Annotated in this window: 60 protein-coding genes and 2 tRNA genes (2 of these 62 running past the window's edge); 39 read left to right on the top strand and 23 right to left on the bottom strand. The window is 57.7% G+C overall.

Translation table 11 applies throughout. The features are described 5' to 3' along the window. The 5 genes from CU102_RS10355 to CU102_RS10335 form a co-directional block, all read left to right on the top strand. Window positions 1-656, top strand: the 3' portion of a protein-coding gene (locus CU102_RS10355) for a 3-hydroxybutyryl-CoA dehydrogenase (protein WP_106711004.1). Its footprint begins 226 nt before the window's first position; 656 of the gene's 882 nt are visible here — the last part of the coding sequence; its start codon lies beyond the left edge, outside the window; it ends in the stop codon at window positions 654-656. Window positions 657-841: 185 nt separating this feature from the next. Then, the gene (locus CU102_RS10350) at window positions 842-1,873 is read left to right on the top strand and encodes a TerC family protein (protein ID WP_106711003.1); all 1,032 of its coding nucleotides are present in this window, start codon (window positions 842-844) and stop codon (window positions 1,871-1,873) included. Between the two features lie 21 nt (window positions 1,874-1,894). Then, window positions 1,895-2,533, top strand: coding sequence for an exopolysaccharide biosynthesis protein (locus CU102_RS10345; protein WP_106711002.1), 639 nt, complete (start codon window positions 1,895-1,897; stop codon window positions 2,531-2,533). A 5-nt stretch (window positions 2,534-2,538) separates the two neighbouring features. Then, window positions 2,539-3,015, top strand: a complete 477-nt coding sequence (locus tag CU102_RS10340; protein WP_106711001.1) for a YaiI/YqxD family protein — start codon at window positions 2,539-2,541, stop codon at window positions 3,013-3,015. A 186-nt stretch (window positions 3,016-3,201) separates the two neighbouring features. Next, window positions 3,202-5,136, top strand: coding sequence for a DEAD/DEAH box helicase (locus tag CU102_RS10335; RefSeq protein WP_106711000.1), 1,935 nt, complete (start codon window positions 3,202-3,204; stop codon window positions 5,134-5,136). A 58-nt stretch (window positions 5,137-5,194) separates the two neighbouring features. On the opposite strand, the gene tlpA is transcribed toward CU102_RS10335, so the two are convergent. Further along, on the bottom strand, window positions 5,195-5,875 hold the full coding sequence (tlpA, locus tag CU102_RS10330; protein ID WP_106710999.1) for a thiol:disulfide interchange protein TlpA: 681 nt from the start codon (window positions 5,873-5,875) through the stop codon (window positions 5,195-5,197). Between the two features lie 36 nt (window positions 5,876-5,911). Between tlpA and argH the strand changes: the two genes are divergently transcribed. From argH to CU102_RS10310, 4 genes are all read left to right on the top strand, one after another. Beyond that, window positions 5,912-7,312 (top strand): argininosuccinate lyase, encoded by a 1,401-nt coding sequence (gene argH / locus CU102_RS10325; protein WP_106710998.1) that lies wholly within the window; start codon window positions 5,912-5,914, stop codon window positions 7,310-7,312. A gap of 90 nt (window positions 7,313-7,402) precedes the next feature. Then, window positions 7,403-7,588, top strand: a complete 186-nt coding sequence (gene lptM / locus CU102_RS10320) for an LPS translocon maturation chaperone LptM (RefSeq protein ID WP_106710997.1) — start codon at window positions 7,403-7,405, stop codon at window positions 7,586-7,588. Window positions 7,589-7,599: 11 nt separating this feature from the next. After that, complete coding sequence (gene lysA / locus CU102_RS10315; RefSeq protein WP_106710996.1) at window positions 7,600-8,865, top strand: diaminopimelate decarboxylase; 1,266 nt, start codon at window positions 7,600-7,602, stop codon at window positions 8,863-8,865. A 278-nt stretch (window positions 8,866-9,143) separates the two neighbouring features. After that, complete coding sequence (locus CU102_RS10310; RefSeq protein ID WP_106710995.1) at window positions 9,144-11,729, top strand: TIGR02302 family protein; 2,586 nt, start codon at window positions 9,144-9,146, stop codon at window positions 11,727-11,729. Window positions 11,730-11,765: 36 nt separating this feature from the next. Here the strand turns inward: CU102_RS10310 and CU102_RS10305 are convergent, their stop codons facing one another. The 3 genes from CU102_RS10305 to CU102_RS10295 form a co-directional block, all read right to left on the bottom strand. Next, window positions 11,766-12,416, bottom strand: a complete 651-nt coding sequence (locus tag CU102_RS10305) for a glutathione S-transferase family protein (protein WP_106710994.1) — start codon at window positions 12,414-12,416, stop codon at window positions 11,766-11,768. Between the two features lie 225 nt (window positions 12,417-12,641). Next, window positions 12,642-13,178: a hypoxanthine phosphoribosyltransferase gene (hpt, locus tag CU102_RS10300; RefSeq protein ID WP_106710993.1), complete on the bottom strand. Its 537-nt coding sequence runs from the start codon at window positions 13,176-13,178 to the stop codon at window positions 12,642-12,644. Window positions 13,179-13,268: 90 nt separating this feature from the next. Next, the gene (locus CU102_RS10295; protein WP_106710992.1) at window positions 13,269-13,586 is read right to left on the bottom strand and encodes a hypothetical protein; all 318 of its coding nucleotides are present in this window, start codon (window positions 13,584-13,586) and stop codon (window positions 13,269-13,271) included. 206 nt (window positions 13,587-13,792) lie between these two features. Here CU102_RS10295 and ftsE point away from each other — a divergent pair, with 206 nt between their 5' ends. The 4 genes from ftsE (at window position 13,793) to CU102_RS10275 (ending at window position 17,129) form a co-directional block, all read left to right on the top strand. Continuing rightward, window positions 13,793-14,416: a cell division ATP-binding protein FtsE gene (ftsE, locus tag CU102_RS10290; protein WP_027231343.1), complete on the top strand. Its 624-nt coding sequence runs from the start codon at window positions 13,793-13,795 to the stop codon at window positions 14,414-14,416. Beyond that, complete coding sequence (locus CU102_RS10285) at window positions 14,409-15,407, top strand: cell division protein FtsX (RefSeq protein WP_106710991.1); 999 nt, start codon at window positions 14,409-14,411, stop codon at window positions 15,405-15,407. Before ftsE ends, CU102_RS10285 begins: the two co-directional genes overlap by 8 nt. A gap of 109 nt (window positions 15,408-15,516) precedes the next feature. Continuing rightward, window positions 15,517-16,218 (top strand): YdcF family protein, encoded by a 702-nt coding sequence (locus CU102_RS10280; RefSeq protein WP_245425281.1) that lies wholly within the window; start codon window positions 15,517-15,519, stop codon window positions 16,216-16,218. Between the two features lie 125 nt (window positions 16,219-16,343). Continuing rightward, the gene (locus CU102_RS10275) at window positions 16,344-17,129 is read left to right on the top strand and encodes a lysophospholipid acyltransferase family protein (RefSeq protein WP_106710990.1); all 786 of its coding nucleotides are present in this window, start codon (window positions 16,344-16,346) and stop codon (window positions 17,127-17,129) included. Between the two features lie 27 nt (window positions 17,130-17,156). Here the strand turns inward: CU102_RS10275 and CU102_RS10270 are convergent, their stop codons facing one another. Beyond that, window positions 17,157-17,681 carry a gamma-glutamylcyclotransferase gene (locus tag CU102_RS10270; protein ID WP_106710989.1) on the bottom strand — a complete coding sequence of 175 codons (525 nt, stop codon included), beginning with the start codon at window positions 17,679-17,681 and terminating at the stop codon, window positions 17,157-17,159. 213 nt (window positions 17,682-17,894) lie between these two features. Between CU102_RS10270 and CU102_RS10265 the strand changes: the two genes are divergently transcribed. After that, window positions 17,895-18,914, top strand: coding sequence for a DUF2125 domain-containing protein (locus tag CU102_RS10265; RefSeq protein ID WP_106710988.1), 1,020 nt, complete (start codon window positions 17,895-17,897; stop codon window positions 18,912-18,914). On the opposite strand, the gene CU102_RS10260 is transcribed toward CU102_RS10265, so the two are convergent. Both CU102_RS10260 and hisC read right to left on the bottom strand, forming a co-directional pair. Next, the gene (locus tag CU102_RS10260; RefSeq protein WP_106710987.1) at window positions 18,906-19,838 is read right to left on the bottom strand and encodes a prephenate/arogenate dehydrogenase family protein; all 933 of its coding nucleotides are present in this window, start codon (window positions 19,836-19,838) and stop codon (window positions 18,906-18,908) included. The genes CU102_RS10265 and CU102_RS10260 overlap by 9 nt on opposite strands. A gap of 145 nt (window positions 19,839-19,983) precedes the next feature. Continuing rightward, window positions 19,984-21,090, bottom strand: a complete 1,107-nt coding sequence (hisC, locus tag CU102_RS10255) for a histidinol-phosphate transaminase (RefSeq protein WP_106710986.1) — start codon at window positions 21,088-21,090, stop codon at window positions 19,984-19,986. Window positions 21,091-21,295: 205 nt separating this feature from the next. Here hisC and metX point away from each other — a divergent pair, with 205 nt between their 5' ends. After that, the gene (gene metX, locus CU102_RS10245; protein ID WP_106710984.1) at window positions 21,296-22,483 is read left to right on the top strand and encodes a homoserine O-acetyltransferase MetX; all 1,188 of its coding nucleotides are present in this window, start codon (window positions 21,296-21,298) and stop codon (window positions 22,481-22,483) included. Further along, window positions 22,480-23,094 (top strand): methionine biosynthesis protein MetW, encoded by a 615-nt coding sequence (gene metW / locus CU102_RS10240; protein ID WP_106710983.1) that lies wholly within the window; start codon window positions 22,480-22,482, stop codon window positions 23,092-23,094. The genes metX and metW overlap by 4 nt, the downstream gene beginning before the upstream one ends. Before the next feature lie 182 nt (window positions 23,095-23,276). Here the strand turns inward: metW and CU102_RS10235 are convergent, their stop codons facing one another. Then, the gene (locus tag CU102_RS10235) at window positions 23,277-24,017 is read right to left on the bottom strand and encodes a class I SAM-dependent methyltransferase (RefSeq protein ID WP_106711072.1); all 741 of its coding nucleotides are present in this window, start codon (window positions 24,015-24,017) and stop codon (window positions 23,277-23,279) included. A gap of 107 nt (window positions 24,018-24,124) precedes the next feature. Here CU102_RS10235 and gloB point away from each other — a divergent pair, with 107 nt between their 5' ends. Both gloB and CU102_RS10225 read left to right on the top strand, forming a co-directional pair. Further along, window positions 24,125-24,895, top strand: a complete 771-nt coding sequence (gene gloB, locus CU102_RS10230) for a hydroxyacylglutathione hydrolase (RefSeq protein ID WP_106711071.1) — start codon at window positions 24,125-24,127, stop codon at window positions 24,893-24,895. Continuing rightward, window positions 24,895-25,329 (top strand): cupin domain-containing protein, encoded by a 435-nt coding sequence (locus tag CU102_RS10225; protein ID WP_106710982.1) that lies wholly within the window; start codon window positions 24,895-24,897, stop codon window positions 25,327-25,329. Before gloB ends, CU102_RS10225 begins: the two co-directional genes overlap by 1 nt. On the opposite strand, the gene yddG is transcribed toward CU102_RS10225, so the two are convergent. After that, window positions 25,326-26,186: an aromatic amino acid exporter YddG gene (gene yddG / locus CU102_RS10220; protein ID WP_106710981.1), complete on the bottom strand. Its 861-nt coding sequence runs from the start codon at window positions 26,184-26,186 to the stop codon at window positions 25,326-25,328. The two genes, CU102_RS10225 and yddG, sit on opposite strands and share 4 nt — an antisense overlap. Window positions 26,187-26,237: 51 nt before the next feature. Then, a complete protein-coding gene (locus tag CU102_RS10215; RefSeq protein WP_245425280.1) occupies window positions 26,238-27,032 on the bottom strand; it encodes a DUF3108 domain-containing protein in 795 nt (264 codons plus the stop codon). A gap of 270 nt (window positions 27,033-27,302) precedes the next feature. Between CU102_RS10215 and rpmB the strand changes: the two genes are divergently transcribed. Then, window positions 27,303-27,602, top strand: coding sequence for a 50S ribosomal protein L28 (gene rpmB, locus CU102_RS10210; protein WP_099997886.1), 300 nt, complete (start codon window positions 27,303-27,305; stop codon window positions 27,600-27,602). A gap of 97 nt (window positions 27,603-27,699) precedes the next feature. Then, entirely contained in the window at window positions 27,700-28,350 is a 651-nt protein-coding gene (locus CU102_RS10205; protein WP_106710979.1) for a VUT family protein, read from the top strand. On the opposite strand, the gene CU102_RS10200 is transcribed toward CU102_RS10205, so the two are convergent. From CU102_RS10200 to CU102_RS10185, 4 genes are all read right to left on the bottom strand, one after another. After that, window positions 28,323-29,339: an esterase-like activity of phytase family protein gene (locus CU102_RS10200; RefSeq protein ID WP_106710978.1), complete on the bottom strand. Its 1,017-nt coding sequence runs from the start codon at window positions 29,337-29,339 to the stop codon at window positions 28,323-28,325. The two genes, CU102_RS10205 and CU102_RS10200, sit on opposite strands and share 28 nt — an antisense overlap. A gap of 1 nt (window position 29,340) precedes the next feature. Next, a complete protein-coding gene (gene cobT / locus CU102_RS10195) occupies window positions 29,341-31,230 on the bottom strand; it encodes a cobaltochelatase subunit CobT (protein ID WP_106710977.1) in 1,890 nt (629 codons plus the stop codon). Between the two features lie 13 nt (window positions 31,231-31,243). Next, on the bottom strand, window positions 31,244-32,230 hold the full coding sequence (gene cobS, locus CU102_RS10190; protein ID WP_106711070.1) for a cobaltochelatase subunit CobS: 987 nt from the start codon (window positions 32,228-32,230) through the stop codon (window positions 31,244-31,246). A gap of 88 nt (window positions 32,231-32,318) precedes the next feature. Further along, complete coding sequence (locus tag CU102_RS10185) at window positions 32,319-32,966, bottom strand: J domain-containing protein (RefSeq protein WP_106710976.1); 648 nt, start codon at window positions 32,964-32,966, stop codon at window positions 32,319-32,321. A gap of 133 nt (window positions 32,967-33,099) precedes the next feature. On the opposite strand from CU102_RS10185, the gene CU102_RS10180 reads away from it, so the two are divergent. Then, the gene (locus tag CU102_RS10180) at window positions 33,100-33,402 is read left to right on the top strand and encodes a BolA family protein (protein WP_106710975.1); all 303 of its coding nucleotides are present in this window, start codon (window positions 33,100-33,102) and stop codon (window positions 33,400-33,402) included. Between the two features lie 18 nt (window positions 33,403-33,420). Here CU102_RS10180 and CU102_RS10175 read toward each other — a convergent pair whose 3' ends face one another. Genes CU102_RS10175 through CU102_RS10165 form a run of 3 tightly spaced genes read right to left on the bottom strand, consistent with a single transcriptional unit; the run spans window position 33,421 to window position 36,457 of the window. Beyond that, window positions 33,421-34,710 (bottom strand): HlyC/CorC family transporter, encoded by a 1,290-nt coding sequence (locus CU102_RS10175; protein WP_106710974.1) that lies wholly within the window; start codon window positions 34,708-34,710, stop codon window positions 33,421-33,423. Continuing rightward, a complete protein-coding gene (gene aroB / locus CU102_RS10170; RefSeq protein WP_425351538.1) occupies window positions 34,707-35,840 on the bottom strand; it encodes a 3-dehydroquinate synthase in 1,134 nt (377 codons plus the stop codon). The genes CU102_RS10175 and aroB overlap by 4 nt, the downstream gene beginning before the upstream one ends. Further along, complete coding sequence (locus CU102_RS10165) at window positions 35,837-36,457, bottom strand: shikimate kinase (protein ID WP_106710973.1); 621 nt, start codon at window positions 36,455-36,457, stop codon at window positions 35,837-35,839. Before CU102_RS10165 ends, aroB begins: the two co-directional genes overlap by 4 nt. 145 nt (window positions 36,458-36,602) lie before the next feature. Here CU102_RS10165 and CU102_RS10160 point away from each other — a divergent pair, with 145 nt between their 5' ends. From CU102_RS10160 to CU102_RS10125, 8 genes are all read left to right on the top strand, one after another. Next, on the top strand, window positions 36,603-36,764 hold the full coding sequence (locus tag CU102_RS10160; protein WP_106710972.1) for a histidine kinase: 162 nt from the start codon (window positions 36,603-36,605) through the stop codon (window positions 36,762-36,764). A 3-nt stretch (window positions 36,765-36,767) separates the two neighbouring features. Beyond that, on the top strand, window positions 36,768-37,694 hold the full coding sequence (xerD, locus tag CU102_RS10155; protein ID WP_106710971.1) for a site-specific tyrosine recombinase XerD: 927 nt from the start codon (window positions 36,768-36,770) through the stop codon (window positions 37,692-37,694). Between the two features lie 62 nt (window positions 37,695-37,756). Continuing rightward, window positions 37,757-38,254 (top strand): hypothetical protein, encoded by a 498-nt coding sequence (locus CU102_RS10150; protein WP_208113860.1) that lies wholly within the window; start codon window positions 37,757-37,759, stop codon window positions 38,252-38,254. A gap of 137 nt (window positions 38,255-38,391) precedes the next feature. Further along, window positions 38,392-39,345, top strand: coding sequence for an acetyl-CoA carboxylase carboxyltransferase subunit alpha (locus CU102_RS10145; protein ID WP_106710970.1), 954 nt, complete (start codon window positions 38,392-38,394; stop codon window positions 39,343-39,345). A 220-nt stretch (window positions 39,346-39,565) separates the two neighbouring features. Then, a tRNA-Arg gene (locus tag CU102_RS10140) sits at window positions 39,566-39,642 on the top strand. Window positions 39,643-39,882: 240 nt separating this feature from the next. Further along, window positions 39,883-39,993, top strand: coding sequence for a DUF3644 domain-containing protein (locus CU102_RS30985; protein WP_342588754.1), 111 nt, complete (start codon window positions 39,883-39,885; stop codon window positions 39,991-39,993). A 401-nt stretch (window positions 39,994-40,394) separates the two neighbouring features. Continuing rightward, window positions 40,395-41,582: a M14 family metallopeptidase gene (locus tag CU102_RS10130; protein ID WP_106710969.1), complete on the top strand. Its 1,188-nt coding sequence runs from the start codon at window positions 40,395-40,397 to the stop codon at window positions 41,580-41,582. Window positions 41,583-41,717: 135 nt separating this feature from the next. After that, a complete protein-coding gene (locus CU102_RS10125; RefSeq protein ID WP_106710968.1) occupies window positions 41,718-42,356 on the top strand; it encodes a class I SAM-dependent methyltransferase in 639 nt (212 codons plus the stop codon). Window positions 42,357-42,538: 182 nt separating this feature from the next. Here CU102_RS10125 and CU102_RS10120 read toward each other — a convergent pair whose 3' ends face one another. Together CU102_RS10120 and CU102_RS10115 are read right to left on the bottom strand one after the other, a co-directional pair. Next, window positions 42,539-42,847 (bottom strand): hypothetical protein, encoded by a 309-nt coding sequence (locus CU102_RS10120; RefSeq protein ID WP_106710967.1) that lies wholly within the window; start codon window positions 42,845-42,847, stop codon window positions 42,539-42,541. Between the two features lie 78 nt (window positions 42,848-42,925). Then, the gene (locus CU102_RS10115; RefSeq protein WP_106711068.1) at window positions 42,926-43,495 is read right to left on the bottom strand and encodes a TetR/AcrR family transcriptional regulator; all 570 of its coding nucleotides are present in this window, start codon (window positions 43,493-43,495) and stop codon (window positions 42,926-42,928) included. A gap of 94 nt (window positions 43,496-43,589) precedes the next feature. Between CU102_RS10115 and CU102_RS10110 the strand changes: the two genes are divergently transcribed. The 4 genes from CU102_RS10110 to CU102_RS10095 all read left to right on the top strand — a co-directional run bounded on the left by CU102_RS10110 (window position 43,590) and on the right by CU102_RS10095 (window position 47,125). Next, window positions 43,590-44,498: an SDR family oxidoreductase gene (locus tag CU102_RS10110; protein ID WP_106710966.1), complete on the top strand. Its 909-nt coding sequence runs from the start codon at window positions 43,590-43,592 to the stop codon at window positions 44,496-44,498. A gap of 98 nt (window positions 44,499-44,596) precedes the next feature. Further along, the gene (locus CU102_RS10105; protein ID WP_106710965.1) at window positions 44,597-45,034 is read left to right on the top strand and encodes a low affinity iron permease family protein; all 438 of its coding nucleotides are present in this window, start codon (window positions 44,597-44,599) and stop codon (window positions 45,032-45,034) included. A gap of 163 nt (window positions 45,035-45,197) precedes the next feature. Beyond that, complete coding sequence (locus CU102_RS10100) at window positions 45,198-45,347, top strand: DUF1127 domain-containing protein (protein WP_106710964.1); 150 nt, start codon at window positions 45,198-45,200, stop codon at window positions 45,345-45,347. 230 nt (window positions 45,348-45,577) lie between these two features. Next, the gene (locus tag CU102_RS10095) at window positions 45,578-47,125 is read left to right on the top strand and encodes a VOC family protein (protein WP_106710963.1); all 1,548 of its coding nucleotides are present in this window, start codon (window positions 45,578-45,580) and stop codon (window positions 47,123-47,125) included. A 41-nt stretch (window positions 47,126-47,166) separates the two neighbouring features. Here CU102_RS10095 and CU102_RS10090 read toward each other — a convergent pair whose 3' ends face one another. Beyond that, window positions 47,167-48,120, bottom strand: a complete 954-nt coding sequence (locus tag CU102_RS10090; RefSeq protein ID WP_106711067.1) for a ring-cleaving dioxygenase — start codon at window positions 48,118-48,120, stop codon at window positions 47,167-47,169. 162 nt (window positions 48,121-48,282) lie between these two features. On the opposite strand from CU102_RS10090, the gene CU102_RS10085 reads away from it, so the two are divergent. The 4 genes from CU102_RS10085 to CU102_RS10070 all read left to right on the top strand — a co-directional run bounded on the left by CU102_RS10085 (window position 48,283) and on the right by CU102_RS10070 (window position 51,553). Further along, window positions 48,283-49,224, top strand: coding sequence for a LysR family transcriptional regulator (locus CU102_RS10085; protein WP_106710962.1), 942 nt, complete (start codon window positions 48,283-48,285; stop codon window positions 49,222-49,224). 205 nt (window positions 49,225-49,429) lie between these two features. Further along, window positions 49,430-49,705, top strand: coding sequence for an HU family DNA-binding protein (locus CU102_RS10080; RefSeq protein ID WP_099997835.1), 276 nt, complete (start codon window positions 49,430-49,432; stop codon window positions 49,703-49,705). 349 nt (window positions 49,706-50,054) lie between these two features. After that, the gene (locus CU102_RS10075; protein WP_106710961.1) at window positions 50,055-51,311 is read left to right on the top strand and encodes a L,D-transpeptidase family protein; all 1,257 of its coding nucleotides are present in this window, start codon (window positions 50,055-50,057) and stop codon (window positions 51,309-51,311) included. Window positions 51,312-51,328: 17 nt separating this feature from the next. Continuing rightward, entirely contained in the window at window positions 51,329-51,553 is a 225-nt protein-coding gene (locus tag CU102_RS10070) for a sulfurtransferase TusA family protein (RefSeq protein ID WP_106710960.1), read from the top strand. Here CU102_RS10070 and CU102_RS10065 read toward each other — a convergent pair. Together CU102_RS10065 and CU102_RS10060 are read right to left on the bottom strand one after the other, a co-directional pair. Next, entirely contained in the window at window positions 51,550-52,704 is a 1,155-nt protein-coding gene (locus CU102_RS10065; RefSeq protein ID WP_106710959.1) for a CobW family GTP-binding protein, read from the bottom strand. The two genes, CU102_RS10070 and CU102_RS10065, sit on opposite strands and share 4 nt — an antisense overlap. Next, window positions 52,704-53,819, bottom strand: a complete 1,116-nt coding sequence (locus CU102_RS10060) for a D-alanyl-D-alanine carboxypeptidase family protein (protein ID WP_106710958.1) — start codon at window positions 53,817-53,819, stop codon at window positions 52,704-52,706. Before CU102_RS10060 ends, CU102_RS10065 begins: the two co-directional genes overlap by 1 nt. A 148-nt stretch (window positions 53,820-53,967) precedes the next feature. Here CU102_RS10060 and CU102_RS10055 point away from each other — a divergent pair, with 148 nt between their 5' ends. Both CU102_RS10055 and CU102_RS10050 read left to right on the top strand, forming a co-directional pair. Further along, complete coding sequence (locus CU102_RS10055) at window positions 53,968-55,137, top strand: M20 aminoacylase family protein (protein ID WP_106710957.1); 1,170 nt, start codon at window positions 53,968-53,970, stop codon at window positions 55,135-55,137. A 77-nt stretch (window positions 55,138-55,214) separates the two neighbouring features. Continuing rightward, window positions 55,215-55,291, top strand: a tRNA-Arg gene (locus tag CU102_RS10050). Between the two features lie 17 nt (window positions 55,292-55,308). On the opposite strand, the gene CU102_RS10045 is transcribed toward CU102_RS10050, so the two are convergent. Next, window positions 55,309-55,627 carry the end of a mechanosensitive ion channel family protein gene (locus CU102_RS10045; protein ID WP_106710956.1) on the bottom strand. The gene runs 479 nt beyond the window's last position, so only the last 319 of its 798 coding nucleotides appear in the window; its start codon lies off the right edge, out of view — the gene reads right to left on this strand; it ends in the stop codon at window positions 55,309-55,311.

Here is a 55,627-nt window from a genome sequence, read left to right as displayed (position 1 = left end):
CCCTCAGGATCGAAGACCTCGCTGGCGTTGACCTTGCGATCGAGGCAGCTACCGAAGACGAGACGATCAAGCGCAAGATCTTTTCCCAGCTCTGCCCCAACCTCAATCCGGAAGCGATCCTCGCCACAAACACATCGTCGATCTCGATCACGCGGCTGGCCGCGACCACGGACCGGCCGGAGCGTTTCATCGGCATTCACTTCATGAACCCTGTGCCGGTGATGAAGCTGGTCGAGCTCATTCGCGGTATTGCCACCGAGAACGTGACGTTCGAAACGGCCCGCGAATTCGTCTCTAGCCTCGACAAGACCATCACCGTCGCCGAAGATTTCCCGGCCTTCATTGTCAACCGCATCCTTCTGCCGATGATCAACGAAGCGATTTATGTGCTCTATGAAGGTGTCGGCTCGGTTGAGGCCATCGACACGGCGATGAAGCTTGGGGCCAATCATCCGATGGGACCGCTGCAACTTGCCGATTTCATTGGTCTCGACACTTGCCTGTCGATCATGCAGGTTCTCTATGACGGTCTGGCGGATTCGAAATACCGCCCCTGCCCGCTCTTGGTCAAATATGTCGAAGCCGGCTGGCTCGGACGCAAGGCGGGCCGCGGATTCTACGATTATCGCGGCGAGCATCCCGTTCCGACTCGCTGACGCATTGGCGCTGTTGCCGGCTTATCGTTTCAAATTTTTATTTCCAATCAAGCCCTTGCATTGCTCTCTGCCTCTCCCCAACTGAGGCAGAATTGCAGCACCGGGCCCCTCTGGCGGGAGTTACCGGCTCTCTCGTGATGTCGGAGCTGTAATCTTGAACCGATGCCGGCGGATCTTTTTTCAACATGGAGCTTCTGTTTATTGATGCCATGGGCAAGCCCCTGTGGATGTGGCTTGGCTTTCTAGCCCTCGTTCTCGTTCTTCTCGTCCTCGATCTGGGCGTTCTCAACCGTAAAAATCACGACATAGGCATGCGCCAGAGCCTTCTGCTCTCGGCCTTCTACATCAGTCTCGGCGTCGCCTTTGGCGGCTTCATCTGGTGGGAACTCGGCCAGGAGGCTGGGATGCAGTACCTCACCGGCTTCGTTGTCGAGAAGAGTCTCGCGATGGACAATATCTTCGTCATCGCCATGATCTTCGGCTATTTCGCCATTCCCAAGCAATTCCAGCACCGCGTTCTCGTCTACGGCATTCTTGGCGTCGTTATCCTTCGCGGCATCATGATCGCGGCAGGTGCTGCTATCGTCGAAGAGTATGAATGGGTCCTCTACCTCTTCGCTGCGTTCCTCATCATCACCGGCATTCGCATGTTGATGGCTGGGGACGAGGAATATGATGTCTCCGCCAATCCCGTCTTCAAATTCATGAGCAAGCGGTTCCGGGTCACGAAGGAACTTCATGGCTCGAGATTCATTGTCCGGAAAACCGATCCGCTGACGATGAAGCGGCAGACCTGGGTAACGCCCCTGTTGCTCGCTCTCGTGATGGTGGAGCTCGCTGATGTGATCTTTGCCGTCGATTCGATCCCGGCGATCTTCGCAATCACCACCGATCCCTATCTTGTCTTCACCTCCAACATCTTCGCCATTCTCGGCCTGCGCGCGCTCTATTTCGCCCTGGCCAGCCTGATCCATCGCTTCGTCTATCTGAAATATGCGCTGTCGCTGGTTCTGGTCTTCATCGGCGGAAAGATATTCGTCGCTGACGCTTTGGGACTGGCAAAGATTCCGCCAGTGTGGTCACTGTCGATCACGCTTGGTATCCTGGCTGCCGGTATTTTCAGTTCACTCTGGAAAACACGACATGAGCAGGAAGCGCCTGTATCATTGATCGATGCCCAACCGGCCTCTGGCGCCGAAACCACTGGAAAGGCATGATTCATCAAACCGGAGGACAAAATGAACGCTGATGGGACATCGCCCGACTGGGATCCCTCCGAATCCGGGGACACGCGGCGACTATCCAGCGTTCTTGTCCAACTCGGCGAAACGACGGCGGAGAGGATATCGCTCGACGATATTCTCTCCGCCCTCTCCGAGCGTAGTTTCGGAGCGCTGATGATCCTCTTTGCGGCGCTCAATCTGGTCCCTCTCTTGCCCGGGACCTCGACTATTTTTGGTATTCCGCTGGTGCTCGTATCGATCCAGATGCTGATCGGTCGCGAGGAACCGTGGTTTCCGGAATTCATGCGGCGGAAATCCATATCGGTCGAGAACTATCGCACCTTCCTTGAGAAATTCAAACCACTCCTCATGCGGTTCGAGAAGCTGGCGCGCCCGCGCTACTGGATCGTCCCTCAGGTCCTTATCGAGCGTGTCGTCAGCATCGTCGTCCTGCTGATGTCACTCATCGTGATCTTGCCCGTACCGCTGATCAATCAAATGCCGGCTCTCGCCATCGTCCTCCTTGCCATCGGTCTCGGCGAGCGGGATGGCGTCTGGCTCGGAACAGGCCTTCTTGCGGCTGCGCTTGCCGCAGGTATCGCTATCGGCCTTGCCGCGTCAGTTGGTCTCGCTGCCCTGCACATTTTTGGTTGAGAGACATGACTGAGCAGAAGAAAATCACCATCTATGTCGACGCCGACGCGTGCCCGGTCAAGGCCGAAACATACCGCGTTGCCGAGCGGTACGGCGTCAAGGTCTACGTTGTCTCGAATTCCTTCATGGCGATCCCGCGTGACCCGATGATCGAGCGCGTCATCGTCAGCGATGGCTTCGACGCCGCCGATGACTGGATCGCCGACCGCGTCTCGCGCGGCGACGTTGTGGTCACGGCCGACATCCCGCTTGCCAGCCGCTGTGTCAAAGCCGGAGCAGATGCCATTTCGCCAACGGGCCGTGCCTTCACCGAAAGCTCGATCGGCAACACGCTCGCCACCCGTAACCTCATGGACGAGCTGCGCTCTGCCGGACAGATCACCGGCGGTCCACGACCGTTTTCACCCAAGGATCGCTCGAGCTTTCTTTCCGCGCTCGACCTTGCGATCGTGCGGCTAAAACGTGCAGGTTTTGCTACCTGAGTTTGCCTGAGCGGGAATCACGCACAACGAATTTGCAAGGCTCCCCTGCACTGCCCCACGCCTCGCCGCCATTGACGAAATGAGCTATAACCTCTACGAGAGCGCAACAAAGCTATATGCGTGCCGCTCGTGCTCACTGAAGCCGAGCCCAAAACACCAGCCAAAGACTTAACTGAAAGTTAATTAATGACTATTTTCGATTCAATCGCTCCGGCGCTGTCCGGTGCACTGGCAGCCCGTGGGTATGAAACCTTGACGCCGGTGCAGACCGCCGTGCTGGCGCCTGAAGCGCGGGATGCGGACCTCCTGGTCTCGGCGCAGACCGGGTCCGGCAAGACGGTTGCATTCGGCATTGCCATTGCCCCGACCCTGCTTGATGGCGAGGACCGCTTCAATTCCATTGGCGCTCCCTACGCGCTGGTGATTGCCCCGACGCGCGAACTTGCACTGCAGGTACGGCGCGAGCTGGAGTGGCTTTACGAGCAGACCGGCGCACGCATCGCCTCCTGCGTTGGCGGCATGGACATGACCAAGGAACGCCGTGCGCTAAGCCAGGGCGCACACATCGTCGTCGGCACACCCGGCCGTCTGCGTGACCACATCACCCGCGGCTCACTCGACATGGCGGACCTGCGTGCAGTCGTTCTCGACGAAGCCGACGAGATGCTCGACCTCGGCTTCCGCGAAGACCTCGAATTCATTCTCGGCGAAGCGCCCGAAGACCGCCGTACATTGATGTTCTCGGCAACAGTGCCGAAACCCATCGCCCAGCTCGCCAAGCAGTTCCAGAACGATGCACTGCGCATTTCCGCGACAAACGACCGGGAACAGCACAGCGACATTGAATATCACATCATGCCGGTGGCGCCGCGCGAGCGCGAAAATGCCATTATCAATTCACTGCTCTTCTACGATGCGCAGAACACGATCATCTTCGGCTCGACCCGCGAGGCGGTAAAACACCTGACCAGCCGCCTCTCCAACCGCGGCTTCAACGTCGTATCATTGTCAGGCGAACTCAGCCAGGCCGAGCGCACCAATGCGCTGCAGGCCATGCGCGATGGCCGTGCCCGGGTCTGCGTTGCGACCGACGTTGCGGCACGCGGCATCGACCTGCCCAATCTCGACCTCGTCATTCACGCCGACCTGCCGAACAATTCCGAGACGCTGCTGCACCGCAGCGGCCGTACCGGTCGCGCGGGCCGCAAGGGCATCTGCGTATTGATCGTGCCGCCATCACGCCGCCGCACCGCCGAGCGCCTGCTGCAGGGCGCAAAGCTTGCAACGACCATGGTGCCACCGCCGGACGCTGCCGCAATCAACAAGCGCAACCACGACCGCATTCTCAACGATCCTTCGCTGACGGAAGTCGTCGGCGAAGATGAAGCAGCCCATGTAAAGGAACTGCTCGCCCTGCATTCAGCCGAACAGATCGCCGCCGCATATCTGCGCCAGCAGATGGCAGCGCGCCCTGCCCCGGAGGAACTGTCGTCGACGCCGTCGCACGTGCTTGAGCCAATGCGCGATACCGGCCGCAAGGGCCGCTTTGAAGACCGTCCGGAGCGCGGTGAACGCACACCGCGCGGCCGCATAGAAGATTTCGAGAGCGGCGCCTGGTTCTCCATCAGCGTCGGGCGCAAGCAGCGCGCCGAGCCGCGCTGGCTCCTGCCGCTGATCTGCAAGGCCGGTGACCTCACCAAGACCGATGTCGGCTCGATCAAAATCCTTGAGACTGAAACCCGTTTTGAGATCAGCGCCAGCAAGGCCGACGATTTCCTGGCACGGATCAAGCAGTTCGGTAGCGGCGAAAAGGGTGTGAACATTACCCGCAGCGATGGCCCCGGATTCTCCTCGCCCCGCCGCGAAGGCGGCGACTACAAGGGCAAGAAGAGCTTTGGCGAGAAGCGTGACTGGGATTCCGCCAAGCCCCGTTCCCGTGACGACAAGCCGAAATCCGACTGGTCAGCCAAGCCAGCCAAGGCAAAACCGGAAGGCTGGGCCACAGAAAAGCCTGAAAAACCGAAGAAAACACCAAAAGAACGCAAACCAGGTGAACTGCATGGCTTTGACAAGTACAAAGCCAAGAAGGCTCGGAAAGCCGCCGCGGGAGGAGCTGAGTAATTCAGCGCGTTCGCATAATCTAAAAAGGCTCCATCTCGCGATGGAGCTTTTTTTATGCCTAGTTCAAAGCCCTCGCCGCATCAATAAAGCGCGCGGCGTCGTCACTTCCCCAGTCCGCGGGGCCGTTCATCGCGGCGATCTGGCAGCCTTCCTTGTCGACCAGTATCGTCACAGGCAGGCCGAATGCCAGATTCTTGCGCTTCAGATCATTGAATACACCCATCGATGCATCCCGATAGAGCTCGAGCGATTTGACGCCGATCTCATCAAGGAACACCTTTGGCTTCGCATCGTCGCCCGTGTCGATATTGACGGCCACGACCTTGAAGTCGTCGCCGCCCTTCTTCGTCTGCAGAGCATCGAGCGCCGGCATTTCTTCGCGGCACGGCACGCACCAGGTTGCCCAGAGGTTGACGAGCAGCGTTTTGCCCTTGAAATCCTCGAGACGGACCGGCTTGCCGTCCGGCCCGTTGAAGGTCAGCGATGACAAGGACTGCGGCGCATCTGCGCCACGCATGGCAGCGACGGCCCCCATTGCGGCAGCATCGATCGCCTTGGCCGCATCGGCTTTGATTGCGCACTGGTCGGCCGGGTTTGTTCCCGCGACAATATTGCCAGAGGGCCGCTCCATCACGTATACCGCAAACGCACCGGCAACGATGCCCGCGAGACCGGCAAGGAGAATGATCTTCCTGCTTCCGTTGCGTGGCGATTTTTGTGTTTGGTTGCCGTCAGTCATTTCTACTCTCATCCTTCGCACCCAAGGCGCTATTCCATGTCCGACAAGAAGAACAGCAATGAAATGTGGGGAGGCCGCTTTGCCTCCGGTCCTGCCGCGATCATGGAAGAAATCAATGCTTCCATCGGCTTTGACCAGAAACTCTACGCCCAGGACATTCAGGGTTCGCTTGCCCATGCTGCCATGCTTGCGAAAACCGGCATAATCTCAGGCGACGACCACGACAAGATCGCAAGCGGCCTGAACACGATATTGTCAGAGATCGAAAGCGGAAAGTTCATTTTCTCACGCAAACTTGAAGACATTCACATGAATGTCGAATCGCGTCTGGCGGAACTCATCGGCGCATCCGCCGGCCGCCTGCATACCGCCCGGTCGCGCAACGACCAGGTGGCCGTGGATTTCCGCCTCTGGGTGAAGGCTGAATTCGAAAAGACCGCCAATGCGCTCAAGAACCTCATTGAAGCTTTTCTCAAGCGTGCGGAAGAGCATGCGGCAACGCTGATGCCGGGTTTCACGCATCTCCAGACGGCGCAGCCGGTCACTTTCGGCCACCACTGCATGGCCTATGTGGAAATGTTCGGCCGCGACCTTTCCCGCGTCAGGGATGCAATCAGGCGCATGGACGAATCGCCGCTCGGCGCGGCAGCACTGGCCGGAACCGGCTTCCCCATCGACCGGCACATGACAGCCAAGGCGCTCGGTTTCCGCGAACCGACCCGTAATTCGCTCGACAGCGTCTCTGATCGCGACTATGCGCTCGAGTTCCTTTCGACCGCCGCCATCACGGCGACGCATCTGTCGCGCCTCGCCGAGGAAATCGTCATCTGGTCCACGCCGCAATTCGGCTTCGTGCGCCTGTCGGATTCGTTCTCGACCGGCTCCTCGATCATGCCGCAGAAGAAGAATCCCGATGCGGCAGAGCTCGTGCGCGCCAAGACCGGCCGTATCACCGGGTCTCTCGTCGGCCTTTTGACGGTCATGAAGGGACTGCCGCTCACCTATTCCAAGGACATGCAGGAAGACAAGGAAGCGGTCTTCGACGCGGCCGAGACCCTCGAACTCGCCATCGCCGCCATGACCGGCATGGTCGGCGACATGACCATCAATACCGCGGCCATGAAAAAGGCTGCCGGTTCCGGTTATTCCACCGCGACCGATCTTGCCGACTGGCTCGTCCGCGAGCTCGGCCTGCCCTTCCGCGAGGCGCACCATGTGACCGGCCGCGCCGTCGCGCTCGCCGAGCAGAAAAAATGCGAACTCGGCAAACTGTCGCTAGAGGAGCTGCAGCAGATCTACCCAGGGATCACCGACGCGGTTTTCGGCTACCTCACCGTCGACAAATCGGTCCGCAGCCGCAGATCCTATGGCGGTACGGCACCGGGCGAGGTTCGCCGCCAGATCAGGTTCTGGCAAAAGCGCATCACAAAACTGTAAAGCTCAGGCTGGCTTGACGATGGGGGATGCAAACCGCTCCTCCTTACGCTAGACAGAAGATAAATATTTCGGACGACAGGATCAAACTCAATGACAAGCCGTTCTTTTCTGACGACAATTCTGATGGCGGTCGCGATTGCCGGCGCCGTTTCGGCCTGTGGCCGGAAAGGTCCGCTTGAACCGCCGCCGGCGTCTGTCACATCGACGCCTGGCGAGCCGAACCAGGCAACTCCGCCGGCTCCGGACAAGCGTTTCATTCTCGACCCGTTGATCTAGGCTGAATTTAAGTGAACCATTTCGACTACAGGGACGGCGTCCTTCACGCCGAGGGCGTCAGTATTCCCGACATCGCCAAGGTGGTCGGGACACCTTTCTATTGCTATTCCACCGCAACCATCGAGCGCCATTTCAAGGTCTTTTCAGCCGCCTTTGCAGAGATGGACGCACTGGTCTGCTACGCCCTCAAGGCAAACTCCAACCAGGCCGTGCTGAAAACACTGGCCCGCCTCGGTTCGGGCGCGGATGTTGTCTCCGAGGGAGAGTTGCGCAGGGCGCTTGCCGCAGGCATTCCCGCCAGCAAGATTGTCTTCTCCGGCGTCGGCAAGAAGCCGTCCGAAATGGATTATGCACTGGCCGCCGGCATTCACTGCTTCAACGTCGAATCCGAACCGGAGCTGGAACTCCTGTCCAGCCGGGCCGTGGCCGCGGGTAAGATCGCGCCTGTATCGCTGCGCATCAATCCCGATGTCGACGCAAAGACACACAAGAAGATTTCAACGGGGAAATCCGAGAACAAGTTCGGTATTCCACTGGCAAAGGCCAGCACGGTCTATGCCCGCGCCGCCGGGCTTCCCGGCCTCAAGATCGTCGGCGTCGACATGCACATCGGCAGCCAGATCACCGATCTCGAGCCGTTCGACAATGCCTTCAGGCTGCTCGCCGAATTGGTGGCCCAGCTCACGGCCGACGGCCACGACATCAAGCATGTCGATCTAGGCGGCGGGCTCGGCATTCCCTACCATTTCGACAACAATCCGCCGCCATTGCCTGATGCCTATGCGCAGATTGTCGCCAAGCACATCAAGCCGCTCGGCCTCAAGACCATCTTCGAGCCCGGCCGTCTCATCATCGGCAATGCCGGCATTCTCGTCACCGAGGTCATCTATCTCAAGGAAGGCGACGCCAGGAACTTCATCATCGTCGACGCGGCGATGAACGATCTCATCCGGCCGACGCTTTATGACGCCTTCCACACGATCCGCTCGGTCAAGGAGCCATCCGCCACCCACCCGCGCATTCGCGGTGATGTCGTCGGCCCGGTCTGCGAAACGGGTGACTATCTCGGTCTCGACCGCGATCTGCCCCGTCCTGCCCCGGGTGATCTCATCGCTATCGGAACGGCTGGTGCTTATGGTGCCGTCCAGGCCGGAACATACAACACGCGCCTCCTCGTCCCTGAGGTGCTGGTCAATGGCGACCGCTTTCACGTCGTGCGGGCAAGAACGAGCTATGAAGAACTGATCGGGCTCGATTCGGTGCCGGACTGGTTGTAGTGCCGTGGGTATCTCCCCCCTTACGTGATTCAGCACCTTAGCGTCAGCTAAGTGCTAGAAATCACAAGAGAGGGGATTTGGAACGCACGATCGCTGCCAGAGGTACGTGAGCACCGGAAGCACAGAAAATCGCGTCAAATGACCGCCGCATTAGAGTTTCAAGATGGTCTATTACACAAACCATTGATCGCAATTTTACCCCAAGGCCTCGCCTTTGCCACGATGAATGCTATTCTCGTATGAGGTCAACCCGTCGATGTTGGCGAGATGGAGTGCGTATGACCAGTCAACACCCCGACGAACGGGACGCTGAAAGGGTCAGGTTCGATATTTTCAGGAGTATCGATCGCCTCCGTTTGTCTGCCTGGTTGACGATTGCTCTTGAGCGCCTGTGGCCACTTTTGCTGCCTCTGCTGCTGGTCCTGGCGGCGTTTCTTTCCTTGTCCTGGTTCGGCGTCTTCCGGATAACTCCGGATTGGCTGCGGCTCATAGTGCTTGGACTATTCGCTCTTTCGGTCCCGGCATGCCTTTATCTTCTGCTGAGGTTCCACCTGCCGACGCACGCCGAGGTCAGCCAGCGGCTTGAAAACGTCAATATCCTCGATCACCAGCCGATCACCGTCCAATCGGAAGAGCTCGCCGCAAACACGGACGACCCGTTTGCGCAAGCGCTCTGGGACGAACATCGCAAGCGCATGGCCGAGCGTATCCGGAATTTGAAGAGCGGACTGCCGCAAACCCGTGTTGCGGAGCGCGATCCCTGGGCTTTGCGAGCCGTTATCGGCCTGCTTCTCTTCATTGCATTTGCCTTTGCTGAAGGACCACTGGGCGGCCGCGTCAGCGATGCCTTCCGCAGTCACGGCTCGTCCGATGCGATCCCGCCACGTATCGATGCCTGGGTAACGCCTCCGCGTTATACAGGGCGCGCGCCCGTCTTTTTGACATCGGCAGCCAACACTGAAGACAAGCAGTTCACCATTCCGCAGGACAGCACGCTTGTCATCCGCATTATAGGTGGCAGCGGAAATGAGACAGCCGCACTGGCTCCCAGCAATGGCGAAGCGACCGATTTTGCCCCCGTAAAGGAAGGGGGCGCGACAGAAGACCCGGCAGCGGCCAAACGCAAGCCTCGAAACTTTGAAGCCCGTCTCAGCGCCGACAGCACCGTTACGCTTTATGATAATGGCTCCACGCTTTCCGAATGGTCCTTTGCGGTCATTCCCGACCAGCCGCCCTCGATCCGCTTCACCAAGGATCCCTCCAGCGCCATCAATGGCACCATGGAAGTGTTCTACGAACTGAAGGATGACTATGGCGCGGCCGGCGCCCTTGCCAAGATAGAGCAGGCCATGGCGCCCGCCGACAAGGCTGCGCGGCCACTCTATGCTGCTCCGGATTTGCCCCTTTCCCTGCCGAGACGCGGCGATCAGCCCAAGGAGATAAAGACCACCAAGGATCTCACCGAGCATCCTTGGGCAGGTTCGGAAATCCATATGACGCTTGTCGCGACCGACGACGCGAAGCAGGACGCACGAAGCGAGACAAAAACCCTGGTCATGCCTGAACGGCCCTTCGCCAACCCGCTGGCGCGCGCTGTTGTTGAACAGCGGCGTATTCTGGCGCTGAATGCCAATGCAAAGCCGGATGTGTTGAACACGATCGATGGCCTGACGATCTGGCCGGAGGAGACGATCAAGAACGCCTCCCACTACCTAGCATTGCGCAGTATTCGCTCGCGTCTCAATCTCGCTCGCAGCGACGACCAGCTGCGCGACGTTGTATCCTATATGTGGCAAGTCGCCCGCGGCATCGAGGATGGCGCCCTTTCCGATGCCGAACGCCGCCTGCGCCAGGCACAGGAAGCGTTGAAACAGGCGCTCGAACGCGGTGCGAGCCCGGAGGAAATCGAAAAACTGATGGCCGAACTGCGCAAGGCCATGAACGAGTATTTGCGCGAATTTGCCGAAAGAGCGCAGAAGAATCCGAACATGGCGCAGGCACCGGATCCCAACGCCCAGGAACTGCGCCAGGAGGACATTGACCGCATGCTCGACCAGATCGAGGATCTGGCCAAGCAGGGCGCGCGCGATCAGGCCCAACAGCTGCTGTCCGAACTCGAAAACATGATGAACAATCTGCAGATGGGGCAGCAGCAAGGTCAAAACCAGCAAGGCCGCCAGATGCGGCAGCAGATGGACAAGCTCGGCGAACTGATGCGGCGCCAGCAGGACATGATGAACCAGACCCACAGGCTCGAACAGCAGCGCCAGAACGGCATGCAGCAGGATTACGGCCAGCAAGGTCAGCAAGGCCAACAAGGTCAGGAGGGTCAGCAGGGTCAGGATGGCCAGCAGGGGCAGATGTCCGAAGAGGATATCGCCAAGGCATTGCGCGGGCTGCAGGAAGGCCAGAACCAGCTCCAGTCAGACCTTGAGCAGATGATGAAGGATCTACGCGGCCTCGGCATCAATCCCGGCAAGGATTTCGGCGAAGCGGGCGAGTCCATGGGTGAAGCCGGGAAATCGCTCGGCGAAGCCGATGGTGGTCAGGCCCTCGACCAGCAGAGCAATGCGCTCGATGCGCTGCGCCGCGGCGGTCAGGACATGATGAAACAGATGCAGCAGGCAATGGGCCAGGAGGGCCAGACCGGACGCCGTAACGGGCAGCAGAACAGCCGTCAGGACCCGCTTGGCCGTCCGCAGCGAAGCGGCGATCCGGAATTCTTCAGCAAGGACATGCTGCCCGGCGAAATCGACATCCAGCGGGCGCGCCAGATCCTCGAAGAAATCCGCCGCCGCCTCGGCAACGCGCTCAGCCCGCAGATGGAGAAAGACTATCTGGAGCGGCTATTGAAGTTTGATTGAGCCGGACCGCCGGTTTTCTCCCAGAGCCGACCTTTGTCAGCCGGTCGATGCGGCGGAGAAAACCACTAACTGAGCGTCGAAAGCACGCTTGTATGCGGGCCGCGCTTTGCCGCGGGCGACATAGGCAGAGAGGTTCGGATATTCCTCCAATATGCCCGATCCGTCCAACCTGCGCAGCACCAACACCATTAGCAGGTCACCGGCGCTGAACTCGCCGTCGAGCCAGTCGGCATCGCCAAGCCGACCGGAGAGTTGATCCAGCCGGTCGCGGACGCGATCCTCGAGGATAGGCAGGCGTTCCTCGTGCCAGGTTTTGTCGCGCTCCAGGTACGAGGCCAATTCGCGCTCAACGATCGGCGGCTCCACCGTATTGAGCGCGGCAAACATCCATGTGATCGCGCGCGCCCGGGCATTCGTATCGTCCGGCAGCAGACCCACATAGCGCTCCGCGATATGGAACACGATCGCCCCCGACTCGAACAGGGTCAGATCGCCATCTTCATAGGTTGGAATCTGCCCGAAAGGTTGAAGCGCGAGATGCGCGGGTTCCTTCATCGCTTTAAACGAAAGAAGACGAACGTCGTAAGGCTGGCCCACTTCTTCGAACGCCCAGCGAACGCGCATGTCACGCGCCAGACCCTTGCCGCCATCGGGCGACCGTTCAAAGGCGGTAATTGTGATAGTCATCGCTGTTCTCCATAGCTTGTCCGTCTTGAAGACGATTGGCTAAACGAGATTCCGACACCCCATGCTCGAGATAATCCTCGCGGTCAGTTCAAATACAGCTCAAGGGACGCTTTCCTGCTGCTGTTGATCGTCAGGTTTCTCCGCATAGCTGACCTTAAGTCGCTAAATCCAGGAAAATCCTTTCTCTCCCACAAGGGGAGAGATAAACGACATCGCGCCCCGGACCTATTCCGTCACCACACCCACATAGGGCAATTGCCGGAACGAATGGCCGACATCCATGCCATAGCCGACGACAAAATAGTCGGGGCACTCGAAGCCTTTGAAATCCGCTTCGATGTCGGTCTTGCGCTTCACGCTCTTGTCGAGGAGAACCGCGATGGAAACGCTGCGGGCACCGCGCTCCAGCATCAGTTCGCGGGTGAATTTCAGCGTCTTGCCGGATTCAAGGATGTCGTCAATAAGAAGCACATCGCGACCATGGACATCGCTGTCGATGTCACGAAGCAGACGGACCTCGCCGCTTTCCGTGCCCTTGCCGTAACTTGAAACGGTGATGAACTCGACATCGGGTTCCGCTCCGGCATCATGCATGGCGCGGATGAGATCTGCGGCGAAAATGAACGACCCCTTGAGAATCGAGATCACCAGCAGATTCTCGAAATTGCGGGCGACAATCCCCTTGGCAAGTTCAAGGTTGCGATCGGCAATCGTCTGCGCGCTGAAGAGAACCTCGATGTTTTTTCCGCCAACCTTGGGCATGCATGTATTCCTGATTATGGATAGAAGAGGCTGCTATAGCCCGATCTGCATGGCAAAAGCAAAAGCTGATCGCCGAACAGAGCAAAAGTTCTAGTGCGAAAATAGCACGTAGCCGCCACTGATCCAGAACGCCGAAGCCGCCGCCAGCGCCACCAGGAACCAGTATCCGAAACCCGGGAACCTGCCTTGAGACCGGTCAGGCCGTTGAAGAATTGCGATCCCATCATCCACTGGCAACGATTGCATGGGCGGTCGAACCGGGGTGCGATCAACTGCTCCGCTTGGCGTCGGACTCGCCGGAGCGATCACGGTTTCAAAATGAATCTCCTCGGCAACGCCCCTGTTGAAGGTCGTCGCACCAAGAAAATCCATGTCGTTTTCGCCAATCAATGGCCTGAATTGCGTCATTGCACGCTTTTCCGCTCATCCCGCCATGTTGCAGTCATGTTCCTCCGAATCATGGCGCAAGGTTACTGCACAAAAATTAACGGTTCGGCGGCCGTCTGACCGTGATTGACGGTGGCCAAACCTGTCCGCGCTGAATAAAACACGCGTAGACCAAAATCTGGAAGTTACGCTTGATTCGTTTTGAGAATGTCGGTTTGCGCTATGGGATGGGCCCGGAGGTTCTGCGTGATGTCAGCCTCCACATTTCACCGCGATCATTCCAGTTCCTGACCGGCCCCTCGGGCGCCGGCAAGACCTCCTTGCTGCGCCTGCTATTCATGACGCTGAAGCCGACACGCGGCCTGATCACCGTCTTCGGCAAGGACATTGCGACGATCTCGTCCAAGGAAATGCCGCTGCTTCGCCGCCGTATCGGTGTTGTTTTCCAGGATTTCCGCCTGCTTGATCACATGACAACCTACCAGAACGTGGCGCTCCCGCTCCGTGTGCGCGGCAAGGAAGAGGCGACCTACCGCGCCGAGGTCGAGGAACTGCTGCACTGGGTCGGGCTCGGCGAGCGCATGCACGTCCTGCCGCCTGTCCTGTCCGGCGGTGAGAAGCAGCGCGCCGCCATTGCCCGCGCCTTGATCGACCAGCCGGAAATCCTGCTTGCGGACGAGCCGACAGGCAATGTCGATCCGCCGCTGGCAAGGCGCCTGCTTCGGCTATTCGGCGAGCTCAATCGTTCCGGCACTGCAGTGGTCATCGCGACGCACGACCTGACCCTCATGGACCAGATCAATGCGCGGCGCATGATCCTCGATCAGGGGAGGCTCGATATCTATGATTGATGCCGACCGCCTCAAGGAACAGGCGCTGGTGCTGATTGACAGGGCCATCGGGCTTGTGCGCGGCAACAGCAGCCAGGCGCCGATCGTTCCGGCCGGCAATGTCGTCGGCCATGCGCTGATGATCGTCATCGCCATCATGACATTCCTCGCCTGCCTGACCATCGGCGCCGTCAGCCTGGTGCAATCGACGGCAGCAACCTGGCAGAGCCAGATTTCGACCGAGGCAACCATCCAGATCCGGCCCGTCGAAGGCCAGGACATGGAGGCGCTGCTGAACCAGGCGAGCACGATCGCGCAGGGCTTTTCCGGCGTGATATCCACGCGGATCATCGACCGCGCAGCAACAGCCCGGCTTCTCGAACCCTGGCTCGGTACCGGCCTCGATATCGATGAGCTTCCGGTGCCGCGCCTCGTCGTCGTTACGCTCGACGAAGCTTCGCCGCCGGATTTCGCCGCCATTCGCAGCGCACTCGTCAAGGACGTACCCGGCGCAAGCTTCGACGATCACCGCACCTGGGTCGACCGGCTGGTCTCGATGGCGCGTTCGACCGTGCTCATCGGCATGGCGGTGCTCGGTCTCGTCATTGCCGCGACGGTTCTGACGGTGATCTTCGCGACCCGCGGTGCGATGGCCGGCAATGAACACATCATCGAGGTGCTGCATTTCATCGGCGCGGAACAGAAATTCGTCGCGCGCCAGTTCGAGCGGCACTTCTTCTGGACGGCGTTGAAGGGCGCGCTCTGCGGCGGCGCCCTGGCGATGATCATTTTCCTCGGCTTCGCCTGGTGGTCCTCGCGCAATCTTGCAACGCCGGAAGCTGACCAGGCGACAGCGCTCTTCGGCAATTTTTCCATCGGGTCAGGCGGCTATTCCGGCGTGGTCCTGATCATACTGGCGGTCAGTGTGCTGACCATGATTACAACACGAATGACAGTCATAGCGCATCTGAGGCAAGTGGACGGACGGACGGGCGACAGTCACGAAAATTAAACTCGTTCTATTTATTTTGAATCCATGGATTTTACGAAGCCCCGGCTGTTTAACCCACTCAAGAAAAACGAGCCACAAGTAAGGCGATTTGCGACGCGGAATGAACGGGTTGAACGATAGCAACGGCAAGTCAGACAACGGCGATGAGGGCCGCGGTGGACGGGCGATGGCGTTCATCCGCAAGCGAATCGTGCTGCCCCTGTTCATTCTCTGCGTGATCTCGCTGGGCCTGTTCCTCGGCGGCTTCATCGTCTTCAGCGATCACGTCAGCACTCTGCAAGCCCCGGACCTGACCGTGCCCGCGGATGGCATCGTTGTCCTCACTGGCGGCTATTCCCGTATCGAAGGGGCGCTTGAACTTCTCAAGAACAAGCGTGGCGAGCGGCTGTTCATCAGCGGCGTCCATGCCTCCACCAACCGCAATGAACTGCAGCGCGTCACCGGCGGCGACGCTACGCTGTTCGAATGCTGTGTTGATATCGACCGGTCGGCGCTGGATACGGTGGGCAATGCTGCCGAGAGCGTCAAATGGGCCAATGCCAACCACTACAAGCGGATTATCGTCGTCACCAATAATTATCACATCCCGAGGACGATGTTTGAACTCCAGCGCGCGTCCCGCGACATCGAGTTCATTCCCTATCCCATCACCAACACGAACCTGCGCGACGGCAACTGGATCACCCGGGGCCTGGTGGTGCGTGTCCTGCTCGTCGAATACGTCAAATATGTCGGCGCCATCATCCGGTACCAGCTTCCTGCCCGCCTGTCCGATGTCACGACATCCCTGCTGCACAGGATCAAGGGATAGGTCGCAGAAAATCACGTCAGATGGCCACCCCGTAGAGTTTCAAAACGGGCTCTTATCCAGTTCACGCCACGTCCCATATAGTATAACCAAGGCCGCAGGCCATTCGATGTCATTCCGGGACCCTCATGACGATCATCCGATCACTCGCCTTCAACACGGCATTCTACCTCAACCTGATCATCCAGATGATCATCTTCACCCCCTATTATTTTCTGAGCCCGCGCAAACAAGCGTGGAGCGTTCCGAAGAACTGGGCAAAATCCAATCTTTGGCTGCAAAAGCTGATTGCCGGCACCGACCATCACATAGACGGCCTCGAGAATATTCCGGACGGGCCCTATATCTGCGCCGCCAAGCACCAGTCATTTTGGGACACCTATGCGTTCCTTCCCCACATCGCCGACCCGGTCTATATCCTCAAGCGCGAACTGACCTGGATTCCGCTGTTCGGCTGGTACATCCAGAAGATGCGGATGGTGCCGATCGATCGCGGCAAACGCTCCGCCGCCATGAAGACCGCCGTGGCCGGTGCCCGTCACGCGGTTGCCCAGAACAGGCAGTTGATGATTTATCCCGAAGGCACCCGTACGGCTCCCGGGGCACCGCCGCGCTACAAATATGGCGTCGCGCATATCTATGGGGAACTCGGCATCCCGGTCGTGCCCATTGCCCATAATGCGGGGCTCTATTGGCCGCGGCGCATGTTCATGCGCTATCCGGGGACCATCCGCTGCCGCATCCTGCCACCGATCCAGCCCGGCCTCGACAACGATACCTTCCTGAAGGAACTCGAAAGGGTGACCGAGGCGGCCTGCGACGAACTCCTGATCGAGGCGGCAAAATCGGACAATCCACCGCCCATGCCACCCACGGCCGTCAACCGGCTACGGGAACTCGACGTCAGCGTTTAGATAAGGAAGCCCCCTCCCTGCTGCTTCCTAACCGCCCCCGTCAACTGCGGCCGCCACCGCTTCCATCCAGTGGTCGCGGATGTTCATCTTGCGCATATGGTCGAGCGTGTTGTGGACATAGTCTTCGTTGCGCCCGGACTGGCCGACCGAGCCGCGCACGGCGGTTGCCGCATCGCTCACCGACAGCGTGCCGGCATATTGCACATGGTTGCGGTCGACAACGTAGGTCAGGGCATCGACCTTGCGTCCGTCCTCCAGCCGGATGCCAAGCCGCCGCTCCAGATAGACGTGCGTGACCAGTTCCCGCGCCCGCAAATAAGCAACCACCTCATCCTCAAGATCGCCCGGCACTCGAAACGCCATGCCGAGGCAGGACCCGCCACGGTCGAGCCCGAGCACGAGGCCAGGCCGTTCCGGCGTTCCGCGATGCACATAGGAGCGCACGCAAAGTGCACGCCGATAGCCATGCAGACGGGCGTGCATCGTCTCCAAATGTGCAAAGCCCGGCTTCCACATCAAAGAGCCGTAGCCAAAGACCCAAAAATCGCCCATATCCGTCCTGATAGCAGTTGTGAACTGTGAGAGCCCGTTTTGAAAAGTCGCTGCTGCGGTGAGGCATATGGCGTGGTTTTCGAGAACCGGAGCGCACGTACTTAGAGTACGTGAGCACCGGAAGCGCCGAAAACCGCGTCAGATGACCGCCGCAGTAGAGTTTGCAACCGGGCTCTGAAGCATCTTCCCCTGATCGATAGCGAGAGCCGGACCATGCCGTCAAGCACCCCTGAATCCAGCAACAAGCGCGGACGCCTTTTGAAATATCTCATCGGTGGACTCGTTCTGCTTGGCGCGCTCTATACCGGCGGCTGGTATTATCTGGCTAATGAACTGCAAACACGCGTTGCAACGAATATCGCTGCCTTCAAGGAAAAGGGCATCGACGCCACCTGTGAGAATGCGACGGCGAGCGGCTATCCATTGCGGGTTGGGCTCGATTGTACACGCGTTGGTTGGGCCGATCCGGCAAAGAACCTTTCCGTTACCGCCGGCACCTTTCGTTCAGCGGCACAGGTCTACGACCCGATGCAGATTGTCAGCCGCATCGATGGCCCTGCCGCCATTGATGTACCCGGCGTGATGCCGCTCGACGCCAAATGGGGAAATCTCACTTCCAGCATTCGCTTGGACAAACCGCTCCCCAAGCAGATATCGATCGAGGGCAGCAATTTCATCGTCAACCAGCGCGATGCGGCGCCGGGTGCCGTACCGATCGCCGTGGTACAGGACGGCGAACTGCACTTCAGCACCACCGAACCGCAAATGGATGTCGCCCTTTCGTTCAACAAGCTGAAAATCGCCGACAATCTCATCGACAACCGGTCCCTGCCCGAATTGACCGGCGCGGCGGACGTTCAACTTGCCAACGGATTTGCGCTGCTTGGCAAGCCCGAACGGGATCTGACAGTATTGCGCGGCCAATCCGGCACCTTGCGCAAAGTCGATCTGGCATTTGCGGACGGTAGCGGTATCGCCATTTCAGGACCATTCTCGATCGGCGATGACGGGCGCATCAGCGGCGACTTCAAGGTGACGATGCGCAATCCGGAAGGCGTTGCCACCGCGCTTCAGGGTATCTTCCCGGAAGCCGGCAACACCATCGCTTCGGTGCTCCAGGCGATGGCATTTGTACCGAAGGACGAAACCGGAGCACCCACACTGCCGATCACCGCCCGGAACGGCAAGATGAAAATCGGCTTCATCAGTATCGGCAGACTGCCGTCACTTTGACGGCTGGCTAGCCTTCTGACGACCGAAGTCCGGTGCATCCACTTCCTGACCTGCATCGATGATGCCGCGGCGAACGGCGCGCGTCCGGGTGAACAGGTCGAACAGCGCATCGCCGTCGCCCCAGCGAACCGAGCGCTGCAAGGACGCGAGATCTTCCGAAAACCGCGCCAGCATTTCAAGGATGGCTTCCTTGTTGTGCAGGCAGACATCGCGCCACATCGTCGGGTCCGATGCGGCCAGGCGGGTGAAATCGCGGAAACCCGAAGCCGAATATTTGATGACTTCGGAGTTCGTCACTTCCTCGAGATCGCTCGCCGTCCCAACGATATTGTAGGCGATGAGATGCGGCAGGTGCGAGACGATGGCGAGAACGCGGTCATGATGGACCGGGTCCATCGTATCGAGCCGGGAACCGCACGCCTGCCAGAATTTCGTCAGACGCTCCACAGCGGCGGGATCGGTACCTTCCAGCGGCGTCAGGATGCACCAGCGATTGGCGAAGAGTTCGGCAAAGCCGGCATCCGGACCGGAATACTCCGTACCGGCGAGCGGGTGGCCGGGGATGAAGTGCACATTGGCGGGCAGTTCCGGCTGCATCTGCGCAATGACCGAGCCTTTGGTGGAGCCGACATCGGTTACGATGGCGCCAGGTTTCAGCGAACCGGCAATCTGCTTGGCAATAGCACCTGACGAGCCGACCGGTACCGAGACGATGACGAGATCGGCATCCTTCACCGCCTCGGCGCTGTCGAGCGTGTAGCTGTCGCCGAGGCCAAGCTTCTTCGCCCGCGCAAGTGTGCTTTCACTGCGGGTGGAAATGACGATCTTGTCGGCGAGACCCTCGCGTTTGATGACACGGGCCAGCGACGAACCGATAAGGCCGATGCCGATCAGTGCAATTGTATCGAAATGGATATTGGACATGTTTCTATGACCTGTGACTGCGCTGAGATTCGCACCATGACGCGGCGAAAATGGTGGCTTGCGAGCATCGGAGCACAGCGTACTTATGGGTACGTGAGCACCGGAGCACAGAAAAACACCATTTGCAGCCCGTCATGGCGCGAAGCTACTTCAGGAATTCGGAGAGTGCAGCAACTACGCCGCGATTGGCTTCTTCGGATCCGATGGTAAGGCGCAACGCGTTGGGAAATCCGTATCCCGCAACGCGGCGCAAAATATAGCCCTTGCTCGTAAGGTAGGCGTCCGCCTTTTCGGCCGATTTCGCCGCATTGTCCGGGAAGTGCACAAGCAGGAAGTTGCCGACCGATGGCGTCACGCGCAGACCGAGAGCGGTCAGCTGTTCGGTCAACCATGGCAGCCATTTCTCGTTGAAGGCGATTGCCTGATCGACATGCGCGCGGTCGCGGATCGCCGCGCTGCCTGCAACGATTGCCGCCGAGTTCATGTTGAACGGGCCGCGAATGCGGTTGACGGCATCGATGACGTGGTGAGGCGCGAACATCCAGCCGATGCGAAGTGCCGCAAGCCCGTGAATCTTGGAAAAGGTCCGGGTCATCACGACATTTTCGAAGGACGACACGAGTTCGACACCGGCTTCGTAGTCGTTGCGGCGCACATATTCCGCATAGGCGGCATCAAGCACCAGCAAGACGTTCTTCGGCAGGCTGGCATGCAGGCGGCGCACCTCTTCGAAAGGCAGGTACGTGCCCGTCGGATTGTTCGGATTGGCAAGGAATATGATCTTCGTGCGCGGCGTGACCGTGCTCAGGATGGAGTCCACCTCCGCCCGCTCGCTGTTTTCCTTGGCGACGACTGGCGTCGCTCCCGCAGCCATGATGTAGATTTTGTACACCATGAAGCCATGTTCAGTGTAGATAGCTTCGTCGCCGGGCGAGAGATAGGTCTGGCAGAGCAGACCAAGCAGCTCATCGGAACCATTGCCGCAGAGAATATTGTCGGCATTCAGTCCGTGCACATCGGCAATGGCCTTCTTCAGTGCACTTGCCTGGCCATCCGGATAGATCTCAAGCTTCCCGGCAGCCTCGCGATAGGCATCGATGGCGTGCTTGCTCGCGCCGAGCGGCGTTTCATTGGACGACAGCTTATGGACCTTTGCGACGCCCGGAGCATGCTCCTTGCCGGGGACATAGGGGGCTATGTCGAGTATGCCGGCTTTGGGCGTGGGTCGCATGTCTTTAACTGTCGTGGTCATGATTGATCCGTAACATCGTTCGATCGATGGTCATTTCGCTCGCAAAAGCAACCGTGCGGACATAGCCGCCAAAGCGGCCAATGTCGAGAACAAGTTGCTTCCTCTGGCTTAGCCGAGGCCAGAAACGCAAAGAAACCATTGACTTTGCCGTGGCTGCAACCATACCTAGCGCGCACCCAAATTGCTTAGCCCAAAATCCGGTGTGATGACCAAAGCCAGCCGATCAACGTCCAAAATCGATCAGAAGAGCCAGGAAGCAACAAATCCCCACAGCCCTGTGGTGGATTTTGGTGCCGACAAGCCGCTGCATCTCGATAGCGGTGTTTCGTTGTCGCCATTCCGCATTGCCTATCAGTCCTATGGCGAGCTCAACGCCGACAAGTCCAATGCGATCCTGATCTGCCATGCACTGACCGGCGACCAGCACGTGGCAAATGTGCATCCCGTCACCGGCAAGGCCGGCTGGTGGGAAACGCTCGTCGGCCCCGGCAAGCCTGTCGATACGGAGCGCTATTTCGTCCTATGCTCCAACGTACTCGGTGGATGCCTGGGTTCAACCGGCCCCGCCTCGATCAATCCCGAGACCGGCAAGGCCTATGCGCTTGACCTGCCCGTTATCACCATTGCCGACATGGTGCGCGCCCAGGCAATGCTCGTCGAGCATTTCGGCATCGAACAGCTCTTTGCTGTCATAGGCGGCTCCATGGGCGGCATGCAGGTGCTGGAATGGGCGTCGAGCCATTCGGACAAGGTGTTCGCTGCCGTTGCCATAGCAACCGGCGCGCGTCATTCCTCGCAGAACATCGCCTTCCACGAAGTTGGCCGCCAGGCGGTCATGGCCGACCCCGAGTGGAAGGAAGGCCTCTATCTTGAGGCGGGCACTGCGCCGCGCAAGGGCCTGTCGGTCGCTCGCATGGCCGCGCACATCACCTATCTCTCCGAGACCGCCTTGCACCGCAAATTCGGCCGCAACCTGCAAGACCGGCAGAATGTGACCTTCGGCTTCGACGCCGATTTCCAGATCGAAAGCTACCTGCGTTATCAGGGTATGAGTTTCGTCGAGCGCTTCGATCCCAATTCCTATCTCTACATGACCCGTGCCATGGATTATTTCGATCTGGCGGCCGAGCATGAAGGCAGGCTCGCCGATGCCTTCGCCGGATCGAAGACCCGCTTCTGCATCGTATCCTTCACCAGCGACTGGCTGTTCCCGACCAGCGAAAGCCGGACCGTCGCCCATGCCCTGAATGCGGCAGGCGCCTCGGTTTCCTTCGTCGAGATCGAATCCGATCGCGGCCATGATGCGTTCCTGCTCGACGAGCCGGAGATGTTCTCCGCCATCACCGGCTTCATCCGCTCGGCGGCCCGTGCCAAGGGGCTCATTCCCTCATGAGCGTCAATATTCATCCCCGCGTCGATTTCGATGTCATCGCCTCGTTGGTCAAACCCGGCTCGAAGGTGCTGGACGTTGGCTGCGGCGATGGCGAATTGCTGGAGCTCCTGCAGACGACGAAGGGTATTGACGGCCGCGGCGTCGAGCTCTCGCAAAAGGGCGTCAACGAATCCGTCGCTCGTGGCCTTTCGGTCATTCAGGGCGACGCCGACAGCGATCTCAAATATTACCCCGATGGCGGCTTTGATTATGTGATCCTGTCACAGACCTTGCAGGCCACCCGTAACCCGAAGAACGTCCTGACCGAGCTGCTGCGCATTGGCGAGAAGGCCATCGTCTCGTTTCCGAATTTCGGGCATTGGCGCGTCCGCGCGTCGCTCGCCATCAATGGACGCATGCCCGTGACCAAGGACCTGCCCTACAGCTGGTACGACACGCCGAACATCCACTTCTGCACCATTAGCGACTTTGTCGACATGACTAGGGAAGTCGGTGCCCAGGTGGAGACGGCCGTGGCGCTCAACGCGTTTGGTTCCCGGCTCGGCTTCAACATGCCGTGGGGATTCTGGAACCTGTTCGGACAGCAGGCTGTGTTCCTGCTCAAACGCTAGAGCAATTCCAGGAAAAGTGCGAAGCGGGTTTCCGTCCGGATTGCGGCAAAAACAAAAGTCAGGAGATCCTGAACTGGAATTGCACGAAACCATCCGGATTCCGTACGAACATCCGTGAATCCCGGACAATAATCCTCGATTCTGGTGCAGGAATTTCAACCAAGGCTAGAAATTTGGTTGTGCTAACGCGAACTAGCGCTCGCCGTACCTTGCGGCGAGAGCACCGGCACAAACACACGCCGTGACGAGCGCTTGGCCACCGGCAAGCCCTGGTAGATCCGTTTCTGCGCCTCGACGATCAGCACCCCCGAGAACATCGGCCAGAAGCGGCGGCCCATCCGTTCGAACAGACCGGAGGGGCGCATCATCCAGCGTCGCGAGGATGGCGGGAAGAACAGCGCTTCGCCCCAAGGGCCGGGGGTGAAGTTGGCTTCGCGCAGCAGTCTCGTTAGCTGCCCCCGGCTATAGGGTCGGCCGCTGCCGAACGGTGTGTGTTCGAAGCGTGCCCAAAGTCCCCGGCGGTTGGGCACGACGATGACCAGCCGGCCGTTGGGAGCAAGCACCCGCCACATTTCCTTCAACGTTTCGCGCGGATCTTCTGCGTGTTCCAGCGCATGAACCATGAGCACCCTGTCGACGGCCGAGTCCGGCAAAGGCAAATCTTCTTCGAAAATCAACGCTGTAGCAGATGGTTCCGCCGGCGGCCAACTGACAGCACCCTGCCCGGCCGGCATGAATGCGAAGGTCCGTTCGGTATCGCCGCGAAACCGGTCGAGATAGGGAACGGCATAGCCAAGGCCCACCAGACGCTCGCCCGGCAGCTTCGGCCATATCGGCGACAACGCCATGGTAATTGTGCGCTCGGTCAGATGACCAAGAGTGGAAGCGTAGAAGGTACGAAGATCGATGATGTCGAGATGCATGCCGCAAGGTAACATGACAAACAGGAACATCAAGAAATGGCTGGAACCGGGTTGCGCCTGCCATAAGGCGGACTATCCTGACATTCGCAAGCATAAAGAGAATGACCATGTCCAATCTTCAAATCGAACAATTTACCGCCCGAACCGACAATTTCGGCGTGTTGATCCACGATCCCGAAGCCAATTTGACCGCATCCATCGATGCTCCGGAAGAACAACCGATTCTCGCAGCGCTCAAGCGGCGCGGTTGGAACCTGACGCATATCTTCACGACTCATCACCACGGCGATCACATTGAGGCCAATATTGCACTGAAGAAGCGTTTCGGCGTTCAGATCATCGGCCCTCAGGACGAGCGGTCACAGATACCGGGGATTGATCGTGCTGTTAGCCATGGCGAACGGTTTCAGTTCGGCAATTTCAGCGTGGATGTCATTTCGACCCCGGGTCACACCGCTGGAGAAATATCGTTCCATATTCCCGCGGCAAAGGTCGCCTTTACCGGCGATACTCTGTTTTCGCTGGGATGTGGCCGTATCTTTGAGGGAACACCAGTGATGATGTTCAGATCGCTGCAACGGCTCCTTGCCCTGCCGGGGGATACTGAAATCTACTGCGGCCACGAATATAGCGAGAGCAACGCCCGGTTTGCCTTGACGATCGATCCGGAAAATTCAGCGCTCAAGGAACGCGCCCGCGAGATAACGGCGCTGCGCGAGGCTGGCCTCCCGACCCTGCCGACAACGCTCCTGCGCGAGATGGCGACAAACCCTTTCCTTCGCTGGCACGATCCCTCGATCCGCAAGAACCTCAATATGGAAAAGGCCAGCGATGAGGCGGTGTTCGCCGAAATCCGCAAACGCAAGGACAACTTCTGATGACGCTGACCGCAGACGAAATCCGGCGGCACCTTGGCCTTGAGCCCCATCCCGAAGGCGGTTCCTATATCCAGACGTTCCGCGATAACCAAAGCGATTGGCCAGAAGGCGGGCGCGGCCATTCAACAGCCATCTATTTCCTTCTGGAAAGGGGTGAAGTATCAGCCTGGCACCGCGTAAAGGATGCCGCTGAAGTCTGGCATTGGTACGGCGGTGCACCCCTGCTTCTGACCATCGCTTCTGAAAGCTCGCCACGCGAAACGCACAAGCTCGGCCTTGATCTTGCGGCCGGAGAGCGCCCGCAAGCCATTGTGCCAGCGGGACAATGGCAGACTGCGACGACGCTCGGCGACTGGACGCTCGTGGGTTGTACGGTCGCGCCGGGCTTTGATTTTGCCCAGTTTGAACTGGCTCAGCCGGGGTGGGAGCCCTAACGACGCTTCAGCAGCATGTCCTTGGCGGCGAGAACCGCGCCGAGCGTGATCAGCAGGCAGGCAAGCATTACCCGTGCCGTCGGCTCGGTGACACCGGCGATGATCAGCACAAGCGTCGACAACAGTGGGGCTGCATAGCTTGAAGCGCCTAAAACCTGAATATTGCCGTGCTTGACACCATAGTCCCAGACATAGAAGGCCGCACCGACTGGAAAGAGTCCCAGCCCCAGGACCGCGAGCCACTGGATGATGCCTTCCGGCCAGACCGTTTGCTCCAGCAACAAGTGCGAAATCAGCGAAAGGATTGAAGTCACAGCACAAAAGCCCGTGACCGCATCAGTGGGCACATGGGCAAAACGCCGCGACAGAAGCGAGTAAGCGGCCCAGCTTATCGCGCAGAGCCCAGCCATCGCATAGCCGAAGGAGTACTGGGAATCGAAGCCGACGCCGCCGCTCTTGGTGATGATCAGCACTGTTCCAGATAGCCCGAGCAGTGTCCCCACAATATGGAACCAGCGAAGATGTTCGCCGGGCATCAGTGCCGAGCCGACGACGATGAACAGCGGCCAGAGATAGGCGATCAGGCTGGCATCGACGGCTGGAGCGTTACGCAGCGCGGTAAAATAAAGAAAATGGTAGCCAAAAAGCCCGACAACACCGAGCAACCAGACCCTCGCCGGCTGGCGCAAATGCCGCGCAGCGCCCGGCCGCCAAAGCCACGAGACCAGCCCGAGGCTCGCGCCAATTGCGAACGTCATGGCTGTCAACTGAAATGGCGGAACCTTCCCCGAAACATCGGTGAAAAGCGCGAGCATCGCCCACATGATGATCGCAAGAAACCCGACAAATGTAGCCACGCCACTGTCCCCGGTTCGAAAGCCGCCGCCCCGCAAGCAGGTATGGGCCGCCTATTGTACTTTTTCGAAACGGGTCGCGTAGACAGTCACCGTACCGATCTGCGTGCCGACCTTTGCCAGCACAGGCGAATAGATAGCGGAGTCGCCAAGCGATGCAAAGGTGAGACTGATCTGGCTCGAATTTTTCAGATATTCGATGGCTTTTCGCCCGGATTGGTAACCGGCAATCGGGACAAATTTGGCGGAGCAGGTGATCGCGTTACCTTTGAATCCTTTGGTGGCGAAGGGTTGCGCCTTGCCGGAGGGTGAAAGTTTCAGGTCGACCCTCGTCTGTCCGTCATAGAGATGCAGCGTCTTTCCGCAGACGTGATCCGGGCTGTCTGCGGACACCATCACGCCAGAGATGGGATCGGCAACAGACAGAAGATCGGCGGTCGAGAGTTCGACCCAGTTCTTCTTCTTTCTAATGGGCGGAACGTTGGTTGTATTGGTCACATTGCCATTGGCAAAGGTAATGGACGTACTCTTGTTGCGATTGCCATGCCTGTATTTGACCACGTAGGAATTCGGAACTGGCCCGCTGTTGGCGAACTGACCGCTCACGTCAAGCTTGCCATCGGTGTCGTCAAACAGGCTGGCAAGTCCGGAACTCGCAAGTGTGCCGGTTACCCGATATGAGCCATCGGTTACCTTCGTTGAAAAACTCGCCTTGGCGATCGACAGGCCATACAGCGAAATCCGATAATCAGTCTGATAGGATTGCGCCGCCTGAGCGGGCAGCGCCGCCATCAGAAGAGGTATCGCAAACGACATCGCCAAGGATGTTCGACTGGCTCTCGCCTTCATTTTAATCATTCCCGTCCAGTGCGTCCCTGCTGTTAATTTTCGACTGCACAAAGCAGGCAAAGTTGTGATTAACATAGGAATGCTGGAGTGATTACGCAAAACCCATGCCAAACTTCGTAGAAGCGCACTTGACGCGCGCAGCTCATATCACTATAGAAACGCGACTTCCCAATAGGCCGCCTGTCCGATAAGCGCGCCGCTGCACGGCGACGTGCGATGGTAACAAGAAACATTCGGGCTATAGGTAATGAAATTTGAAGGTGAGACCCAATGTCCCGCACATGTGAATTGACCGCTAAATCGGTACAGTACGGTAACAATGTGAGCCACGCGAACAACAGAACGCGCCGCCGCTTTTTGCCGAACCTCTGCCACGTTACGCTGATCTCTGAAGCTCTCGGTCAGAGCTTCCGCCTGCGCGTTTCGGCTCATGCCCTGCGCAGCGTCGAGCATCGCGGTGGTCTGGACGCGTTCCTGGTTAAGGCTGACGAGAAGGAGCTGTCGCAGCGCGCTCGCCTCCTGAAGCGCCAGATTGCCAAGAAGCTCCTTGAGGCGCCGGTTGCTGCTTAATTAGCAGTCGCGTTATATTGTGATTAAATGAGGCCAGCTTCTGCTGGCCTTGTTTTTGATTCAACCGGCTGCTGGTTCCATTACCCAGGATAAAAAAATGTCGCTCAAAAGCGCCTACTCCCCGTCAGACTTCATTCTCCCTGTCCTCGCCATGTGCGCGGTCGTTGCTGCATCCAATATCCTGGTGCAGTATCCTTTCGGTCACTTCGGATTGGGCGAGATACTTACCTACGGCGCCTTCACTTACCCCATCGCCTTCCTCGTCAATGATCTCGCCAACCGCACCTACGGTCCGGCCTTTGCGCGCAAGGTCGTCTATGTCGGGTTCACGATCGCGGTGATCCTGTCGGTCTGGCTGGCAACCCCGCGCATTGCGATTGCGTCGGGCACCGCCTTTCTGACAGCCCAGCTTCTTGACATCACTGTGTTCAACAAGTTGCGGCAGTTGACCTGGTGGAAGGCGCCGTTCGCCTCCGCCATTTTCGGTTCGCTGCTCGATACGCTGCTGTTTTTTTCGATCGCCTTTGCTGCACAGTTCGCATGGATCGATGCTGCAACTGGCCAGGCGGACTCATCGCTCGCCATGCTTGTTCCGTTCTTCGGCAGCGAGATTCCATTGTGGATGTCACTCGGCTTCGGCGACCTGATGGTCAAGTTGGTCATGGCGATCGTGATGCTGGTGCCTTACGGAGCAATACTCGCCATCTTTGCGCCAGCCATCTATTCGGCCAGCCGGAATTCCAGATAAAGATTTCTCTGGACGATCGAATGATTGTCGTCCGACACCATTGAGAGACGGGTGCTCCCGTCCTCCGCCTGCCAGACATCCAATCCTTCCATGTTGTCAATCTGATCGCGCATATCCGCGCCCAGGATGATCAGGCCATCAACCGTTGCGCCGGGCGTGATCGTGTCTGCTGCAATGCGGCGAATGCGCAAAGTCACGCCGCTGGACATGCTGAACCGTCGCTCCAGCAACAGCAGATCCCCATCAGGCAGGAAGTCCCCATCGCTGATATCGAAATCATCGAGCCGCTTGACGTAGAAGATGCCCTCTCGCGGCCCCTCGAGCACAGCTGCGAATACGTCGCCCGCCTCGTTGATGCTCTTCTCGGTCACCGCAACGCGTGCCCCCTGAAGCGGACTGGAGGCCGGAGCATAAGCGATCGTTTCGATGCCGCGATTGTTGCGAAGCTCATTCTTCGGTATCGGCAAGGGCAGATATTTCGGCTTCGATACAAAGTTGTTGGGGTCCAGCGCAAACTCGGCAATGCGATGGACGCGTTCGAATGACATTGTGACGATCTGGCCGGATACGCTCATGCCCTCCGCGTCGGAGTTCCACTTCCCCTCGACCGGCATGCCCTCTTCGCTCTGGATTGGCGCCATTCGGAACTCATCGATCGAAGCGGGTCTGCCCCGCGAATCGCGAACCATTTTGCCGGCATACCAGAGGCCGGTATCGGTAATGCCGAGAAATGCTTGTCCACGATCCAGATAGCGGAACGCGGAAAGTCCGCTGAATTCAGGATTGGTGGAGGTCATTTCAAGACCGCCGACAAACTCCAGCGTCCCGAAGCGGGTTTCCGATGACCCAATGCGGAAACTCGAAATGGTCCGCGAGGTGACAACAACCCGAGCAACACCGCCCTCCTCTGCCGAGGACGGTGCAACAAGAAGCAACGGAACGGTTAAAAACAGCGGAGCGCGCCGAAAAAGCCGCGCGATCCAGCCCATACTATCGCATCCGTGCAAATTTTGCCGGAGATCCGCGCTCCTGCTCTTCGAAAAGCGAGGCCAGTTGCTCGGTCATGGCACCGGCAAGCTCCTCGGCATCGACGATCGTAACGGCGCGGCGATAATAGCGTGTCACATCGTGGCCAATGCCAATCGCGATCAGTTCGACCGGCGAGCGGGTTTCGATCTCTTCGATCACCGCGCGTAAGTGCCTTTCAAGATAGTTCCCAGGATTGACCGAAAGCGTGGAATCGTCGACGGGCGCGCCATCCGAAATCATCATCAGGATGCGGCGCTGTTCAGGTCGGCCAAGCAGGCGCTGATGCGCCCAGATCAGCGCCTCACCGTCAATGTTCTCTTTCAGGAGACCCTCGCGCATCATCAAGCCGAGATTGCGCCGCGAACGGCGCCACGGGGCATCCGCGCGCTTGTAAACAATGTGGCGCAGATCGTTGAGGCGGCCCGGGTTGGTTGGCTTGCCGCGCTCAAGCCACGCTTCGCGCGCTTGGCCTCCCTTCCACGCCTTTGTGGTGAAGCCGAGAATTTCAACCTTCACGCCGCACCGTTCCAGCGTTCGCGCCAGAATATCCGCGCACGTGGCGGCAACGGTGATCGGACGCCCGCGCATCGAGCCGGAATTATCAATAAGGAGCGTTACAACCGTATCGCGGAAATCCGTGTCGCGTTCCTGTTTGTAGGAAAGCGGCTGCGTCGGGTCGATCACGATGCGAACGAGCCGCGCGGAATCGAGGTAACCTTCTTCCAGATCGAAATCCCACGAGCGGTTCTGTTGGGCCATCAGCCGGCGCTGCAACCTGTTTGCCAGACGCCCGACCACGCCGGAAAGATTGGCGAGCTGCTTGTCGAGGAACGCGCGCAGGCGCTCAAGTTCCGCTTCGTCGCAGAGCTCTTCCGCATCCGTCGTCTCGTCGAACTCCTGGGTGAAGATTTTGTATCCGCTCTCGCTGCCCAGATTCGAGAAAGGCGGATTTGGCCGGCGGGCCTCACCCGGGACTTCGGCATCGGCATCCGAATCATCGTCCATATCGTCGGACGAGGCGTCTGTCGCTTCGGTCTCACCGGCCTGGCTTTCGTCACTGGATGCGTCGGACTCGTCATTCTCAGACGAATCGCTGCCCTGATCTTCCTCCGAGCCGCCTTCATTGTTCTCTTCGGGTTCAGGCGCGTCCTCATTGTCCTGGCTGTCGTCCTGCTCGCTTTCCTGGGAAAGCTCCTCGGCCATCTCCATCGAGGCCAGCATTTCGCGCACAACACGGGCGAATGCGTTCTGATCATTGATCTTGTCAACGAGGTGATCGAGATCGGTCGCGGCCTTTTCCTCGATCCAATCGCGCCACAGATCAAGCACATTGCCGGCCGATTCAGGCGCAGTGCGGCCCGTCAGCTTCTCACGAACAAGCAGTGCAATCGCCTCTTCGAGTGGCGCTTCGGCCTTATCGGTGATTGCCGGGAAGTTCGCGCGCGCATATTTGTCGCTAAGCATCGACGTCAGATTCTGCGCCACACCGTCCATGCGCAGTGCGCCGATTGCTTCGACACGGGCCTGCTCGACAGCATCGAAGATTGCTCGTGCCTGTTTGCCATCCGGTGCAAGGGTGGCATGGATGCGATCATTATGGCAGGCCTTGCGCAGCGCCATCGAATCGCCAAGGCCGCGGGTAATCGCAATATCATTGGCAGATGGACGCTTGGGCAAATCAGGAAGACGGGCGCGGTGACCGGTCAGCGCCGGCTTGTCATTGCCAAAGCCGACTTCCATCTCATGGTCGCCCGCGATCGCACGCATGCACGCCGTGACAGCGCGCTTGAACGGCTCGGAATCAACCGGGCCTTTCGGATTTGCACGTGAATTGTCTCCCGGACCTGCCATTTTTGGGTAATGCTCAGCTTATGACCACATTGGCCGTTGATTCAGGCAGTTCCTTGCCAAAGGCGCGCTGGTAGAATTCCGCAACGATCGGGCGCTCCAGTTCATCACACTTGTTGAGGAAGGTCAGGCGGAAGGCAAAACCGACATCTTTGAAGATATCGGCATTCTCAGCCCAGGTGATAACCGTACGCGGGCTCATGACGGTCGACAGGTCACCATTGATGAATGCAGAACGGGTCATGTCGGCGACGCGGACCATCTTGGAGATGATCTCCTTGCCTTCCTTGTTCTGGTAGTGTTTGGCTTTCGCCGCAACGATCGCCGCCTCATTGTCATGCGGCAAATAATTGAGCGTCGTCACGATGGACCAGCGGTCCATCTGCGCCTGGTTGATCTGCTGCGTGCCGTGATAAAGGCCGGTTGTGTCGCCGAGGCCCACGGTGTTTGCGGTGGCAAACAGACGGAAAGCTGGGTGGGGGCGAATGACGCGGCTCTGATCGAGCAATGTGAGTCGGCCGGATGATTCGAGCACGCGCTGGATCACAAACATCACGTCCGGACGGCCGGCATCGTACTCATCAAATACCAGAGCGACGTTGTGCTGATAGGCCCATGGCAGGATTCCATCACGGAACTCCGTGATCTGCATGCCTTCCTTGACGACGATCGCATCCTTGCCGACGAGATCGATACGGCTGACGTGGCTGTCGAGATTGACGCGTACGCAGGGCCAATTGAGGCGCGCGGCTACCTGCTCGATGTGGGTTGATTTGCCGGTACCGTGATAGCCGGAAACCATGACGCGGCGGTTGTAGGCAAAGCCGGCGAGAATGGCGAGCGTCGTCTGTTTGTCGAACAGGTAGTCGGTATCGATTTCCGGCACGTAAGCATCACCAGCCTTGTAGGCCGGGACCATCATGTCGGATTCAAAACCAAAAAGCTTTGCAACTGAAACCGTTGTATCGGGCAAATTCGCAATATCGCGATCAACCTTATTCATCATGCCTCCAGCGCGACTGCACGCGCAGACGCATAAAGATAGTCACAGTCTTGAAACCCCATGGGTCCCGAATTCGGCTCAACCGTGGTTAGCAGAAACCTGCCTGTTTGAGCAATTGATAGGCCTGGATTACGTCACGGAAACGATCCTCGGAAGCCCGGTCACCGCCGTTTGCATCGGGATGGTGGCGCTTCACCAGCTCTTTATAACGCGACTTGATATCTTCGCCACTGGCTTTTGCGCCAAGTCCAAGCGTATCCAGCGCTTTTGCTTCCAAGGGTTTGGGCTTGCGAACATGCACCCTCGCCTCGTTGAACACACTGTTGGGATCGCGAAATCTGTTCTGATAAGCCGCTCGGCCCGAACGCAGACGTGAAAAATCGGCCGATGCTTTCGATCCTCCTGAGGATGCTGCCTGGGTGCTGGCGCCAGCGCCGCTTCCCGGCAGGCCGGCAATGGTCCAGGTCGGGCGGTCCCCCGTAAGCGCCTCTTTCTGATATCGAGCGACTTCGGCATCGGACAGACCAGAGAAATAATTATAGCCTTTGTTGTATTCACGCACATGGTCGATGCAGAAGTGGAAAAACTCTCCTTCCTTCATGCGGCCTACGGGAGCACGATGCGGGCCAGGCTTGTCACAGCCGTCCCACTGGCACACGGGTGTGCGCGATTTTTCCTCCTCGGCCTTTTTTGGCCGGATGCGGATGCTGTCAAAATATTTCGAATTTGAGGTCATCGAGTCAAAGTATCTTAGCTTAGCATGAATTGACATTTACCCATGGATCGACCTAACGCCTGCAATGGCGGTAAATTTGTGATCATGTACGGATTTGCCAAGTGAAACTACCATATGGGCGCAGGAGAACGAAATGTCCACTCAGTCAGCAATCGAAAACAAACTGACGCAGGCTTTTCATCCGGTTTCTTTGGCAGTCATCAATGAAAGCCACCTCCACGCTGGTCACCATCATTCAGACGGCGATCATCATGGCACATTTGACGGGTCAGGCGAAACGCATTTTCGCGTGCGTATTGTCGCGGAGGCCTTTGCCGGTATGTCGCGTGTCGCACGGCATCGCGCCATCAATGAAGTGCTGGAGGAAGAATTGAAAGGACCAGTTCACGCTCTGGCTCTGGAACCGGCTGCTCCCGGCGAGGCGACACGAGGCTAAAAGCCATTCCAAGCAAAATCAGGCGGGCTTTGCCTTGTCATCATCCTCAAGGGTGCGGATCCGAAGCCGCGTAATGCGATTCTTTTCACGCCGGAGGATCGTGAAACGCTTGCCGTGGAAAGTGAAAGCCTGCTTCTCCTTCGGGATGCTCTGTGTTTCGTGAATGACGAGGCCGGCAATTGTGGTTGCTTCCGCATCCGGCAGATGCCAGTCGAGTGCGCGATTGAGATCCCGAATGGGCACCGATCCATCGACCAGGACTGACCCGTCGGGCTGCGGACGACAGCCCTGCACGTCGATATCGTGCTCATCGGCAATCTCGCCGACGATCTCCTCCAGAATATCTTCCAGCGTGATCAGGCCCTGCACATCGCCATACTCATCGACGACGATTGCAATGTGTGCCTTGCGCCGCAGGAATGCATTGAGCTGGTCCTGAAGTGTGGTGGTATCGGGTACGAACCAGGGTTTCGTCGCGACCTTCATGATGTTGATCTTGGCGAAATCCCGATCTGCGTCCCGGATTGCCCGCACCAGATCCTTCGCATGCACCACGCCGACAATGTTATCGTTTGCATCCTTCCATACCGGGATGCGCGTGTGATGGCTGGCCAGTATCTCGCCAATGACAGTTTCGATCGGATCATCCGCGTTAACCGAATCCATATCGGTCCGGTGGATCATGACGTCATAAACCTCAAGCTCCCGGAGATCGAGCAACCCGCCGATCTGGTCCCGGTCGCGCTTAACAACTGACCCTTCCTTGTGCAGCAGATCAACCGCGCCGCGTAGCTCCTCCTGCGCCGACAGCATGGATGCTCCGGCAGCCAGATTAATGCCAAAAATCGCCAAGATCTTTCGCACAATCCAATTGACGAGGTCGGATAGGTTTCCGAACAGAAAGACTGCTATCTGGGCGAACCGGACAAGCGCGAGTGCGTTGCGATCCGGACTGGAGATAGCCCACGATTTGGGCAGGACTTCTGCAAAAATGACGAGCAACACCGTCATAATCGCAGTTGCATACGCAACGCCTGCCTGGCCGAAGAGGGCCAGCAGCATGCTGGTCGTCAGGGATGACGCCAGAATGTTGATGAGGTTGTTGCCTATCAGCATCACGCTGATAAGCCGGTCACGTTTTTCAATCAGTGTTTCGACCACGGCCGCCCGATCGTCCCCGCGCTTGGAGAGGCGGTGCATCCGGGCACGTGACACAGCGGTCAAGGCAGTTTCAGATCCCGAAAACAGAGCAGACATCAGGATCAGAACGAATATGATTCCGCAAAAGATCCAGATTTCGGCACTCATTTTGGATGTCTCTCCTGCAAGAAGCTCAATACGGCGGATGGCGGCACATCTTTTGCGATAAAGGACTGACCGATCCCGCGCGTCAGGATAAAGGTCAGCGCCCCGCGCGCCACCTTCTTGTCCTGAGCAATATAGCCCATCAGCGTTGACGCCGATGGCAAATCGCCCGGAATATCGGCGATCGATACAGGAAGTCCAACACTGCGCAGATGCGCTTCGACACGCTTCGCATCGTCGGGGCTCGCCAAATTCATCTTGGCGGAAAATTGGTGGGCAAGGACCATGCCGATGGCAACGCCCTCACCGTGGACGAGCCGCGCCGAGTCATAGTTTGTGGCGGTCTCCAAAGCATGGCCAAATGTATGGCCGAGATTGAGAAGTGCGCGGTCTCCCGTCTCCCGCTCATCTCTGGCGACAACGTCCGCTTTGGCCTGGCATGAAATCGCGATCGCTTCGGTCCGCTCCCGTCCTCCGTCGAAGATGCCTTGCCAGTTTTTCTCCAGCCACGAAAAGAAATCCGGCCGGTCGATCAGGCCATATTTGGCGACCTCGGCATAGCCAGCGCGAAATTCGCGCGGCGAAAGCGTATCAAGCACTTGTGTATCGGCCAGCACCAGTTGCGGTTGATAGAACACGCCCACGAGGTTTTTACCGTGCGCCGTGTTGATCCCGGTCTTTCCACCGACGGATGAATCGACCTGTGCGAGCAGAGATGTCGGCATCTGGATGAATCCCATGCCGCGGCGCGCGATCCCTGCAGCGAACCCTGCGAGGTCTCCAATGACTCCACCGCCGAACGCGATGACGACATCGCCGCGCTCCAACCTGGCCGACAAAATCGCATTGGTCACAATTTCCAGCGTCGCAAATCCCTTTGATTTCTCGCCGGGTGCCACAATGATCGGCGTAGAGTCGATACCTGCATCGCTGAGGCTTTGGCTAAGGCGATCAAGATGCAAGCGAGCGACCGTTTCGTCGGTGACGATAGCCACCCGGACAGACTTGGCACGGCTGGCGATCTCGCGCCCGGCCTGGTCGATCAAACCTGCTCCGATCAGGATGTCATAGGAACGGTCACCGAGCTTGACAGGAACAGTGGTTATCGCTTTCGGGGCTGTCATGTCGGTCATGAACCGGTTTCCTCATTGGTCACGGCGATGCCATCCAGATGATGGGCAATAGCCTGCATCGCTTCGAAGGCGATGACTTCCTTCTTTTCTTCGCGGGAGTTTATGGTGAGGTCGGCAAGCGCATAGACAGGATGGCGCTCTGTCATTAGGCGCTCCATCACACCCCGCGGATTGTCGTTCTTCAAAAGCGGTCTGTTCTGCTTGCGAACGACACGTCCCATCAGAACGTCGAGCTCCGCTTTCAGCCAGAGCGAAACCCCTTCAGAAGCAATCGTCCGGCGGGTTTGATCGTTCATATATGCTCCGCCACCGGTCGCCAGCACAATTGGCCCGTCTTCCAGCATCCGCGCGATCACCCGCCGCTCGAGATCGCGAAATTCCGCCTCACCGTAGGCTTCAAAGAGTTCCGGGATCGTCATGGTCGAGACTTTTTCGATCTCGTGATCCGCGTCGAAGAATGGCAATTCAATCAGCGTGGCCAGCTTTTTGCCGACCGTGGACTTGCCCGCGCCCATCAATCCGACAAGCACGATTGACTTATGTCCAAGGCGCTCGCGAATGGATTTTGCTATCTCCGGTATCTGGGATGCCCCAGGAATGTCTTCAACGGTGTTCATGACTGCGTTTCGACAGGAAAACCGTGCTGTCGTCAAGCAAACTATAGCTTTAGATGCCCTCCTGCGAGCTTCATCAAATCATAAGGGTTTCAGTTGCAGGATTATGGAACCAAACTGAAGCCGACAAAGACGATTCGAACAGAAAATGCCTACGCTTACCCGATTGATCATCATCCTCGCAGTCCTCGCAGGGCTCGTTTACGCCGGCATGATTGCGCTGGTGACATTCGTGCATCCCACACAGACGGAAATGACCATTCGCATACCCGCAGAGAAGCTCAACCCAAAGCCTGGCAGCCCCAACTGAACGATGCGTACCGCAACAGCCATAGAGACCTTTCTCGAAATGATGAGCGCGGAACGGGGTGCAGCGCAAAATACGCTGGAATCTTATCGGCGCGATCTGGAAGACGCTGCCGCGTTCAGCACCGCCACCGGCCTGCAACTGACCCAGGCGGATCCAGCAACGATCCGCGCCTATCTCGACGACATCGCCGGACGCGGGTTTGCGGCGACGTCGCAAGCCCGGCGCCTCTCCGCCCTGCGTCAGTTCTTTCGCTTTCTGTATACGGAGAATATCCGCACAGACGATCCCACCAGCACGCTGGACACGCCGAGGAAAGACCGTTCACTGCCAAAAATTCTCAGCGAGGCGGATGTTGAACGGCTGCTTCGTCGCGCCGAGGAAGAAACAGGCGATGCGAAAGCAACCAGCACGGCACATTTTCACGCCGTTCGGCTGCATGCACTTCTTGAAATCCTGTATGCGACCGGGTTGCGCGTCTCGGAGCTCGTCAGCCTTCCGGTCACGGTTGCACGGTCGGACAATCGTTTCCTGATGGTCCGTGGCAAGGGCTCCAAAGACCGCATGGTTCCGCTTTCCGGAAAGGCGCGCGAAGCGATGTCCAAATATCTGGCGGCGCGTGATGCGACGCCGCACCTTTCGGACAGTCTGTGGCTGTTTCCTGCCATATCCGAGAGCGGGTTTCTGGCGCGGCAGGTATTCGCCCGGGAATTAAAGGGACTGGCAGCGCGAGCCGGGCTCAAGACATCGGCAATTTCGCCGCACGTCTTGCGTCATGCCTTTGCCAGCCACCTGCTGCAGAATGGCGCTGACTTGCGCGCCGTCCAGCAATTGCTCGGGCATTCCGACATCTCGACGACCCAGATATACACTCATGTGATGGAGGAACGCCTGCATCGGCTTGTCACGGAGCATCATCCTCTGGCAGACTAGGGGCTCTCCTGTCCACCAATGGCGTGAGCCATTGAACCGGTGGAACGTCCATGTGGCAGCTGTTGAAAAAAATGTTTGTTGGACCTGAACCGCCGCCCGTCGAGCCTGACGGCGAAGCAATCCACTTTGACGAAGACGGATTCACCCGCTCTAGCCACCTGATACGGACAATGGGATGGCGTCAGAGTTGGCGCTGGGACGAAATCACTGCATTCGGCTTTGCCTTCTCACCGGCCATGTTCCCGGATCCTTGGTTCGGCGATTACATGGAGAGCCAATGGTTCTTCACCGTGAAAGGCGAGACCGGACCGGAAAATATCTACTTTGATGTCGAATGGCTGGACATCGATTCTCTGCCACCTGTCCTCCTCGAGCATATGCCGGGACTTGACCTCGAAGTGCTGCGGCGCGGCCTTGCTGCAGCAGCGGTCGGATTTCACAATTATGAGGGGGCGGGCCGATGGATTGGCTGGCAGCGTGCCAAACCGCGCAAGCGATCAAGAACAGCCAAGGTTCCGACGCGGCCAAAAGCAGCCAAACGACCGAGTCAAGCCAAGTAACACCACACCTTCGCCGGAATTCCACCTATAACTGACGCCGCCAAGTGCCATCCAAAGCTTGCTTCCTTGACATGCGCGTCGGCAACAGCCAGTTAGACCATGAAAAATCCACCGTTTTGCAGGCAGACACGTCGTCCATGTACAACTACCTTGATTTTGAAAAACCGGTTGCCGATCTCGATGGCAAGATCCTCGAGCTGAAAAAACTCGCGGAAGAAGGCGACGCTCTCGATACGAACGACGAAATCGTGCGGTTGGAGAAGCGGTCTGCCGAGGCGCTGCGCGACCTTTATCGCAAGCTCACACCTTGGCAGAAGGCACAGATCGCCCGCCATCCGGATCGTCCGCATTGCGTGGATTATATTTCCAAGCTGTTCACCGATTTCACGCCGCTTGCCGGTGATCGCAACTATGCCGACGATGATGCTGTTCAGGCCGGTCTTGCCCGTTTCAACGGCCAGGCCGTTGCCGTTATCGGGCAGGAGAAGGGCAGTGATACCAAAACACGCCTCAAGCACAATTTCGGTATGGCCATGCCCGAAGGCTACCGCAAGGCGGTGCGGGTCATGGAGCTTGCCGACCGCTTCAAGCTGCCGGTTCTGACGCTGGTCGATACGGCTGGTGCTTTTCCGGGGATCGCGGCGGAAGAACGCGGTCAGGCCGAAGCCATCGCCCGTTCGACAGCCGCGTGCCTCAATCTGAAGGTTCCGATCGTCTCAGTCATCATAGGCGAAGGCGGTTCGGGCGGAGCCATCGCCATTGCGACAGCCAACCGCGTCTATATGCTTGAGCATTCAATCTATTCGGTGATTTCTCCTGAAGGAGCTGCCTCCATTCTCTGGCACGATTCGACCCGCGCCAAGGATGCGGCCACATCGATGCGCATCACTGCGCAGGATCTTTATGAGTTGAAGATCATCGACGGCATCATTCCCGAGCCTGTCGGCGGCGCGCACCGCGGCAAGGAAGCTGCAATCGAAGCGACGGGCAACATCATCAATGTTGCTCTCAAATCCATGGGCAACATGGATGGCGACACCCTGCGACAGGACCGGCGCGAGAAATATCTCGCCATCGGGCGCAATCTTTAGCATAGAATTGGCAGCAAGGCCCGGCACAGTCCGGGCCTTTTCATTTCGAATGGCACCCGCGCGGCTCACAATGCGCCGCTCCAATCAGCTAAGCCACCGAATAATTCACTGCTCGACGATCCAGCAGAAAATAGTTACGGTTTTTTGCCGAAGCAGCTTGCAATTCAGTTCTCAACCCATTACGAACCGCGCTGCGCAGACTAACGCGCAACTGTGGCACGCGCCCGTAGCTCAGCTGGATAGAGCACCAGACTACGAATCTGGGGGTCAGAGGTTCGAATCCTTTCGGGCGCGCCATTTCCCTTCTCAGTCAATAATTTAACTATCGCGTCCACTCGAAGCGCTCACGCGGGCCTGTTGGAAAGTGTTTGGAAATTTCGTGAGTCACATATTTTGACTTGCCTGGCCTTGTTCGTAGTAGCTGCGCCATCCAGTAGCAATTTCTGTTGCCTCACAATTCGACCGCTTGCTGACATCGATCCCGAAACGGCATTGAGCGCAAGAGGTGACGAACTTCTTATCAAGGCTCGAGAAGCCATGATTTCCGCTGTCCATATATTCAATTCCACTGGCTTGTCTTTTCGTGCCGAGCTTTTCATTGTTACGTCAATCATTGCATGGACTTACTTGTTGCATGCAATGATTTAAGCGCGAAGGGATCGACTACCGAAATCCTGGGCAGGAAACAAAGGTTATGGCTGTCCTGGAGATTACCAGGATAGTAGGGTTTGGTTTGAGAAGTGGTTGGAACGAGTATGGTGATGGAGGAGGAGATCGATTCAAATAATATTTCGCCCCAGCTATTTATTTTGTGGCGTCGAGAGCGCTCACTGGCTGATCGAGGGATTCTGTCGACAGAGCAGGACTCCGTATAATCTACCGGCACGAGCTGGATGATGAATAACCCGGCAACAGTTTCCAATCATGTCAGGGCGGCGTGTACTCATAAACGAGGATCCATTGGGACAACGTGACATAGATCTGCTGACCGCAAGCCCCGACATGATTGTGTTCCATCCTAGCTTTTCAAATCACAAAGGACCTCCATCATGTCGGACAATCTTAAAGAAGGCCTCGATCGCCGCGATTTCATAATCGCATCCATTGCCACGGTCGGCGTGTCGGCCGCCCTTGCCGTCAACGCTGGCGCCGCGAATGCCCAAGACGCAGCGGCGCCGGCTGCGCCGCAGGCAACCGTCTATACCGGTGATGTAGTCCAGGGGAAAAAGGTCGTCAGCGCGCTCGAAGTCAACGACCTCGAGCCCGGCAAGAAGCACTTCCTGTATTTTCAGGGTGTTCAGATGCCCACGGGCCAGCAGCGGTATGCGTCTGTGATCGTCGCCAAGGGGGCAAAGCCGGGCAAGCGCGTCGTTCTGGTCAGCGGCGTGCATGGCGACGAGATGAGTTCAGTGCATACGGTCCAGACCGTGATGAACCAACTCGACCCGGCGCAGATGTCCGGCACGGTGATGGCGGTCACGGACGTGTCTGGCCCGGCCATCGAAGCCATGCAGCGCAGATGGCCCAATTCGGGCAGGGGCCCCGATCTCGTCGACATGAATCGGGTGTGGCCCGGAAACGAGAACGGTGCCACCCCAACCAGCCGGCACGCCGGGTTGCTGTTCAACCGGCTTCTCCGGCCCAACGCCGACGTCGCGATCGATTTCCACACCGGGACAACCGGTTTCGAGGTCTCCGCATTCAATATTGCCAGCATGGATGTGCCCGAGATCAAGGCAATCGTGGATCTTTATCCCGTCCGGCAGATTTTCGACAATCACACATATCCCGGCGTCCTGCATAATGCGTTTATCGACGCGGGCATTCCGTCGTTTTGCCCGGAGGTCGGCGCTGCGCGCGTCCTGGACCTCGAAATGATCGCCCTGTTCGTGGAAGGCACGATGAACGTTCTCAAGCATCATCGCATCCTTGCCGGACCAATGGGGCGCACTGGCAAGGACGCGGGTGTTTTTGTCGGCAACAGCGCATTTCCGATTCTGGCAACGGAGGGCGGGTTCGTCGAGCATCTGGTCAAGCTCAACGACAAGGTCGAGGCCGGACAGAAGATATCCATCCAGCGCAACAGCTTCGGCGAGGTGGTTGCGGAGTACACCAGCAGCGTGGCTGGAGAGGTGGCGGGCCTGCGCAGCGATGTAACGTCCGAGCCCGGCAACCCCCTGGCGTTTATCCTGTACCACAAGGCGCCGCCGGAGGGTGTCGAGTCTTATCCCGAGTAGTTCACGTGTGAGCGATCTTTGCTTGTCCTGGTATCCTAGCGTTTGCGACGAGCTTGCGGGCACGCCGAAGGCACTCAAAGCGTGTTTTGCAGCAACCGCACGAATCCTCGTCGCCTAGTAAGGGACCACCCCACCATGAGCACAGCAAGCGACGCCCATTTCTGGGACCGGACTTCACGGAAGTATGCCACGGCTGCAATTGCGGATCAGGTTGGATATGAGCGCACGCTGGACCGGACCCGTGCCCAGTTGGGACCAGACGACCGCGTGCTGGAACTCGGCTGCGGAACAGGAACAACGGCGCTCCGTCTTGCAGGCGATGTGCAAAGCTATTTTGCGACGGATATTTCCGCTGGAATGATCGCAATTGCCGAAGAGAAGCGCGCCGCCGCTCCTGTCCCGGCGCTTGCCTTCCGGACCATGACCGCAGAGGCGCTTATGCCTGAGGCAGGGCCGTTTAACGCAGTTTTGGGATTCAACTACCTTCATCTGGTCCGTGACCTGCCCGGCACGCTGCGCCGCATCCATGTCTTACTCGCTCCTGAGGGCTTGTTCATTTCCAAGACACCCTGCGTCGGGGATATGAATCCACTCATCCACCTTGTCTTGCTGCCCGCGATGCGCGCAATCGGCAAGGCGCCCTATGCCGGCGTTTTCCGGGTAGCAGAGCTGAGCCAGCACATATGTGCCGCAGGCTTCGACATTCTTGCCATTGAGAACCACGCAACCAAGGGCAACGACAACCGTCCCTACATCGTGGCCCGCAAGAGATGACGTGGACGCCACAACGCTGTGTAGCTCTCGAATCGTACAAATCCTGTCAGTGTAGTTCGGTCAGGCGTTCGGGAATCTTTTAGAAGGCATCGATGTCACAAGTTTCGCAATCTGGACTGACGATGACGAGGATTCAGGCTTCCTCTTGTTCGACGGGGAATAGCCACCCACCGGGGCTAGCTTCACCTGGATCGTTCAAATCCTAACGGCCGTTCGGTACCGGTAACCTTGTAAAGGCCGTTCCCTTCCTGATCGCTGCTTACCTGCACGCGAAGGGATTTCCCATCATCGATGCTGTCGATCACGTCATCAATCGCCAGCTTGACGGCTCTAAGCGTCTTCTTGACATTGCGCCGAAAGTCAGCCTGATTTCTGTCGCGCGCGTAGAGATCGATGACGACGTTTTGGTCAGACACGCCGATATCGCGGATAAGGATCACCGTTTCCAAAGTCGTGTCGTTTGCGAAGACTGCCCAGGGGTTGTTTTCCATCGCCGTTCCTCCTCCAAGGAAAGCTACTCCCCAGAATGAGGTGCTGCAACAGGGGTAGAAGCCGCGTTCTCAGCGAGATCAGGCCGTTGAGGTAACGACAACAGATACGAACCGTTTCAGGCTGGTCTCGACAAAACTTTCCAGTTCGCCCTGCGGATCGAAACTCCACCACAGCAGCGAGCCCTGCCATTGCGAGGCCATCAACAGGCCAACGCCCGCTGGTGCATTCAGCACCCCTTCGAAGCAAGACTCGAGCACATTGGATAATTTTGCTTTCCAGATTACCCCCCGCGCCCGAAGCGTGGGGTCCCTGAGATCTTCACGCAAGACGAGAAGGCCGTCCGCATAGGACTCGATCCCTCCATAATCGCGCGAGAGCGCCATAAGGAATTCGATCGCGCCATCGACGGATTTTGGAGTATTGTCCGCGACCTGTGCAGTCTTTTCATCCAGTCGATCCCAAGCATAATGCAAGGTACTTTGCTTGAGCCGCGCCTTACTCTCGAAACGTTGTACCAGCGTCGCTGGGGACAGGCCACACGCCTTGGCCAGCCGCGCAAACGTGAGCGCTTCCGGCCCATGCTCGTGCATCAGTTGGTGCGCAATCTTGAGAACGTGCTCGTCGGATAGCGTTTTTGGCCGAGTCATCTTGACATCCATTTATAACCGAATAATCATTTATATATAATTCCGGTGCCGATGCTAGACCTTTAACGGGAAGATTATCAGTTTGGGAGGTCCGATGACACTACAAGGAAAAGTCGCTTTGGTCGCCGGGGCAACACGCGGCGCCGGCCGTGGCATTGCCGTCGAACTAGGCGCCGCCGGAGCAACCGTCTACGTGACCGGACGCACGACCCGCACCCATCAATCCGAGTACGCACGTCCCGAAACCATAGAGGAAACCGCTGAATTGGTTACGGCAGCGGGCGGCAAAGGGATCGCCATTGAGGTCGATCACCTCATCGCCGAGGATGTACAGGAGCTGATTGAGGATATCCGTAAGGATCAAGGCCGTCTGGACATCTTAGTCAACGACATTTGGGGCGGCGAAAAGCTCTTCGAATGGAACAAGCCAGTCTGGGAACATAACCTGCAGAATGGTTTGCGCTTGCTGAGCCTTGGCATCAACACCCATTTGATCACCGCGCATCATGCGCTCCCGCTGCTGATCGAGCGCCCGGGTGGCCTCCATATTGAGGTTACCGACGGTACTGCCGCATACAATTCCGATCACTACCGCCTCTCACCCTTCTATGATCTCGTGAAGGTGGCCGCGACACGCATGGCCTGGGCTCATGCCAAGGACCTCGCGCCGCATGGAGCGACATCGGTCGCCCTGACGCCCGGGTGGTTGCGTTCGGAAATGATGTTGGAGGCATTTGGCGTTACCGAGGAGAATTGGATCGATGCAACGAAGCGGATTCCGCATTTCGTGATCTCCGAGACGCCGCGGTTCGTTGGTCGCGCGGTTGTCGCGCTCGCAGCTGATCCTGACCTGGCACGTTGGAACGGACAATCATTGTCCAGCGGCGGACTGGCCCAGGTTTATGGCTTTACCGATCTGGATGGTTCCCGACCCGATGCCTGGCGCTATCTGCCAGAAGTGCAGGAAGCAGGAAAACCAGCCGACGCTACGGGCTATCGATAGCATCCAACAGGGCTCAATGCCCCTTGTGGAACATTTTTGCCGATTCCGCTTTTACCGATAGCTGGCATTCGACGCCGGTCACAAGCGGAGCCCAACAAATGTTCGGCAAATTGTTTACGCGCGTTGCCAATGAGGTTGCCTTTGCAGCGGGCAAACCCATCGCATTCATCATTTGCTGTCTGACAGTCATCATGTGGGGCGTGACCGGTCCCATTTTCGGTTTCTCTGATACCTGGCAACTGATCATAAACACCGGTACAACAATCATTACCTTCCTGATGGTTTTTCTGATCCAGAACACGCAGAATCGGGACGGTATTGCAATTCAGGCAAAGCTCGACGAGCTCGTTCGAGTCACCGAGGCGAAGAACGCGTTTATCGGCATCGAACACTTGACCGAAGAAGAAGTGGAGAAGTTCCGCAGGCAGTGCGAAGCCGCCGCCAAAAAAGCCGACAGGAGGCTCAACGAATTCGGGGCGACGCACAGGCAGCGCCGCTCACCCTCCAAAGCGGTGAAGGCAAAGGCGCAGGCTTGATTGTGGCGGCAATTTGAAAGCCCAGATTTTCGCCTGATTGACCTCTGATTTCGTTGCAAAGCAGCTATGCAAAAGTGTCACTGCAAGTTTCGCAGACCGTTCACTATATCCAGCTCACCGATCGAAAAAGATCCAACAAACAAGAAGTTACAAGGTGAGTGAAATGAATCTGATCCGCTCTTACAACAACTGGCGCCGCTATCGTGACACCGTCACGGAACTCAGCCGCCTGTCAGCACGTGAACTGAACGACCTCGGCATCTCTCGTGGCGATATCGCCTTCGTTGCCAAGAAGGCCGCTTCGGCTCAGTAATCAAATACACATTACGTCCGGGGCAATCCTCCTCCCAAGCCTCGGATGTCTAAAGACTGGCACTCCTCCTCCCAGCCGGTCTTTACAAATAGCACCCACCGCACCTCCTCCCGCGGTGGGTGTTGTTTTTTGCGCATGGCACTTGGTTTGCTGATATCCACACTGAACCAATGCGTTGCGCGCCAGCGCCTTTCGCCGTAACAGTCAAATATCAGCACCGGAGGACATCCATGGCGGGCGGTATCCACCACATCACCCTAATCACGCGCAAGGTACAGGCGAACGTCGACTTCTATGTCGGCTTTCTCGGTTTGCGTCTCGTCAAGCGCACCGGCGGCTACGAGGATGCAACGCAGCTCCATCTTTTGTATGGCGATGCGACAGGGACGCCAGGATCGCTGATAACTTTTCTAGTCTGGGAAGACGGCGCTCCCGGCCGCGTTGGCTACGGGCAGCCGAGCGAGATTTCGCTGGCCATTGCACCGGAAAGCATCGGCTTCTGGTTGACACGCGCCCTGCAATTCAACGTTTCTGCATCAGGTCCCACACAGGAATTCGGTGAGCCCGTGCTGCGCCTTTTCGATCCTGATGGCGTTATCGTGAAGCTCGTTGGCTCTGAAAGTGTCTCGGCCGGCGAGCATTGGGCTGGCGACGGAGTACCCGCAGCCGACGCGATACGCCGCGTCAGGGGTGCGACCATACTTACCGAGAATCCCCAGGAGACCCAGGCCTTCCTCAAGGATTATTTCTCATACGCCACCAGTGATCAGACCGAAACAATCACAAGGATGGTTTCAGCATCCGGCGATTGTATCGACGTTCGCGACGCAACGGGCTTTTGGAGCTCCGCTCCCGGCACAGGAACAATCGACCACATTGCATTTCGCGCTGCCGATCTTTCCGAAGTAAGCGCAACCTATGACCGTCTGATCGCGCACGGTGCGGAAGCAACCGCCATGCACGACCGCAAATATTTCCATTCGATCTATGTGCGAGAGCCCGGTGGAACGCTCTTCGAGATGGCGACTGACGGCCCCGGCACGCTGATCGACGAAACGCGGGACACACTTGGCTCTACGTTGTTCATACCACCGCATTTTGCCAAGGAAGCGGAAAATCTGGAAGTCATCCTGCCGCAATTCGCTTTGCCGAAGGCAGAACGCTTCATCTACCGCGAGCTTCCCTTCATTTATCGGGTCTACACGCCCGATGATCCAGATGGGCAAACACTCGTCCTGCTCCATGGCACTGGCGGTAATGAGGCCAGCCTCATGCCTCTCGCCGCAAAGGCAGCGCCAAATGCGACGTTGATAGGTCTTCGTGGCCGTAGCAATGAGGAGGGATCCGCGCGCTGGTTCCGACGCTTTGGCCCGCTCAGCTTCGACCAGAAAGACATTCGCTCGGAAGCGGAAGCACTTGCCGGCTTTATCGACGGCGCAGTTGAAAACTACGGCCTCGATCTTACGAATACGATCTTCCTCGGTTACTCCAACGGCGCAAACCTGCTTGCCGCAATGATGCAACTTCATCCGGGTCTTGTCCGCAATGCAGTTTTGCTACGGGCAGCGAAAGTGCTCGAGGAAACGCCTGAGGCTGATCTTGCCGGCACTCGAATACTCGCTGTCACGGGCGATCACGATCTCTTTGGTGCCCATGCTCCAGCTCTGGAAGAGGAACTGCGGCTCGCAGGCGCCGAAATCACCGCAGTGGTCGTAGCTGCCGGTCATGAAACCGGGGCCCATGACATTGAAGTCGTCCGACAATGGCTCAACTCTTAAGAAAAACAGGCCGGAATTGATCCGGCCTGTTGCTTCATCCTTTATGCGAGCGGCTTGAGCCCCGCTTCGATCGAAGCGCGCTTTCCTTCGAGGAAGGGCGGCAACGACAAGCCTTCGCCCAGTGTTTCCAGCGGCTCGTCAACAGTAAAGCCCGGACCATCCGTAGCGATTTCGAACAGTATGCCGTTTGGCTCGCGGAAATAGAGCGAACGGAAGTAGTAACGCTCCACTTCGCCACTTGACGGCATCCTGAAGCCTTTTAAACGTTCAGTCCATTCATGCAATTGCTGCACGTCCGGTGCGCGAAACGCCACATGATGCACTGCGCCTGCACCCTGCCTGGCGACCGGCAGATCAGGCTGAACTGCAACGTGCAGCTCGGCTGCTGGGCCACCATCGCCCATGGCGAACACATGGACATGGCCAATCCCGTCCGGCGACGGATAGGTCTTGACCTGACGCATGTTCATCACATGCAGGAGAATCGCCTCAGTATTGGTTATATCTGGCACGCTCATCGTGATTGGCCCGAGACCTCGGATCTGATGCTCGGCAGGTACCGGGCTCTTGTCCCACGGATGAGAAGATCCTGCACCTCCATCATTGATCAGACGGAAGCGCTGTCCTTCGCCGTCTTCAAAATCGAGCGAATCATAACCGCCAACCTCGATGACTTCGCCGGATTTCACGCCAAGTTCGATAAAGCGGGCCTTCCACCAATCGAGGCTGGCCTTGCTGCCAACGCGCAAACCGGTGCGCGAGACGCTGTGCGTGCCGCGGCGCTCCGGGCCAACCGGCCAGTCGAAAAAAGTCAGATCGGTGCCGGGGGTCGCTTCACCGTCGGCATAAAACAAGTGATAAGCGCTTGTATCGTCCTGGTTGACAGTCTTCTTGACGAGCCGCAATCCCAGTGTGTGGGTGTAGAAGCGCAGATTCTCCGGAGCGTTCGCCGTTATGGCAGTCAAGTGGTGAATGCCTGTCAGTTGTAAGGTCATTGAAGCCTCCTTGTTGGTTCGGGCACATTCGCCGTTAGGCTCAATATCGACGCTGTCGACCGGCTGATAAAGAGTGTTTCCCTGCAACTCATGTTCGCTTAAAACGAACAAGAGGCTTACTCAAGCCTTCCATACAGCCTTAACGTTCACTACAATAAAACTATGAAATGGCGATTTGACGATCTTCTCACGTTTCTTGATGTGATGGAAACCCGCAGCATCACGGCTACTGCAGCACGACTCAATTTGTCGAAGTCCGTCGTCAGCAAACGGATCTCAGATCTGGAAGCAGCACTCGGCATCGAATTATTTCAGCGGTTACCACGAAAATTACTTGCCTCTGACAACGCCCTCGACTTTGTCGAACGGATCAGGCCCCTTGTTCGTGAGATTATCGAGGCGACGGATACGGTTGGGCAAAGGAACAGCGCCATCCGTGGCAGCTTGCGCATAGCCGCGCCAATGACATTCGGAACCCTCTATCTAGGCCGGATGATCGCTGATTTCGCCCGGCAATACCCTGACCTCGAGGTCGCTGTGGAGTTCGAGGACCGCATGATCGACCTCGTGCGCGGCGGTTACGACGTCGGCATCCGCATCGGTATTCTGAAAGATTCAAGTCTGATTGCGCGGAAGCTTTGCACCGACGCTCGGGTCATTTGCTGTAGTCCGGATTTCGCCTCGGCAAACGGCCTGCCGAAGACCGTTGATGAATTGAGTTCTTTTGCCTGTATTGACTATTCAAACGTCAACACCAGTCAATTATGGCAGTTCGAGAACCCGGCCGGTTCAACCGAGCCTATCTCCGTGACGATGCGTGGGCGTATCGTCGCCAATAATGGGGAGGCTATGCGTGATATGGCGATTGCGGGACTGGGGTTGGTTCTGCTTCCGATGTTTATCGCGGCCGATGCATTGCGCGCTGGCACGCTCGTTCCGGTGCTGCCAGAGGCCAAGCCACTGCCCTACAGGATCTACGCTGTCTATCCGCCGACAAGGCACGTTTCGGCAAAGGTTCGCGCCTTTGTGGACCATCTCACGCGCCACATCGGCGACCCGCCCATCTGGCAATTGACCGATACTCTTCGCCTCAAGAGTGCTTGATTCCCGCTCGCGGCCGGGCGAATCACCTTTCATCGTTTACCTGCTCCAGCGGAAGGTAATTCGCACTTTCGTAGCCGGTTTCGCAAAAAACCCTGTAAACACTGGGTATAAACCAGCATTTTGGGCGCAAACCCTGATGACAGGGCGGGAATCGCGTGCCATACAGACGCCTCCGATCAACGAATATACTGAGGAAACCGCCAACATGAATACGTCCGATCTTATCGAGAAGCTCGTTGCTGATCAGGGTCTTACAAAAGTTCAGTCCAAGGCGATTGTTGACAGCGTTCTTAAAGGTATCACCGATTCCGTCGTAGCCGGCGATGAAGTATCGCTGCCAGGTTTCGGCAAGTTCAAGGTACAGTCGCGCGCCGCTCGCGAAGGTCGTAACCCTGCAACAGGCGCAACGATCAAAATCGCAGCCTCCAAGAAGGTTGCCTTCCAGCCTGCAAAGGCTCTGAAGGACGCGCTGAACGGTTGAATCCCGTTCGTTGTGTAATTCAAAAAGGCGGCGCAGTGCGCCGCCTTTTTCATTGGAAACGGCACGTCACAAAGGCAGTTGATCAACCACGTACCTGATATCAGTTCCTGTATCGAGCATTCGGTAACGAGGCCGCCAACGCTACTCCTGCATTTTCCTTTGTTGAAACAGCGGTATCTGCCATAAATCCGCCGTCTCTTCGTTGCAGGAGACGTATGCGCGGTTGAGCAATTTGCGCATGTGGGGTAAGGGTTTATCAACTATAACGGATGCATTTATGATCTAGCGGGTGCCAAATCCGCGCGATTTGGACCTTGGCGAATGAGACTGGCAAACCGGTAATAGCTGCATGAAAATACCAACACACATTCTTGCACCGTTGATGCTCACCCTGTTCCTGGCGGGATGCCAAGGGTCGTCGATCGATGATCTTGCCCCCAATGCAGCGAACGCACAGCTGCCGGAAAAGCTCGTTAGAAGCATGAAGGCAAAGGGCATCAGCACCACCTCGCCGGTTATGTTCCGCATCTTCAAGGAAGAGAATGTCCTTGAAGTATGGAAGCGCAAAGAAAATGGCCGTTATGACATGGTCACCAGCTATCAGATCTGCAAATGGTCCGGCAAGCTGGGCCCAAAGTTCATCGAGGGTGATCGCCAGGCGCCGGAGGGCTATTACGCGGTCCGCCCCGCACAGATGAATCCCAAGTCAAGTTACTACCTGTCATTCAATACCGGCTTCCCCAACGGGCTGGACCGCGCCCTTGGCCGCACAGGCGCCAATCTGATGGTACACGGCGCCTGCTCGTCTTCTGGATGCTACTCCATGACCGATGCCCAGGTCGCGCAGATCTATGCCTTTGCGCGCGATGCCTTCAAAGGCGGTCAGGATTCGATTCAGCTTGAAGCCTTTCCGTTCCGCATGACCGCCGCCAATATGGCGCGCTACCGTGCTGATCCGAATTATGCTTTCTGGAAAAACCTGAAAGAAGGCTATGACCATTTCGAGATCACCAAGGTGCCGCCGAAAGTAGACGTCTGTGAGAAGAAGTACGTCTTCAACCACACTTCCGATCCCAACGCGCCGATTGCTGCAACAAGCGCTTGTCCGCCGTCGGATCAGCCTGAATCGCTGAAGATGGCCTATCAGTCTTACCAGTCGAGTTATGAGACGGCATTTTCGTCAATGGTGGGCAAAGGCAGGATCCAGCCGCCGAGCCGCTCCATCCAGGGAATTACCGAGGCGAAGATCATTGCAGACTGGAGTGCGCGCCGCGCCCGAGGCGAGCGCGTAACGCAGGAGCCGCCCTCCCTGTCGCCACAGGACAAGGACAATGCATCGAAGCCTCAGGTCATGGTTCGCCTTGCGTCTGCCGTTGCCGCAGACAAGGCGAAGGAGGAACGGGATGCCTCTAAGAGAACGCGCATGACCAAACCTGTAACTGCACCGATGACGACGATGCCGGCAGCGCAGGCCCCAGCCGCAGCACCGGCCGCTCAGCAGTCTACGCCAGCGCCCCAGACCACCGCCGCGCTGACACCGGATGCGCCAGCTGCTGCGCAGCCAGCACCAGCAAAAAAGGCCTGGTGGAAAATCATCGGCAATTAAAGCGCGGAAGGTTCTTTATGAACTACGAGGTGTACGACCTTCGCGGCTTGAATTGTCCGTTGCCAGTGCTCAAGACGCGCAAGAAGCTGCAGGACTTGGCGCCGGGTACCCGGATATGGGTCGAAACCAGCGATCCACTCGCGGTCATCGACGTGCCAAATTTTTGCCTGACTGATGGCCACCGGCTGATCGAAACGGTCAGCATCACCGGAGGTCATCGCTTTCATATCGAACGCGGCTAGCCCAGTTTCACGCCTGAAATTGCCAGTGGATTGTCAAAAAGCGCCGTACGATCCGGCGTATCGATTTGCGGCTGACCCAAAAATGCATTGAAGAGCTGAGTGACATAGCTCTCCGGCAAATCCTTGACGATCATGACCAGGCGCGTCTCGCGCACGCCGTCCGGCCAGGCAGCAAGCCTTGCCGGTGGATGGAATATATGCTGGACGCCATGAATGACAAGCGGCCGCTCAGGATCATCCGCCAGCTGAACGATACCTTTGACTCGCAACAATTTCTCGCCATGCGCCGAGCGCAGCAGGTCGAGGAACATGTCAAACGTGGACAAGGGCACAGGCGCATCATGCTTCAACGAGAACGAGCGTATCGACGCGTCGTGCCGGTTGACGTCGTGGTGGTGGTGATCGTCATGACCGCCATGGTCATGGTCGTGATGATCATGACCATCGATTGCATTGCGTTCTTGCTCGCGGTCGCGATAGGCCTCGGCTTTTAGCCAGCGCTGCACGTCAATCGTCTTTGTTCCCGGATTATAGACGCCACATTCGAACAGCGCTGCGTAACCCGTAAGCTGATCGCTGACATCGATGAGGTCCGCGCCCGGGTTGAGCGCTCTGAGACGGGCTTGCAGAGAATGCAGATTTGAAACGGATTCGGGCAGATCTGTTTTGGTGATGACGATGCGGTCGGCCACGGCCGCTTGTTTCACAGCCTCTTCATGTGCATCAAGGGTTGCCATTCCATTGACAGCATCAACCGTCGTGATCACACCGTCAACGCGGAATGCCTGCAACAGCACAGGATGGCCCATGATCGCATGGAGAACCGGCGCTGGATCGGCGAGACCAGTGGTCTCGATGATCACACGCTTGAGTCCCTGCAGTTTGCCGGTCTGCAACCGGTCAATCAGATCGGCCAGCGTGTCGACCAATTCGCCGCGCACGGTGCAGCAGAGGCAGCCATCGGAGAGCTCGATGATACCCTCACTGGCTTTCTCCACCAGCAAATGATCGATACCGACATCACCAAACTCGTTGATAATGACGGCCGTGTCGGCAAGAGCAGGATCTTTCAGTAGCCGGTTAAGCAGCGTCGTCTTTCCCGACCCGAGAAAGCCGGTCAGGACCGACACGGGAATGGGAGGTGCGACCATCAGTTGACCGCCTTTAAGGCATTGCTTGCGTCCGTCAGTGAAGCTCGGTCGGGCCGGGGTTTCGGTACCGGAATTCGGCTCATCTCAATGCCGACAGAGTTAACCTTTGCAGGCAGCAGCGCAATGTCTTCGGTCTTGGGTTGATGATCCATGCGCGTGAGATAGGCTGACCCCTGAACAAGGTGCCCTTCGGCATCCTTGCCGTCCCAGTTGTCAGTTCCCGCCGCCTCTTTCGAGCACACTTGCGGGCGCATGTTTACTGCCACGTCGCGCGATGCGGAGCCATATGGTGCAAGCGTATCGAGTGTTTGACCTGTGCCTTTCTCCTCGAATGCCTTGCCCAACAGGTCCGCAGCTTTCGTCACGCGTGAGTTGATGGTCCTCTCGCCAAGCACCACTGTGATGATAGTGCGACCATCGCGTGTGGCAGAGCCGATGAGATTATATCCAGAGGGACAGACAAATCCTGTCTTCATCCCGTCGGCTCCCTGGAACCTGCCGATCAATGCGTTGTAGTTGGTTTGTGATTTCTTGGTGCCGTAGTTGATAGCCTCAATATCGAAATAGCGCGCATATTGGGGAAACTCGTGCCGCAAGTGCAATGTCAGCACGGCCAGGTCCCGCGCCGTTGTATAATGATCGTCAGAATGAAGGCCGTTTGGATTGACGAAATGGCTACCCGTCATCCCAAGCCGCCGCGCTTCCTCGTTCATCAATCCCGAAAACTTCTCCTCGGAACCACCCAGCGTCTCGCCGATGGCCATCGCAACATCATTTGCAGAGCGCACCAGCATTATCTTGAGCGCATTGTCTAGAGTGAGCTCCGAGCCGGTCTTGTAGCCCGATCTGCTGGGCGGCTCTTTGACCGAATTTGCTGTCATTGTGATTGGCGTGTCGAGGGTGACCTGGCCAGATTGAATCATTCTGAAGGCAACGTACGTCGTCATCAATTTCGTGAGTGATGCCGGATACCAGCGCTGGAATGCATCCTGTTGCGACACGATTTCGCCGGTACCAGCGTCGACCGTGATATTCGCGCCGGCGAGCGCCGTCGATATGCCGGCGATCGCTGATACGACGCAACTCGAAAGGAAGAGTGCTACAGTTTTCCGCATTCCTGAAATCTGACCTGTTTGTAAAAAGGCATTAAGCCGCGCTTCACGTCGGGCGGCAATGGCCTTATCTATCTTATGTGGCAGTCAAATGGCAAAACACCTTTATTCTGTTCACTGAAATGTCAGACTTGAATTGGAGTTGTACTTAATGCCCTTGCTCAATCGCGCTGTCGAAATGCAGGTCGAGGTTTCACAGTGGCGTCGTCATCTGCATGCGAATCCCGAGCTGATGTTCGATGTGCACGAGACAGCCCGGTTCGTCACGGATAAGCTGCATCAGTTCGGTTGTGACATCGTGGAGACGGGGATCGGACGTACAGGCGTCGTCGGCGTTATACGGGGACGTCACGGCGAAGGCCCGACGGTGGGGCTGCGCTCTGATATGGATGCACTGCCACTGACCGAGATCACGGGTAAGCCATGGGCATCGCACGCCGCAGGCAAGATGCACGCTTGCGGCCATGACGGACACACCGCAATGCTTTTGGGGGCGGCGCAATATCTGGCAGAGACGCGCAACTTCAAGGGTTCCATAGCAGTGATCTTCCAGCCCGCGGAAGAAGGTGGTGGTGGTGGCCGCGAAATGGTCAAGGACGGCATGATGGAGCGGTTTTCCATCTCGGAAGTCTATGGCATGCATAATGTTCCCGGCCTGCCTGTTGGCGAGTTCGCCATTCGCAAGGGTCCGATCATGGCGGCGACGGACGAATTCACAATTACAATCGAGGGTCGTGGCGGTCACGCGGCACAACCGCACCGCACGATCGACCCAGTGGTCATCGGCTCGCAGCTGGTCAATGCCTTGCAGACCATTGTCTCACGTGGCACCGATCCATTGGATTCCGTCGTTCTGTCGGTAACCCAGTTTCACGCGGGTGATGCCCATAACATCATCCCGCAAAGAGCCGAACTGGCAGGCACGGTCCGCACGTTACGTCCGGAAATGCGTGATTTTGCCGAAAGGCGATTGACCGAAGTTGCCGAAGGCGTTGCCAACGCGCTCGGCGCCAGCGCCAACGTACATTATGCCCGCAACTATCCGGTGACGTTCAATCACGAACGCGAAACCGAATTTGCCGCGCAGACAGCCCGCAACGTTGCCGGCGGTGGTGCGGTCAATACGGATGTTGCTCCGATGATGGCGGGTGAGGATTTTTCCTACATGCTCGAAGCGCGGCCCGGCGCGTTCATCTTTATCGGCAATGGCGACAGTGCATCGCTGCACAATCCGGCCTATGATTTCAACGATGACGCCATCGTTTATGGTATCAGTTATTGGGTCCAAATCGCCGAGAACGCTCTGCGGCCTTCGTCGTGATTGTCACTACAATACTCGAATTTCGGTGCATCTTCTGACTTGGCGTCCGCACCGAAAACCAGTATGTCAGGTCGTATGGTCCCGTAGCTCAGTAGGATAGAGCGACAGATTCCTAATCTGTAGGCCACTGGTTCGAATCCAGTCGGGATCACCAATTCTTTCCAAATGAATCTAGACGTTGGCGTTCAGCGCGTTCCTTGCGCCCCTGTTCAATTCTGCTTTGGTCGCGAGGAAATCGCCAACGGATGTCCAGTAACGCAGGGTGATCGCTGCGGTAGTATCACCCAGTTCGGCAATGAATGCTGAAGGCGGCGGATCCGTTTTTACACGTGCATCGCGTTCGGCCAGCTCAAGCAGCGACTTCTGAATACTTTCGACGTCATCCACATTGGATACGGTGATGGTGATGTCGTTGCGTCGCGCGCCGTTCCGCGTGAAGTTTTTGACCGGCTGCGTCCAAAGTGTCGAATTAGGAGCCAAAACGTAAACA

Source organism: Phyllobacterium brassicacearum, from assembly GCF_003010955.1.
Classification (GTDB): Bacteria; Pseudomonadota; Alphaproteobacteria; order Rhizobiales; family Rhizobiaceae; genus Phyllobacterium; species Phyllobacterium brassicacearum.
The sequence above is the reverse complement of the archived record's forward strand: the minus strand, read 5'-3'. Positions and strand labels throughout refer to the sequence as shown.

Coding starts and splice junctions, on each gene's coding strand:
- gloB (WP_106711071.1), top strand. CDS start 24,125: ATGTCCAATCTTCAAATCGAACAATTTACCGCCCGAACCGACAATTTC.
- CU102_RS10275 (WP_106710990.1), top strand. CDS start 16,344: ATGACGATCATCCGATCACTCGCCTTCAACACGGCATTCTACCTCAAC.
- hisC (WP_106710986.1), bottom strand. CDS start 21,090: ATGACCACGACAGTTAAAGACATGCGACCCACGCCCAAAGCCGGCATA.
- CU102_RS10160 (WP_106710972.1), top strand. CDS start 36,603: ATGCCTACGCTTACCCGATTGATCATCATCCTCGCAGTCCTCGCAGGG.
- CU102_RS10345 (WP_106711002.1), top strand. CDS start 1,895: ATGAACGCTGATGGGACATCGCCCGACTGGGATCCCTCCGAATCCGGG.
- CU102_RS10180 (WP_106710975.1), top strand. CDS start 33,100: ATGTCCACTCAGTCAGCAATCGAAAACAAACTGACGCAGGCTTTTCAT.
- CU102_RS10225 (WP_106710982.1), top strand. CDS start 24,895: ATGACGCTGACCGCAGACGAAATCCGGCGGCACCTTGGCCTTGAGCCC.
- CU102_RS10205 (WP_106710979.1), top strand. CDS start 27,700: ATGTCGCTCAAAAGCGCCTACTCCCCGTCAGACTTCATTCTCCCTGTC.
- CU102_RS10120 (WP_106710967.1), bottom strand. CDS start 42,847: ATGGAAAACAACCCCTGGGCAGTCTTCGCAAACGACACGACTTTGGAA.
- CU102_RS10060 (WP_106710958.1), bottom strand. CDS start 53,819: ATGCGGAAAACTGTAGCACTCTTCCTTTCGAGTTGCGTCGTATCAGCG.
- CU102_RS10080 (WP_099997835.1), top strand. CDS start 49,430: ATGAATACGTCCGATCTTATCGAGAAGCTCGTTGCTGATCAGGGTCTT.
- CU102_RS10235 (WP_106711072.1), bottom strand. CDS start 24,017: ATGCATCTCGACATCATCGATCTTCGTACCTTCTACGCTTCCACTCTT.
- CU102_RS10130 (WP_106710969.1), top strand. CDS start 40,395: ATGTCGGACAATCTTAAAGAAGGCCTCGATCGCCGCGATTTCATAATC.
- CU102_RS10260 (WP_106710987.1), bottom strand. CDS start 19,838: ATGTCCAATATCCATTTCGATACAATTGCACTGATCGGCATCGGCCTT.
- CU102_RS10350 (WP_106711003.1), top strand. CDS start 842: ATGGAGCTTCTGTTTATTGATGCCATGGGCAAGCCCCTGTGGATGTGG.
- CU102_RS10075 (WP_106710961.1), top strand. CDS start 50,055: ATGAAAATACCAACACACATTCTTGCACCGTTGATGCTCACCCTGTTC.
- CU102_RS10095 (WP_106710963.1), top strand. CDS start 45,578: ATGGCGGGCGGTATCCACCACATCACCCTAATCACGCGCAAGGTACAG.
- rpmB (WP_099997886.1), top strand. CDS start 27,303: ATGTCCCGCACATGTGAATTGACCGCTAAATCGGTACAGTACGGTAAC.
- tlpA (WP_106710999.1), bottom strand. CDS start 5,875: ATGACTGACGGCAACCAAACACAAAAATCGCCACGCAACGGAAGCAGG.
- CU102_RS30985 (WP_342588754.1), top strand. CDS start 39,883: ATGATTTCCGCTGTCCATATATTCAATTCCACTGGCTTGTCTTTTCGT.
- CU102_RS10100 (WP_106710964.1), top strand. CDS start 45,198: ATGAATCTGATCCGCTCTTACAACAACTGGCGCCGCTATCGTGACACC.
- lptM (WP_106710997.1), top strand. CDS start 7,403: ATGACAAGCCGTTCTTTTCTGACGACAATTCTGATGGCGGTCGCGATT.
- CU102_RS10335 (WP_106711000.1), top strand. CDS start 3,202: ATGACTATTTTCGATTCAATCGCTCCGGCGCTGTCCGGTGCACTGGCA.
- aroB (WP_425351538.1), bottom strand. CDS start 35,840: ATGACCGACATGACAGCCCCGAAAGCGATAACCACTGTTCCTGTCAAG.
- CU102_RS10185 (WP_106710976.1), bottom strand. CDS start 32,966: ATGACCTCAAATTCGAAATATTTTGACAGCATCCGCATCCGGCCAAAA.
- CU102_RS10215 (WP_245425280.1), bottom strand. CDS start 27,032: ATGAAGGCGAGAGCCAGTCGAACATCCTTGGCGATGTCGTTTGCGATA.
- CU102_RS10200 (WP_106710978.1), bottom strand. CDS start 29,339: ATGGGCTGGATCGCGCGGCTTTTTCGGCGCGCTCCGCTGTTTTTAACC.
- cobS (WP_106711070.1), bottom strand. CDS start 32,230: ATGAATAAGGTTGATCGCGATATTGCGAATTTGCCCGATACAACGGTT.
- CU102_RS10115 (WP_106711068.1), bottom strand. CDS start 43,495: ATGACTCGGCCAAAAACGCTATCCGACGAGCACGTTCTCAAGATTGCG.
- CU102_RS10285 (WP_106710991.1), top strand. CDS start 14,409: ATGATTGATGCCGACCGCCTCAAGGAACAGGCGCTGGTGCTGATTGAC.
- CU102_RS10175 (WP_106710974.1), bottom strand. CDS start 34,710: ATGAGTGCCGAAATCTGGATCTTTTGCGGAATCATATTCGTTCTGATC.
- CU102_RS10145 (WP_106710970.1), top strand. CDS start 38,392: ATGTACAACTACCTTGATTTTGAAAAACCGGTTGCCGATCTCGATGGC.
- CU102_RS10105 (WP_106710965.1), top strand. CDS start 44,597: ATGTTCGGCAAATTGTTTACGCGCGTTGCCAATGAGGTTGCCTTTGCA.
- metX (WP_106710984.1), top strand. CDS start 21,296: ATGACCAAAGCCAGCCGATCAACGTCCAAAATCGATCAGAAGAGCCAG.
- argH (WP_106710998.1), top strand. CDS start 5,912: ATGTCCGACAAGAAGAACAGCAATGAAATGTGGGGAGGCCGCTTTGCC.
- CU102_RS10310 (WP_106710995.1), top strand. CDS start 9,144: ATGACCAGTCAACACCCCGACGAACGGGACGCTGAAAGGGTCAGGTTC.
- metW (WP_106710983.1), top strand. CDS start 22,480: ATGAGCGTCAATATTCATCCCCGCGTCGATTTCGATGTCATCGCCTCG.
- CU102_RS10055 (WP_106710957.1), top strand. CDS start 53,968: ATGCCCTTGCTCAATCGCGCTGTCGAAATGCAGGTCGAGGTTTCACAG.
- CU102_RS10305 (WP_106710994.1), bottom strand. CDS start 12,416: ATGACTATCACAATTACCGCCTTTGAACGGTCGCCCGATGGCGGCAAG.
- CU102_RS10265 (WP_106710988.1), top strand. CDS start 17,895: ATGCCGTCAAGCACCCCTGAATCCAGCAACAAGCGCGGACGCCTTTTG.
- ftsE (WP_027231343.1), top strand. CDS start 13,793: ATGGGCCCGGAGGTTCTGCGTGATGTCAGCCTCCACATTTCACCGCGA.
- CU102_RS10270 (WP_106710989.1), bottom strand. CDS start 17,681: ATGGGCGATTTTTGGGTCTTTGGCTACGGCTCTTTGATGTGGAAGCCG.
- CU102_RS10125 (WP_106710968.1), top strand. CDS start 41,718: ATGAGCACAGCAAGCGACGCCCATTTCTGGGACCGGACTTCACGGAAG.
- CU102_RS10340 (WP_106711001.1), top strand. CDS start 2,539: ATGACTGAGCAGAAGAAAATCACCATCTATGTCGACGCCGACGCGTGC.
- CU102_RS10065 (WP_106710959.1), bottom strand. CDS start 52,704: ATGGTCGCACCTCCCATTCCCGTGTCGGTCCTGACCGGCTTTCTCGGG.
- cobT (WP_106710977.1), bottom strand. CDS start 31,230: ATGGCAGGTCCGGGAGACAATTCACGTGCAAATCCGAAAGGCCCGGTT.
- CU102_RS10085 (WP_106710962.1), top strand. CDS start 48,283: ATGAAATGGCGATTTGACGATCTTCTCACGTTTCTTGATGTGATGGAA.
- xerD (WP_106710971.1), top strand. CDS start 36,768: ATGCGTACCGCAACAGCCATAGAGACCTTTCTCGAAATGATGAGCGCG.
- CU102_RS10295 (WP_106710992.1), bottom strand. CDS start 13,586: ATGACGCAATTCAGGCCATTGATTGGCGAAAACGACATGGATTTTCTT.
- CU102_RS10090 (WP_106711067.1), bottom strand. CDS start 48,120: ATGACCTTACAACTGACAGGCATTCACCACTTGACTGCCATAACGGCG.
- CU102_RS10110 (WP_106710966.1), top strand. CDS start 43,590: ATGACACTACAAGGAAAAGTCGCTTTGGTCGCCGGGGCAACACGCGGC.
- hpt (WP_106710993.1), bottom strand. CDS start 13,178: ATGCCCAAGGTTGGCGGAAAAAACATCGAGGTTCTCTTCAGCGCGCAG.
- CU102_RS10165 (WP_106710973.1), bottom strand. CDS start 36,457: ATGAACACCGTTGAAGACATTCCTGGGGCATCCCAGATACCGGAGATA.
- CU102_RS10070 (WP_106710960.1), top strand. CDS start 51,329: ATGAACTACGAGGTGTACGACCTTCGCGGCTTGAATTGTCCGTTGCCA.